Consider the following 43,318-nt stretch of genomic DNA (forward strand, 5'->3'; position numbering starts at 1 on the left):
CCGGGCGACAACGTGTCGATGACGGTGAGCCTGATTGCGCCGATCGCCATGGAAGAGGGGCTGCGCTTTGCCATCCGCGAAGGCGGCCGTACCGTGGGCGCCGGCGTCGTCGCCAAAATCATCAAGTAATTCTGTAGTACAATGGTGGGCTGGTCGCCCACCAACGCTTTTCAAAAAACGGGGGTGCGGCAGCGCCACCGTTTTTCGAGGTTTAGGGGTATAGCTCAATTGGCAGAGCGTCGGTCTCCAAAACCGAAGGTTGAGGGTTCGATTCCTTCTGCCCCTGCCACCGATCTCATTGCCGCAGCAGCGGCGTCGAACACCCGTATATGTCTCACCAGAACGTAGAAACCGTCAGCCGCGCCGCCGAACGCATCAAGCTCGGCCTGGCCGTGCTCGTGATCGTTGCGGGTATCGTGGCGTATTCGGTGTTCGTGGACCAGCCCGGCTACGTGCGCGTAGGCGCCTTCGTCGCCGGCCTGATCCTGGCCGCGGTCATCGTCTGGTTCAGCGACACCGGCCGGCGCACTCTCGCCTTCGGCCGCGAATCGTACAACGAAACGCGCCGCGTCGTCTGGCCCACGCGCCAGGAAACCACGCGCATGACCGCGATCGTGTTCGCCTTCGTGCTGGCCATGGGCGCTCTGCTGTGGATCGCCGACAAGCTGCTGGGCTGGGTCATCTACGGCCTGCTGCTGGGCTGGAACTAAGGAACGAAAACCGCATGAGCAAGCGCTGGTACGTCGTCCATGTCTATTCGGGCATGGAAAAAAGCGTCCACAAGGCCCTGGTCGAACGCATCGAGCGCGCCGGGCTGCAGGACGCCTTCGGCCGCATTCTCGTGCCTTCCGAGGAAGTCGTCGAAATCAAGGACGGCCGCAAGTCGATTTCCGAGCGCCGCATCTTCCCGGGCTACGTCCTGGTCGAAATGGACCTCACCGACGAGACCTGGCACCTGGTGAAGAGCACCAACCGCGTCACGGGCTTCCTCGGGGGTTCCGGCAACCGTCCCGCGCCCATCTCCGAAAAGGAAGTCGAAAAGATCCTTTCCCAGATGGAAGAAGGCGTGGAAAAACCGCGTCCCAAGGTCCTCTTCGAGATCGGCGAGACCGTCCGCGTCAAGGAAGGCCCGTTCGCCGACTTCAACGGCAGCGTCGAGGAAGTCAACTACGAGAAAAGCAAGGTCCGCGTGTCGGTCACGATCTTCGGTCGTGCCACCCCGGTCGAGCTCGATTTCAGTCAGGTCGAAAAGGTCTGATTTTTTACCGCCAGGCCACGCCCACGGTAAAGCGTCCCCCAGAGGGCAAGCAGAACCCGGAGCAGTCCCCCCGGACCGCCGCCGGGCCTGACGAGCCGGGGCAGCGGACACGCTGTCCGGGGATGCGCGCCGGAAGGCGCGGCGTGGAGGCATTTTAACCCGGGGAGCCCGTCCCATCAGGCGGCGGGCGCAATCACCCGACAGGAGCATCGCATGGCGAAGAAAATCGTCGGCTTCATCAAGCTGCAAGTGCCAGCTGGTAAGGCCAATCCCTCACCCCCGATCGGTCCGGCGCTGGGTCAGCGCGGTCTGAACATCATGGAATTCTGCAAGGCGTTCAACGCCAAGACCCAGGGCCTGGAGCCCGGTCTGCCGATCCCCGTGGTGATCACCGCCTTCGCCGACAAGAGCTTCACGTTCATCATGAAGACTCCGCCGGCCACGATCCTGATCAAGAAGGCCGCGAGCGTCCAGAAGGGCTCCGCGACGCCCAATTCGGCCAAGGTCGGCACGCTCACGCGCGCCCAGGCCGAGGAAATCGCCAAGACCAAGCAGCCCGACCTGACGGCGGCCGATCTGGACGCCGCCGTGCGCACCATCGCCGGCAGCGCCCGCAGCATGGGCATCGATGTGGAAGGAGTCGTCTGATCATGGCCAAGCTGAGCAAACGCGTCGCCGCCATCGCGGCCAAGATTGATCGCACCAAGCTGTATCCGGTGGCCGAAGCCATCGCGCTGGTCAAGGAAACCGCCACCGCCAAGTTCGACGAGTCCATCGACGTCGCCGTGCAGCTGGGCATCGACCCCAAGAAGTCCGACCAGCTGGTCCGCGGCTCCGTGGTGCTGCCCGCCGGCACCGGCAAGTCCGTGCGCGTCGCCGTCTTCGCCCAGGGCGAGAAGGCCGAGGCCGCCAAGGCCGCCGGCGCCGACATCGTCGGCCTGGACGACCTGGCCGCCAGCATCAAGGCCGGCAACATCGACTTCGACGTGGTCATCGCCTCGCCCGACACGATGCGCGTCGTCGGCGCCCTGGGCCAGGTCCTGGGCCCGCGCGGCCTGATGCCGAACCCCAAGGTCGGCACCGTCACGCCCGACGTCGCCACCGCCGTCAAGAACGCCAAGGCCGGCCAGGTGCAGTACCGCACCGACAAGGCGGGGATCATCCACGCCACCATCGGCCGCGCGTCCTTCGACGTCGAAAAGCTGCAGACCAACCTGGCCGCGCTGATCGACGCCCTGAACAAGGCCCGCCCCGCGGCGGCCAAGGGCATCTATCTGCGCAAGGTCGCCGTGTCCTCCACCATGGGTGGCGGCGCGCGCGTCGAATTGGCATCGCTGGCCTCGTAAGGCCGGCCAACAGAACTTTGGGCTGCGCCCGATCGGAAACGAGAGGGCGCCGCTGTCAAAGACCGCTGGAGCCGATCGCCTCCCGGCGTGACGCTTAATCCCGGGCCGTACCGCCGGATCCAGCGTAGACGGCGCCCAGGAAGAATTCATTCATGAACTCGACCAGGCGCGCCGCATTCGGTTGATGCCGGGGATTTCCCGGCGTCGTTAGATGGAGTGTTCAACCATGAGTCTCAATCGCCAAGAAAAGGCGGTCGTCATCGAGGAAGTCTCGGCCGAAGTCGGCCGCGCCCAATCGATCATCGTCGCCGAGTACCGTGGTCTGGACGTCGCCTCCGTAACCGTATTGCGCAAGACTGCGCGTGAATCGGGCGTGTACCTGCGCGTGTTGAAGAACACGCTGGTACGCCGCGCGCTGGCCGGCACCCCCTTCGAGGGTCTGTCCGCCCAGCTCACCGGTCCGCTGATCTATGGGATCAGCGCCGACCCGGTGGCGGCCGCCAAGGTCCTGGCCGATTTCGCGAAAAGCAATGACAAGCTGGTCATCACAGGCGGGGCCCTGCCCAACAGCCTGCTGAGCCAGGATGGCGTGAAGGCCCTGGCCACCATGCCGTCCCGCGAGGAACTGCTGTCGAAGCTGCTGGGCACCATGCAGGCGCCCATCGCTCAGTTTGTGCGTACGCTCAACGAAGTGCCCACGAAGTTCGTGCGCGGCCTGGCGGCCGTGCGCGACCAGAAGCAGGCCGCGTAAGCGGTCCGCCGGCATCCCTTCGTTGCTGGAAGCGACACCAAACCTGGCATATTCAATCATCTGGAGTTCTTAAAAAATGGCAACTAAAGCTGAAATCCTGGACGCGATCGCCGCCATGAGCGTGCTCGAACTGTCCGAGCTGATCAAGGAAATGGAAGAGAAGTTCGGCGTGTCCGCCGCTGCGGCCGCTGTCGCCGTGGCTGCCGCCCCGGCCGCTGGTGGCGCTGCCGCCGCCGCCGAAGAGCAGACCGAGTTCACGGTCGTCCTGGCCGAAGTCGGCGCCAACAAGGTCAACGTCATCAAGGCCGTGCGCGAAATCACCGGCCTGGGCCTGAAGGAAGCCAAGGACCTGGTCGACGGCGCGCCGAAGCCCGTCAAGGAAGGCGTCGACAAGGCCACGGCCGACGATGCGAAGAAGAAGCTGGAAGAAGCCGGCGCCAAGGTCGAACTCAAGTAAGACCTCATCGCCGCGCCCGGGAAGCCCGGGGAAGCGCCGGATGGCCGTTTTCGGACCCGTCGGGCGCTTTCCAAAGCCTCCCGGGCTTTTGCGTTTCCAGAAAACCCGCGTTCGATGCCCCGCCGCATCACGCCGAGCCGGGTTTTCCGGAGTCGTAAACCATGGCCGTGGTTGACGGCCTAAGCAACCCTCGAGTCGGAGTGCTCATGCCTTATTCGTACACCGAAAAGAAGCGCATACGCAAAAGCTTCGCCAAGCGCGAGGACGTCCAGGACGTTCCCTACCTGCTGGCGACGCAACTGCAATCGTTCAAGACCTTCCTGCAGGCGGACGTCCCCCCCTCCCAGCGCAAGGAAGAAGGACTGCAGGCGGCCTTCAATTCGATCTTTCCAATCGTCAGCCACAATCAGATGGCGCGGCTGGAATTCGTCAGCTACGTGCTGGGCACTCCCGTGTTCGACGTCAAGGAATGCCAGCAGCGCGGCCTGACCTACGCCTCGCCGCTGCGCGCCAAGGTGCGCCTGGTGCTGATGGACCGCGAGGTCAGCAAGCCCACGGTCAAGGAAGTCAAGGAACAGGAAGTCTACATGGGCGAGATCCCGCTCATGACCGACACCGGTTCCTTCGTCATCAACGGCACGGAACGCGTCATCGTGTCCCAGCTGCACCGCTCGCCGGGCGTGTTCTTCGAGCATGACCGCGGCAAGACCCACAGCTCGGGCAAGCTGCTGTTCTCCGCGCGCGTGATTCCCTACCGCGGCTCGTGGCTGGACTTCGAGTTCGATCCCAAGGACATCCTGTTCTTCCGCATCGACCGCCGCCGCAAGATGGCGGTGACGATCCTGCTGAAGGCCATCGGCATGACGCCGGAGGCCATCCTGGCCTATTTCTCCAGCTTCGACCACATCGCCCTCCACCAGGAAGGCGGCATGCTCGAATTCGTGCCCGAGCGCTGGAAGGGCGAGATCGCGCGCTTCGACATCGCCGACAAGAAGGGCAACGTCATCGTCGAGAAGGACAAGCGCATCAATGCCAAGCACCTGCGCGACCTGACCGCCGCCAAGGTGGACCACATCTCGGTGCCCGAGGACTTCCTGCTGGGCCGCGTCCTGGCCAAGAACGTCGTCAACCCCGACACCGGCGAGATCCTGGCGCAGGCCAACGACGAGATCACCGAATCCGTGCTGGCCGAATTCCGCGCGGCGGGCATCCGCGACATCGAGACGCTCTACATCAACGAGCTGAACGAGGGCGCCTACATCTCCCAGACCCTGCGCACCGACGACACCGCCGACCAGATGGCCGCGCGCGTGGCCATCTACCGCATGATGCGTCCCGGCGAGCCGCCCACCGAGGAAGCCGTCGAAGCCCTGTTCCAGCGCCTGTTCTACTCCGAGGAAACCTACGACCTGTCGCGCGTCGGCCGGATGAAGGTCAACAGCCGCCTGGGCCGCGACGCCGGCAACACCGGCCCGCTGACCCTGACCAACGAGGACATCCTCGACACCATCAAGCTGCTGGTGGAACTGCGCAACGGCCGTGGCCAGATCGACGACATCGACCACCTGGGCAACCGCCGCGTGCGCTGCGTGGGCGAACTGGCCGAGAACCAGTTCCGCGCCGGCCTGGTGCGCGTCGAGCGCGCCGTCAAGGAACGTCTCGGCCAGGCCGAGACCGAAAACCTGATGCCGCACGACCTGATCAATTCCAAGCCGATCTCGGCCGCGATCAAGGAATTCTTCGGCTCCAGCCAGCTGTCCCAGTTCATGGACCAGACCAACCCGCTGTCGGAGATCACGCACAAGCGGCGCGTCTCCGCCCTGGGACCGGGCGGCCTGACGCGCGAGCGCGCCGGCTTCGAGGTGCGCGACGTGCACCCGACCCACTACGGCCGCGTCTGCCCGATCGAAACCCCGGAAGGCCCGAACATCGGCCTGATCAACTCCCTGGCCCTGTACGCGCGCCTGAACGAGTACGGCTTCCTGGAAACGCCCTACCGCAAGATCGTCGACGGCAAGGTCTCCGACCAGATCGAATACCTGTCGGCCATCGAGGAAAGCAAGTACGTCATCGCCCAGGCCAACGCGGTGCTGGACGAGGAAGGCCGCTTCGTCGATGACCTGGTCGCCTGCCGCGAGGCCGGCGAAACCATGCTGACCGCCCCGGCCAACGTCCACTACATGGACGTCGCGCCGTCGCAGATCGTGTCGGTCGCCGCCTCGCTGATCCCCTTCCTGGAGCACGACGACGCCAACCGGGCCCTGATGGGCGCCAACATGCAGCGCCAGGCCGTGCCCTGCCTGCGGCCCGAAAAGCCGCTGGTCGGCACCGGCATCGAGCGCACCGTGGCGGTGGACTCGGGCACGACCGTGCAGGCCGTGCGCGGCGGGATCGTGGACTTCGTCGACGCCGACCGCGTGGTGATCCGCGTGAACGACGACGAGAACGTCGCCGGCGAAGTCGGCGTGGACATCTACAACCTGAAGAAGTACACCCGTTCCAACCAGAACACCAACATCAACCAGCGGCCCATCGTCTCGCGCGGCGACCTGGTGGCGCGCGGCGACGTGCTCGCCGACGGCGCCTCCAGCGACCTGGGCGAACTGGCCCTGGGGCAGAACATGCTGATCGCGTTCATGCCCTGGAACGGCTACAACTTCGAGGACTCGGTGCTGATCTCCGAGCGCGTCGTCGCCGACGACCGCTACACCTCGATCCACATCGAAGAGCTCACCGTGGTCGCCCGCGACACCAAGCTCGGACCCGAGGAAATCACGCGCGACATCTCCAACCTGGCCGAAGTCCAGCTCAACCGCCTGGACGATTCCGGGATCGTGCACATCGGCGCCGAAGTGCGCGCCGACGACGTGCTGGTCGGCAAGGTCACGCCCAAGGGCGAGACCCAGCTCACCCCGGAAGAAAAGCTGCTGCGCGCGATCTTCGGCGAGAAGGCCTCCGACGTGAAGGACACCTCGCTGCGCGTGCCCTCCGGCATGGTCGGCACCGTCATCGACGTGCAGGTCTTCACCCGCGAAGGCATCGAGCGCGACAAGCGCGCCCAGTCCATCATCGACGACGAACTGCGCCGCTACCGCCAGGACCTGAACGACCAGCTGCGCATCGTCGAGAACGACGCCTTCGACCGCCTGCGCAAGAACCTGGTCGGCAAGACCGCCAACGGCGGCCCGCGCAAGCTGGCCAAGAACACCGAGCTGACGGCCGAGTACCTGGACGAGCTGGACCGCTGGCAGTGGTTCGACATCCGTCTGGCCGACGAGGAAGCCGCCGTCGCCCTGGAGCAGGTCAAGGACGCCCTGGAGCAGAAGCGCCACCAGTTCGACCTGGCCTTCGAGGAAAAGCGCAAGAAGCTCACGCAGGGCGACGAGCTGCCCCCGGGCGTGCTGAAGATGATCAAGGTCTACCTGGCCGTCAAGCGCCGCCTGCAGCCGGGCGACAAGATGGCCGGCCGCCACGGCAACAAGGGCGTGGTCTCGCGCATCACCCCGGTCGAGGACATGCCCCACATGGCCGACGGCACTCCCGTGGACATCGTGCTCAACCCGCTGGGCGTGCCCTCGCGGATGAACATCGGCCAGGTGCTGGAAGTCCACCTGGGCTGGGCCGCCAAGGGCCTGGGCCAGCGCATCGCCGACATGCTCGACGACGAGCGCGGCATCCAGGTCAAGGCCGTGCGCAAGAAGCTGGAAACCGTCTACAACGCCTGCGGCGGCTCGGTCAAGCTCGAACAGCTGACCGACGACGAGGTGCTGACGCTGGCCGCCAACCTGCGCAAGGGGGTGCCCCTGGCCACGCCGGTGTTCGACGGCGCGACCGAGGAAGACATCACCCGCATGCTGGAAATCGCCTACCCGGACGAGGTCGCCGAGCGCCTGAAGCTCACCAGCGGCCGCACCCAGGCCTGGCTGACCGACGGCCGCACCGGCGAGCAGTTCGAGCGTCCCGTGACCGTGGGCTACATGCACTTCCTCAAGCTGCACCACCTGGTGGACGACAAGATGCACGCGCGTTCCACCGGTCCGTACTCCCTGGTGACCCAGCAGCCGCTGGGCGGCAAGGCGCAGTTCGGCGGCCAGCGCTTCGGGGAAATGGAAGTCTGGGCCCTGGAAGCCTACGGCGCCTCCTACACCCTGCAGGAAATGCTGACGGTGAAGTCCGACGACATCACGGGCCGGACCAAGGTCTACGAGAACATCGTCAAGGGCGATCACGTGATCGACGCGGGCATGCCCGAATCGTTCAACGTGCTGGTCAAGGAAATTCGATCCCTGTCCCTGGACATGGATCTGGAGCGTAAATAATGAAAGCGCTACTCGATCTCTTCAAGCAAGTCTCCCAGGACGAGCAATTCGACGCCATCCGCATCGGGATCGCCTCGCCGGAAAAGATCCGTTCGTGGTCCTTCGGCGAAGTGCGCAAGCCCGAGACCATCAACTACCGCACCTTCAAGCCCGAGCGCGACGGCCTGTTCTGCGCCAAGATCTTCGGCCCGATCAAGGACTACGAGTGCCTGTGCGGCAAGTACAAGCGCCTGAAGCACCGCGGCGTGATCTGCGAGAAGTGCGGCGTCGAGGTCACGGTGGCCAAGGTGCGCCGCGAGCGCATGGGCCACATCGAGCTGGCCAGCCCGGTGGCGCACATCTGGTTCCTGAAGTCCCTGCCCTCGCGCCTGGGCATGGTGCTCGACATGACGCTGCGCGACATCGAGCGCGTGCTCTACTTCGAGGCCTGGTGCGTGATCGAGCCGGGCATGACGCCGCTCAAGCGCGGCCAGATCATGTCCGACGACGACTACCTGGCCAAGACCGAGGAATACGGCGACGACTTCCACGCCCTGATGGGCGCCGAGGCCGTGCGTGAACTGCTGCGCAACATCGACATCGATTCCGAGGTCGAAAAGCTGCGCGCGGAACTCAAGGCCACCGGTTCCGACGCCAAGATCAAGAAGATCTCCAAGCGCCTGAAGGTTCTGGAAGGCTTCCAGAAGTCCGGCATCAAGCCCGACTGGATGATCATGGAAGTGCTGCCGGTGCTGCCGCCGGACCTGCGTCCGCTGGTGCCGCTGGACGGCGGGCGCTTCGCCACGTCCGACCTGAACGACCTCTACCGCCGCGTCATCAACCGCAACAACCGCCTCAAGCGCCTGCTGGAACTGAAGGCGCCGGACATCATCCTGCGCAACGAAAAGCGCATGCTGCAGGAAGCCGTCGATTCGCTGCTGGACAACGGCCGCCGCGGCAAGGCCATGACCGGCGCCAACAAGCGCCAGCTCAAGTCCCTGGCCGACATGATCAAGGGCAAGAGCGGCCGCTTCCGCCAGAACCTGCTGGGCAAGCGCGTCGACTACTCCGGCCGTTCCGTGATCGTGGTGGGTCCGCAGCTGCGCCTGCACCAGTGCGGCCTGCCCAAGCTGATGGCGCTGGAGCTGTTCAAGCCCTTCATCTTCAACCGCCTGGAAATGATGGGCCTGGCCACCACCATCAAGGCGGCCAAGAAGCTGGTCGAGAGCCAGGAGCCGGTGGTCTGGGACATCCTCGAAGAGGTCATCCGCGAACACCCGGTGATGCTCAACCGCGCGCCCACGCTGCACCGCCTGGGCATCCAGGCCTTCGAGCCGCAACTGATCGAAGGCAAGGCCATCCAGCTGCACCCGCTGGTCTGCGCGGCCTTCAACGCCGACTTCGACGGCGACCAGATGGCCGTGCACGTGCCCCTGTCGCTGGAAGCCCAGCTGGAAGCCCGCACCCTGATGCTGGCCTCCAACAACGTCCTGTTCCCGGCCAACGGCGAACCGGCCATCGTGCCGTCCCAGGACATCGTGCTGGGCCTGTACTACGCCACGCGCGAGCGCGTCAACGGCAAGGGCGAGGGCATGTTCCTGGCCGACCTGGCCGAGGTGCAGCGCGCCTACGACAACCACGAGGTCGAGCTGCAGACGCGCATCACCACCCGCCTGCCCGAGTACGTCAAGGACGAGAACGGCGAATGGAAGGCCGTGGTCGGCCGCTTCCAGACCACCGTGGGCCGCGCCCTGCTGTCCGAGATCCTGCCCCATGGCCTGCCCTTCGCGGTGCTGAACAAGGCGCTGAAGAAGAAGGAAATCTCGCGCCTGATCAACCTGTCCTACCGCCGCTGCGGCCTGCGCGCCACGGTGATCTTCGCCGACAAGCTGATGCAGGCGGGCTTCCGCCTGGCCACGCGCGGCGGCGTGTCGATCGCCATGGGCGACATGGTCGTGCCCGACGTCAAGGGCGAAATCCTGGCCCAGGCCTCGAAAGAGGTCAAGGAAATCGACAAGCAGTATTCCTCCGGCCTGGTCACGGCGCAGGAACGCTACAACAACGTGGTGGACATCTGGGGCAAGGCCGGCGACCGCGTCGGCAAGGCCATGATGGAGCAGCTCTCCACCGAGCCGGTCATCGACCGCCACGGCAAGGAAACCCGCCAGGAATCGTTCAACTCCATCTACATGATGGCCGATTCCGGGGCCCGGGGCTCCGCCGCCCAGATCCGCCAGCTGGCGGGGATGCGCGGCCTGATGGCCAAGCCCGACGGCTCCATCATCGAGACCCCCATCACGGCGAACTTCCGTGAAGGCCTGAACGTGCTGCAGTACTTCATCTCGACCCACGGCGCGCGCAAGGGTCTGGCCGACACCGCCCTGAAGACCGCCAACTCGGGCTACCTGACCCGCCGCCTGGTGGACGTGACCCAGGACCTGGTCATCACCGAGGACGATTGCGGCACCTCGCACGGCTACGTGATGAAGGCCCTGGTGGAAGGCGGCGAAGTCATCGAGCCGCTGCGCGACCGCGTGCTGGGCCGCGTCACGGCCACCGACATCGTCAATCCCGACACCCAGGAAACCGTCATCCCGGCCGGCACCCTGCTGGACGAAAACCTGGTCGAGCTGCTCGACGAAGTGGGCGTGGACGAGGTCAAGATCCGCACCCCGCTCACCTGCGAGACCCGCCACGGCCTGTGCGCGCACTGCTACGGCCGCGACCTGGGCCGCGGTTCGCTGGTCAGCAAGGGCGAGGCCGTGGGCGTCATCGCCGCGCAGTCCATCGGCGAACCGGGCACGCAGCTGACGATGCGGACCTTCCACATCGGCGGCGCCGCCTCGCGCTCGGCCATGGCCAGCTCGGTCGAGACCAAGTCCGCCGGCACGGTGGGCTTCGCCATCGGCCTGCGCTACCTGACCAACGCCAAGGGCGACCGCATCGCCGTGTCCCGCTCCGGCGAGATCGTCATCTATGACGACAACCGCCGCGAGCGCGAACGCCACAAGGTGCCCTACGGCGCCACCATCGCCGTGGGCGACGGCGACGTGGTCAAGGCCGGCGCCAAGCTGGCCACCTGGGATCCGCTGACGCGCCCCATCGTGTCGGAATACACCGGCACGATCCGCTTCGCCAACATCGAGGAAGGCGTCACGGTGGCGCGCCAGGTGGACGAGATCACCGGCCTGTCCACGCTGGTCGTGATCACGCCCAAGACGCGCGGCACCAAGGGTGCCGCCGCGCGCCCGCAGATCCTGCTGCTCGACGAGCAGGGCCAGGAAATCAAGGTGGCCGGCACCGACCACGCGGTGGCGATCTCGCTGCCCGTGGGCGCGCTGATCACCGTGCGCGACGGCCAGTCCGTGGGCGTGGGCGATTTCCTCGCCCGGATTCCGCAGGAATCCCAGAAGACCCGCGACATCACCGGCGGTCTGCCGCGCGTGGCCGAGCTGTTCGAGGCCCGTTCGCCCAAGGACGCCGGCATGCTGGCCGAAGTCACCGGCACGGTTTCCTTCGGCAAGGACACCAAGGGCAAGCAGCGCCTGGTCATCACCGACATGGACGGCGTCAGCCACGAGTTCCTGATCTCCAAGGAAAAGCAGGTGCTGGTGCACGACGGCCAGGTGGTCAACAAGGGCGAGCTGATCGTCGACGGTCCGGCCGATCCGCACGACATCCTGCGCCTGCAGGGCATCGAGCCGCTGGCCTCCTACATCGTCAACGAGGTCCAGGACGTCTACCGCCTGCAAGGGGTGAAGATCAACGACAAGCACATCGAAGTGATCGTCCGCCAGATGCTGCGCCGCGTGAACATCACCAACTCCGGCGACACCAGCTTCATCACCGGCGAGCAGGTCGAGCGCTCCGAGCTGCTGAACGAGAACGACCGCATGGACGCCGAAGGCAAGATCCCGGCCACGTATGAAAACGTGCTGCTGGGCATCACCAAGGCGTCCCTGTCGACCGATTCGTTCATCTCGGCGGCGTCCTTCCAGGAAACCACCCGCGTGCTGACCGAGGCCGCCATCATGGGCAAGCGCGACGAGCTGCGCGGCCTGAAGGAAAACGTCATCGTGGGCCGCCTGATCCCGGCCGGCACGGGCATGTCCTACCACATCGCCCGCCACGAGAAGGAAGCCTTCGAGGCCGCCGAGCGCGCCGCGGCCCGCGAGCTGGCCAATCCGTTCGGCGAGCCGTCCGAGATGGCCCACGTGGGCTCCGATGAGTCCGATCCGGACGCCGCCGGCGCGGCCGACGGCGAGGCCCCGGCCGAGGAATAAGCACTTCGTCTTCTGCAGTCCTGATCAGCGGGACGCTTCTTCGGAGGCGTCCCGTTTTTTTTGGTGCGCCCAGCATGGGCGCACTCCTACGGGTGCAAGTCCCGTCGTAAGTGGATCACAGCGAATGAAGTGAAGCGCAACGTAAGCACCCGGCCAACCCGTCTTGAGCCCTGCAGGGGGCTTCCGATAGTGTCCACCATTTTTAGGTGGACACCATGCCGACGACAGAATTAGCCCTTGTACGCCAACGCCGGTCTTATCCGAAGGACATGAAGGCCCAGATTGTGGCTCAGTGCCGTCAAGACCATGTTCCAGGAGTTGCGCGCACTGGGGAGCGAGTGTCGCGGTGGCTCATCGCATGGCGGCCAATAGCCGTCGGTGGTGGCGCAACAGCGGCAAGCTCTTGAACAGCGTCCTGGACCTGGCTTGGTTCGATGCGCTGGGTTTACCTCGGATCTCTTGACCTCAACTTCTCGAACCGGCCGGTGCGGACCCGCATGCTGGGTGGTGTGGCAGGGGCGCAGTTCGTCGGAACTGTTCCCTATGCCGATCCATGTGCCTGCCGGCGCCGACAGCGGCCTGGGGCTGGCCCGCCTTCCAGCTCGTGCGCGCGCTGGGCGCGTGCAGCATCGCCATCGCCGGCAGTCGGGGCAAGGTGATCGGCGGCAAGAGCGTCTTGCACGCGCTCATCGCCGGTTCATCGCTTATCCACCATGATTGAAAATATCAATAAATCGAATTGCCTTCATTGCATGGACAATAAATAGACCGAAGTTCTATCTTGTAGGCAATTCCTTTCCGATGAAGAACATCGTCATGAAGCAGGTGGATTTCAAGCACTGCCATTACGAGGACTGCCATTACGAGGTCGACGGCCGTCAGAAAGTAACCGAAATCCTGCCGCCCCTGTCGGCAGGAAGATAAAGGATTGCACATGGATCTGAATCTCACGTCCGAGCAGGTGATGCTCGTCGATACCGTCCGGAAATTTGTCGAGCGGGAGCTGCTGCCGCTCGAAGAGGGGGTCGAGGAAAAAGGCTATCTGGAGCCGGAACTGGCGCGTGCCCTGTTCGAGAAATCGCGGGACAACGGCATGTACGCCATGAACATTCCGGAGGAGTTTGGCGGCGGCGGCCTGTCCGCGCTGGATACCATGCTGGTCGAGGAACAATTCGGCCATGCCAAGGATATCCTCATCCGGCGCGCTTTCGGCAATGTGTACGAGGTCCTGCTGGGCGCCAATGCCGTCCAGCGCGACCGCTGGCTGCTGCCGGCCGTGCAGGGCGAGCGGACCTGCTCCATCGCCATCACGGAACCCGGTGCGGGTTCCGACGCCGCCGCGATCCGGTCGCGGGCGATGCGGCGGGGCGATGGCTGGGCGCTCTCCGGCAGCAAGCATTTCATCAGTGACGGTGAGTTTTCGGACTTCTTCATCGTGTCCGCCGTGACCAATCCGGACGCCGGCTCACGCGGCATTTCGCTGTTCCTGGTGGACAAGAACCTGCCCGGTCTGGTGGTGGGCCGCAATCAGAAGATGATGGGCCTGACCGGCACCAGTCACGTCGAGCTGCATTTCGATGAAGTCCCGCTGGACGCGGACTGCCTGCTGGGCGCGGAAGGCTCCGGCTTCGGCCAGGTCCTGAAAACCCTGGGGCGGGTGCGCCTGGCCCAGGTGTGCGCGCGGGCGGTGGGCAAGGCCACCCGTCTGTTGAACATGATGGTGTCCTACGCCAGTGATCGTGAACAATTCGGCCAAGCCATCGGCGGTTTCCAGATGATCCAGCAGATGCTGGCCGATAGCGCCATCGAGATCAATGCCGCTCGTTGGCTGGTGTGGGATGCAGCCAGGGATATCGACAACGGCAAGGATCCGCGCGACAAGATTTCGATGGCTAAGGTCTATGCCTCGGAAATGCTGGGGCGTGTGGCCGACCGTGCGGTCCAGGTGCATGGGGGCATGGGCTATTGTGCTGATCTGCCCGTCGAACGCCTTTACCGCGATGCGCGGATCTTCCGTATTTTCGACGGCACCTCGGAAATCCACCGCAGCGTCATCGCCCGCAGTCTGGGCAAGCACGGCGAGGTCTTGTACGGCACGGCTTGAAACCGAAAGACACGCGCCGCTCAAATCGAAAAAGGCCTGATACAGGCCTTTTTCGTATGCCATATGCCGGCGCGGAGGGGCGCGGGCGATTTAGGGCACAGAACTTAGGCGGCCAGGTTCCCCAGGTAACGGCGCGCGCCTTCGATGCAGCGGCGAGCCCATGCCTCGTGGCCCAGGGCCTGCACTTGTTCATTATTGGGAATTTCGAGGGAGTAGGGAACGGCCGGCAGGGCGTCCAGGATTTGGCGGATGTCGAGGCCGCCTTCGCCCGGGACGAAGCGCTCGTCGCGTGCGGTGTGGATCAGTCCTTCGACGGTGTCGGGGATTTCGGCCGGCGCGTCGCAGACCTGGGCGAAGCGGAACCATTCGCGCGGCAGGGCGCGCAGGGCGTCCAGGCTGTCGCGCGAGCGGTCGAAGTGCAGCGTGTCGACGACGATGCCCGCGTTGGGGCGGCCGGCCGCGCGCACCACGTCCGCCGCGGCCTGGAGATTCGGGGTTTCCGTCCAGCTCGGGTATTCCAGGCCGATGGACAGGTCCAGCGGCCGGGCCATGTCGCACAGCCGCGCGAAGCGCGCCGTCGCCCGGGCGCGGTCGGGGTCCGGCAGCTGGGCCAGGATGTGCTGCGCGCCCAGTTCCGCCGCCGCGTCGAGGACGGCGGCATAGGCCTCGGGCTCGACCTCGGGCGGCATGCGGGCGAGTTCGATGTCCAGCACACGCACGCCGGTGTCCTTCAGCAGCGCCTTCACCTCGGCCATCATGGCCGGGTCGTCCTGCAGCGCGAAGACGTGCTCCGTGGGCGTGACGGCGGTCAGCCGCAGGCTGACGTAGTCGTAGCCGGTGCGGTGGGCGATGCGGATCATGTCCACGGGCGAACAGGTCAGCACCGTGAGGTGGGCAAGGGAGAACTGGAGAGCCATTGCGGGATCCTGAAAGCCGAAGTCCATTTAATATAGAACTATATTCTGATGTACGCAACAATAAAACGGAATCGGGTTCCGCCGATTCGCGTGCGGTACGCGGTCCAGGTTTACAGCGGCAACCCGGCACCGTATCCTTAGTCCCTTTTCGCTCCCCCAGGAGGCCGCGATGCCCGACCGTTATGCCGTCATCGGCAACCCGATAGCCCAATCCAGGTCTCCGGTCCTGCACACGGCTTTCGCGCGCCAGTTCGGCCACGATCTCCAGTACGAGAAGCTGCTCGCCACGCACGAGAATTTCGCCGAGACCGTGCGCCGGTTCATCGCCGAGGGCGGCAAGGGGATGAACGTCACGGCGCCGTTCAAGCTCGCTGCGCTGGAGTTCGCCGACACCCTGTCCGAGCGGGCGCGCGCCGCGCGCGCCATCAACACGCTCAAGTTCGGCCCCGAGGGCGTCCATGGCGACAACACCGACGGCGTCGGCCTGGTCAGCGACATCCGCGACCGCCTGGGGATCGCGCTGCGGGACCGGCGCATCCTCGTCATCGGCGCAGGCGGCGCGGCGCGCGGCATCCTGCAGCCGCTGCTCGAGACCGGTCCGGCCCATCTGCTGCTGGTCAACCGCACCGAACGCAAGGCCCACGAGCTGCTGGAGGCCTGCGGCGCCGCCGGCGTCACCGCGGCCGGTCCGCTGGACGCGGCGGCGGATGGCGCCTTCGACGTCGTGATCAACGCCACCTCGGCCAGCTTCGACGACGGCCGCCTGCCCCTGGGGCGTGGCACCTTCGCGCCCGGCGCCCTGGCCTACGACCTGGTGTATGGCCGCGGCGAAACAGCCTTCCTGCGCGATGCCCGGCGGCTGGGCGCGGCCCGGGTCTCGGACGGCCTGGGCATGCTGGTGGGGCAGGCGGCCGAATCCTACCGCCTCTGGTTCGGCTGCTGGCCCGACGTGGAGCCGGTCATGGCCCTGGTGCGCTAGGCGCGCCCCGGCCGCGGCGGCAATCCCGCGGCGCATCCTCCTTCTCCGTTCCGCCTCTCCGCTCCCGCGGGCTGCCGGGGGCTGCCCGCGTGCGCCCCGCAGCCACGCACCCGGGCATCGCGCGCCCGAGCACCAGCGCAGCCGGGCACCCGAGCAGCCGCGCCGGGCGCCGCCGGCCGGCTGCAGGGAACGGCGCGCTGGCATGCCGTCGCGCACTCCTCCAGGCAAAAGCCGATTCTATAAATCAGTTGCGACAAGCAGAATTCTGTTCTAAAGTTAGGCATGGCGATTCCATTATCAGCATGAGACGAGGAACAGAATGGCAAAGGCCCTCGCGGGTATCCGCGTACTGGATCTGACGAATGTCCTGGCAGGGCCGTTCTGCGCCTATCAGTTCGCGCTGCTCGGCGCCGAAGTGATCAAGGTTGAAGTGCCGGGCTCCGGGGATCTCGCCCGGCAGCTGGGCGCCGACCCGGAGCTGAACGGCCGCGGCATGGGGGCGTCCTTCCTCGCGCAGAACGGCGGCAAGCGCTCCATCACCCTGAACCTGAAATCCGCCGGCGGGCGCGAGGTCCTGCGCCGCCTGGTGGCCTCCGCGGACGCCCTGATCGAAAACTTCCGCCCCGGCGTGATGGATCGCCTGGGCGTGGGGTACGAGGCGCTCAAGGCGGTCAATCCGCGGCTGGTCTATTGCGCGATCTCCGGCTTCGGCCAGGACGGCCCCATGCGCCACGCGCCCGCCTACGATCAGATCGTCCAGGGGCTGTCGGGCGTGATGAGCATCACCGGCTCGGAAGAATCGGCGCCGCTGCGCGTGGGCTATCCCATGGCCGACACCATCGGCGGGATCACCGCCGCCTTCGCCGTGGCCAGCGCCCTGGTGCGCCAGCAGCGCACCGGCGAGGGCGATTTCATCGACGTGTCCATGCTGGATTCCGTCATCGTCACGATGGGCTGGGTGGTCTCTAACTACCTGATCGCCGGCGTGGAGCCCCGCCCCATGGGCAACGAGAACTTCACCGCCGTGCCTTCCGGCACCTTCAGGACGGGCGACGGCCCGCTGAACATCGCCGCCAACAAGCAGGAGCAGTTCGAGGCGCTGATGGACGTGATCGGCCGCCCCGAGCTCAAGACCGATGCGCGCTTCGCCGGACGCGAGAGCCGCAAGAAGAACCGCGCCGCGCTCACGGCCGAGATCGAGCGGGCCCTGTGCACGAAATCCGCCCGCGAATGGGAGGGCATCCTGTCGGGCATCGGCGTGCCCTCGGGGCGCGTCCTGAGCGTGCCGGATGCACTGGCCCATCCCCAGATCGCCGAGCGCGCGCTGCTGCGGCGGTTCGACGACGCGCCCGGCGTGGGCCGGCCGATCGAGCTGGTGCGGACCGGATTCAAGATGGCCGGCGGCAGCCCCGACGTCGAGGCGCCGCCGCCGGCCCTCGGCCAGGATACTGACCCGATCCTGGCGGAACTGGGCTACGGCCGGGACGAGATCGCGCGGCTGCGCGAGGAACACGTGGTATAGAAAGAGGACGAAACATGACGGCACAGCACGACGATCGCGTGGACCAGGCCAGCCGGTGGTGGTCCACCGACATCATCGACATCCACCCCGGCGAGATCCGCATCCGCGGCTATGCGATCCAGGACCTGATCGGCCGGATCGGCTTCCCGGAAATGATCTGGCTCATGCTGCGCGGCGAACTGCCCGGCAAGGCCCAGGCGGCGCTGCTCGAAGCCGCGCTGGTCTCCTCCGTGGACCACGGCCCGCATGCGCCTTCCATCGCCATTTCCCGCATGGCGATCAGCTGCGGCGTGGACCTGAACGGCGCCATGGGATCGGCGGTCAACGTGCTGGGCGACATCCACGGCGGCGCCGGCCAGCAATGCATGGAAATCTACCAGGACTGCGTGGCGCGCGCCGGGCGCGGCGAACCGCAGCCCGTGAAGGCCGCGCTGGACGCGTATCGGGCCGCGCACGGCAAGATCGTGCCCGGCTTCGGCCATCGCTTCCATCCGCGCGATCCGCGCGCCAAGCGGCTGCTGGCCCTGGTGGACGAGGCGGTCGCCCAGGGCGTCGTCTCGGGCGAATTCGCCCGCATCGGGCGCCAGGTCGAAGCCGTCCTGGAGCAGGAAAAGGGCCGCCACATCCCCATGAACATCGACGGCGCGACCGCGGTGATCTATTCCGAACTCGGCTTCGCGCCGGAACTGGGACGGGGGATCTTCATCCTCTCGCGCTCGGTCGGCATCCTCGCCCATGCCTGGGAGCAGATGCGCGAAGGCCGCCGGATCAAAGGCCCCATGCCGCCTTCCATCCCGTACGCCTACACCGGGCCGCGGCACGCCGAACTTCCCGAATGAACGGTCTCAGGAGACAGACACCATGCAAGAACTCATTTCCCGGCAACTGGTCCGCTACCTCGAAGAGCGCGGCGTCGAGCACGTCTTCGGCCTGTGCGGCCACACCAACATCGCGGTCCTGACGGAGCTGGGCAAGAGCTCCATCCGCTTCGTCAACACGCGCCACGAGCAGATCGCCGCGCACGCCGCCGACGGCTACGCGCGGATGAAGAAAAAGGCCGCCGTGGTCCTCAGCCACCTCGGGCCGGGCCTGACGAACGCCGCCACCGGCGTGGCGAACGCGGCCCTGGACTCCATCCCCATGGTCGTGATCGCGGGCGACGTCCCCAGCCACTACTACGGCAAGCATCCGCACCAGGAAATCAACCTGCACGCCGACGCCGCGCAATGGGAGGTCTACCGTCCCTTCGTGAAGCGCGCCTGGCGCGTCGAGCGTCCCGACCTGTTCCCCGAAATCGTCGAGAAGGCCTTCCAGCTGGCCGAAAGCGGCCGCCCGGGCCCGGTGCTGGTGTCCGTGCCGATGGACATCTTCTCCAAGGAAATCGACACCGCGCTGTTCGAGCGCCTGCGCCCGCACACCCGCCAGCTCGAAAAGCCGTCGCTGGACGAGGCCGTGGCGCGGCGCATCGTCCAGGCCCTGATCGACGCCGAGCGTCCCGTGATCTACGCGGGCGGCGGCATCCTGCTGGCCGATGCCGCGCAGGAACTCGAACAGCTGGTCGATCACCTGGGCATCCCGGTCGCCCATTCCCTCATGGGCAAGGGCGCGCTGCGCGACGACCACGACCTGACCCTGGGCATGACGGGCTTCTGGGGCACGCAGTTCGTCAACGACGCGTGCCGCACCGCGGACCTGGTGATCGGCCTGGGCACGCGCTTCGCCGAAGCCGACTGCAGCTCCTGGGACGACCGCTACACCTTCAGCTTCCCGCCCGCGCGCCTGATCCACATCGACATCGACCCGAGCGAGATCGGCCGCAACTATCCGGTCGAGATCGGCGCGGTCGCCGACCTGCGCCAGGCGCTGGTCGCGCTCAACCGGGTCGCGCGCGAGATGCTGCCCGCGGGCCGCCGCAACGAGGCCATGCGCGCGCGCATCGCCCGCTACCGCGAGGAATTCGCCGCCGGCAACGCGGCGCTCATCCGCGAGGACCGCTACCCCATGCAGCCCGAACGCATTCTGTCGGAAGTGCGCGAGGTCCTGCCGCGCGACGCCATCATCACCACCGACGTGGGCTGGAACAAGAACGGCGTGGGCCAGCAGTTCCCCGTCTACGTGCCGGGCAGCATCCTCACCCCCGGCGGCTATGCCACGATGGGCTTCGGCGCGCCCGGCGCCCTGGGCGCCAAGCTGGCCTGCCCGGACCGCGTGGTGGTGTCGCTGGTGGGCGATGGCGGCTTTGGCCAGAATCCCGCGCTGCTGGCGACCGCGGTCGAGGAGGACATCCCCGTCGTGTGGGTCGTGATGAACAACTGCGCCTTCGGCACCATCGCGGGCCTGCAGAAGGCGCACTACGGCACGACCACCGGCACGGTCTTCGCCAAGGACGGCCAGCCCTACACGCCGGACTACGCCGCCGTGGCCCGCGCCTACGGCGCCGAAGGCATCCGCATCCAGGACACCGCGGAATTCAAGGACGCGCTGGCGCGCGCCATCGCCAGCGGCAAGCCGTGCGTCATCGACGTGCTGATGCGCAACAATCCGGTGCCCACGTCCGGCCATTGGAATATTCTTGACATCTACTCGCCGAACGCAAAGATTTCCCACGTCAGCATAGATTGACACCAACTGTTCGACGCACTATCGCGTCATCTCAGGAGACAAGCATGAAAGCCTTCACCCCGTTCCGGAAGTACGCGCTCGCGGGCTCCCTCGCCCTGGTACTGGCCGGCCTGTCCGCGCCGGCGCCGGCAGCCGATACTGTCAAGATCGCCGAGATCACCGAACTCACTGGGCCGGGAGCCACATCCGGCACCAACTTCAAGAACGGTGTGGATCTGGCCGTCAAGGAAATCAACGACGCCGGCGGCATTCTGGGCCGTCAGATCGAGACGACCTCGGCCGATACGCAGACCAATCCGGGCATCGCCAAAGGCTTGGCCCAGAAAGCGATCGATGATGACGCCTTTGCCGTGTTCGGTCCGGTGTTCTCGGGCTCGATCATGGTCAGCATGGTTGTGACTGAAGAAGCCAAAGTGCCCAACTTCATCGGCGGCGAGGCAGCGTCCATCACGCAGAGAGGAAATCCCTACGTCTTCCGCACCAGCCTGACTCAGGCTGACGCCATGCCCAAGATTGCGCGCTACCTGGACGGCCGCAAGGACATCGCCAGCATCGCCGTGATCTTCGTGAATGACGATTTCGGCAAGGGCGGACGCGACGCCATCATCGAGGCGCTCAAGAGCACCCACGTGAAGGTCGTCGAAGACATTTCGACCAGTTCCAGCCAGGTGGACTTCAGCGCGGCCGTACTCAAGGCCAAGCAGAGCAAGGCCGACGCGATCTTCGCCTACCTGCATGAGGAGGAATCCGCACGCCTGCTGCGCGAGCTGAAAAAACAGGGCTGGGACAAGCCGATCATCGGCGAAACCACGCTGACGGGCCAAAAGGTCGTCGAACTCGCCGGCCCTGCCGCCGAGGGCGCCATCGCCCACGTGGGCCTAACGGTGGATGCGCCGCTGCGCGGCATGAAAAAGTTCAACGAGGACTTCCAGAAGGCCTACGGCTATGTGTCGGATCATAACGGCATCAAGGGCTATACCGGTGTTTACATGCTCAAGGCCGCCATCGAAAAGGTCGGCAAGTTTGATCGTGAGGCCGTCGCCCAGGCCTTGCACGGCCTTCATATTTCCGTCGGGGAGCATCCCGGCGTCCTGATGGATGTCACCATCGATGACAAGGGTGACCTGGACCGCGAGAGTTTCCTGGTGCATGTGGATAACGGCCGCCAGAAGGTCAGAGAGATTCTGCCGCCTCTCTCCAAAAAGTAAAACGACGTGACTCTCCTGCTGGCCGCGCACCTTCTGAGCAGCAGCCAGCAGAGGAGCGGCCGGGGTTTCGCACCTGACGACCCATCCACTCGAATCGGCGACAGCCAAGATGACAGACTTCATTCAACTCATTATTTCCGGGATGGCCACCGGGGCGATCTACGCCCTGGCCGCCCTAGGATTCACCTTGCTGTGGCAAGCATCCGGGACGATCAACTTTGCCACGGGCGAGTTCGTCATGCTGCCGGCATTCTCGATGCTGGCCTTCCAGTCGCTGGGCCTGCCCCTGCTGGTGAGCTTTCTGCTCACGCTGGTGGTCGCCACCGCCGTGCTGGGATTCGGTTTCAAGCGCGCCATCGTCGATCCGATGCGCAAGTTCGGCGTGATGCCCCTGGTGGTGGCCACGATCGGACTGGCGCTGATCATGCGCAGCGGCGTGCAGATCGCCTTCGGCGCGCAGGCGCTGCCTTTCAAGAACATCTTCGGTTACGAGGTCTTCCGTTTCGCGGGCGTGAGCGTGTCGGCCAACGATCTGGGCACCCTGGCCGTCACCCTGATCGTCGTCCTGGGCCTGCAGGCTTTCCTGCAGCGCACGGTCACTGGCCGCGCCATGCAGGCGGTGGCGCAGAACACCGAATCGGCCGAGGTGCTGGGGATCAAGGTCAACCGCATGATCTTCTACACCTTCGCCATCAACGCCATGCTGGCCAGCTTGGCCGCACTGCTGGTCACGCCGCTGTACCTGGCCAAGTTCGACATGGGCATCACCCTGGGGCTGAAGGCCTTCCTGGCGGCTATCATCGGCGGGTTCAACAACTCGCGTGGCGCGCTGCTGGGCGGCATCATCATCGGTGTGAGCGAAAACCTCGCCGGCGCCTACATCTCGCCAGCCTACAAGGACGGCGTCGCGCTGGCGCTGTTCCTGCTTGTGATCCTGTTCAAACCCAACGGCTTGCTGGGCGCGCCCGCCGAGCGCAAGGTCTGAGGGGACGGCCATGAAGAAAATCAATCTGTTCCTGGGCGTGCTGAGCCTCGCGGCACTGATCATCGCGCCGCACTTCTTCAAGACCTACGGCGTGTATCTGCTGACGTACTGGCTGGTCTACGTCATCGCCAATCTGGGCTTGAACCTGATCGTCGGTTATGCGGGCCTCAAGGCGCTGGGCCATGCCGCCTTCTTCGGAATCGGCGCCTATTCCTCGGCCATCCTGATGCAGGCGGGCGTCAATTTCTGGGCGGCCATGCTGGTGGGCATGGTGCTGTGCTTCGTGCTCGGCCTGCTGGTGGGCTTTCCGGCCCTGCGCGTGCAGATGCATTACCTGGCTTTCGCCACGCTGGGCCTGAACGAAATCTTCGTGCTGGTCCTGCGCAACGAGGAATGGCTGACGGGCGGCACGTTCGGGATCTCGGGCATCGCGCGTCCCAGCCTGTTCGGCTATGTCTTCAAGGGGGCGATCCCGTACTACTACTTCGTGCTGGTCTTCGCCCTGATCGCCTTCCTGCTGTTGTGGTGGCTGATCCATTCGCCCTGGGGCAAGGCCTTCATGGCGTTGCGCGACAATCCGATCCGCGCCGAGAGCCTGGGCGTGAACATCCAGCGCTACACGCTGCTGGCCTTCGCCATCGGCGGAGTGTATGCAGGCGTGGCCGGTTCACTGTTCGCCTCGCTGGTGCAGTTCATTGATCCGGAGCCCTTCAACGTGCAGATCTCCATCCTGATGTTCCTGATGGTGATCCTCGGCGGCCCGGGCTATCTGCTCGGACCGGTGCTGGGTTCGTTCATCGGCGTCTTCGCGCCCGAGTGGCTGCGCTTCACCGAGGGCTGGTACCTGCTGCTGTTCGGCGGCGTGGTCGTGTTGTTGATGATCTGGCTGCCGGGCGGGCTGCTGTCGCTGCGCCAGGCCCTGGCCGCACGCCGCGAAGCCAAGGCGCATGAGGCGGCGCGCCTGTCGGCGGCCGCGCAGGCAAGGAGAGGCGCATGAATCCGATACTGAGCGTCAAGGGGCTCAAGAAATCCTACGGTGCCATCCAGGCGGTGCGCGGCGTGTCCTTCGAGGTCATGCCGGGTGAGATCTTCGGCGTCATCGGGCCCAACGGCTCGGGCAAGACCACCATGTTCAACAGCATGCTCGGGCAGATCACGCCTGACGAGGGCCAGATCTTCCTCGACGGCAAGGAGATCACGCATCTCAATCCGCAGCAGCTCAGCATGCAGGGCGTGGGGCGCACGTTCCAGACCCTGCAGGTCTTCGGCAACATGACCGTGCGCGACAACCTGATTGTGGCTGCGCAAGAGCATCGCGGCACCATGATGCAGCGCCTGTTCGCGCCCTCCGATTCGGGGCTGGGCGGCCGTGCCGATGAACTGATCGACTTGTTCAACATCGCCCACGTCAAGCACAAGCCGGCCGGCGCGCTGTCCTACGGCCAGCAGAAGCTCGTGGACATTGCCATGGCCTTCATGAGCGAGCCCGCGCTGGTGCTGCTCGACGAGCCTTGCGCCGGGGTCAATCCGCGGCTGGTGAGCGGGATTGCACGCATGCTCAAGGAACTCAACCAGCGGCGCCAGGGCTCGTTCGTCGTGATCGAACACAATATGGACTTCGTCATGGATCTCTGCCATCGCATCCTGGTGATGGTCGAAGGCGAGGTGATGATGGTGGGCTCGCCCGCCGAAGTGCGGGCGAACAAACAGGTGCTCGACGCCTACCTGGGGAGCTGAGGCGATGTCTGAAACCGCGATTGAATTTCAGGGTGTCGTGGCCGGCTACAAGGATTTCATGATCCTCAACGAGCTGTCCTTCCAGGCTCGCAGCAGCGCCATCACCCTGCTGCTGGGCCCCAACGGGGCGGGCAAGTCCACCGTGCTCAAGACCTTGTTCGGGTTGCTCAAGGTCCGCCAGGGCAAGATCCTGCTGCACGGCGAGGACATCACCCATTCCAGCGCGCGCGAACTGCTGGCGCGTGGCATCGCCTTTGTGCCCCAGGGGCGTAATCTGTTCGGGCAGCTCACGGTTTATCAGAACCTGGAACTGGGCGGCATCACGCTGGGCATGAAGACCACGCACGAGCGGATTCCCGAGGTGCTGGACCGTTTTCCCCGGCTCAAGGAGCGGCTGCATTCGCAGGCCTCGACGCTGTCGGGCGGCGAACAGAAACAGCTCGAGATCGGCCGCGCTTTGTTGCTGCGCCCCCGCGTGCTGCTGATCGACGAGCCGTCGATCGGCCTGTCGCCGCAGATCGTGGCGGGCGTGTTCGAGCTGCTGCGCCAGCTCGTGTCGCAGGGGATGACGGTGCTGATGGTCGAGCAGAACGTCAACAGCGCGCTGAAGATCTCGGACGACGCCATCGCGCTCGCCTCGGGCACCTGCGTGCTGCACAAGCCCGCGGCTGAGCTGCTGCTCGATCCCCACATCGAGCGCCTGTTCCTCGGCGCCGGGCTCCCCACTCAGGCCAGCATGTAGCGCAGGATCATGTCGATCACGTTCTGCCGCCGCTGCGCGTAGGCTTCGGGGGCCATGATGTCGCGCTTGAAGATCAGCGAGAACGTGTGCTGGTTCGAGACGTTGAAGAAGCACAGCGCGCTGATCGAGGCATGCAGGTCGATGGGGTCCAGGCCCGGCCGGAACAGGCCCTGGGCGCAGCCGCGCGCGTAGATCTCGCGGATGCCGTCGATCGCCGGGATGTTCAGGTCCTTGATCGACGCGGACTGCGCGAGGTAGCGGCCGTTCTGCATGTTCTCGTTCATCACGAGCCGCACGAAATTGGGATTGGCGGCCTGATAGTCGAACGTGAATCCGACCAGGGTGCGCACGGCCTCGATCGGCGGCAGACTTTCCAGGTGCAGCGTTTCCTCGATGTGGCGGATGTCGCGGTAGGACTTCTCCAGGACGGCGAGGTACAGCCCCTGCTTGCTCCTGAAGTAGTAGTAGATCATCCGCTTGCTGGTCGAAGTCTGGGCGGCGATCTCGTCGATGCGCGCGCCGGCCAGGCCTTTCTTGGCGAATTCCCGGATGGCCACTTCGAGGATGTTCTGCCGGGTGGCGGCGGGATCGTTGCCGCGGCCGCGGGATCGTGGGGTCGGGGTCATGGTTTCAAGCGGGCGTGGAGGGGCGTGGAGGGGCGTGGAGAGGACCGGTCCGGGCCGAACAGGGCCATGCAGGCCTGGCGCAGCCAGCGGTTGCCGGGGTCGTGGTGGAATCGGGCGTGCCAGTGCTGCTTCACGCTGAAGGGGGCGATGGGAAAAGGGCAGGCGTGCAGCCGCAGCGTCCCGCGGCCGGCCAGCGTCTCGCCCGTCTGGCGCGGGACGGTCACGAGCAGGTCGCCGGCTTCGAGCACGGCTGACAGGCCGAGGAATCCCGGCAGCTCCAGCACGACGCGGCGCTCGATCCCGGCGCGCCGCAGCGCGTGTTCGAGCAGGTGATGGCCGGTCCCCGCGGCGATCTCGATGTGGCCCTCGCGGCGGTAGGCCGGCAGGTCCAGCGTCCCGCCGATGCGGGGATGGTCCGCGCGCGCGAGGCAGACCCAGTCCTGCGTGAACAGCGTCTGCTGGTAGACGCCGGCGCCCAGTTCCGGGATCAGCCCCAGGGCCAGGTCGGCCGTGCCCGACTGCAGGCGCTCGACCAGGGAATCGTCGATCGGCGCGGCGCGCAGGCTGCAGGCGCTGGCGGCCTGCCGCAGGTGGCCCAGCAGCCGGGGAAGCAGGTTGACGTGGCTGGCGTCGGTCATGGCGATGCAGAAGCGCCGTTCGGAGCGCATCGGGTCGAAGGCCGGCGCCGCGCCGCCGATGGCGCGTAGGGCCTCCAGGGTGGCGCGCACGGTATCGATCAGGTCCCGCGCGCGCGGCGTCGGGCTCATCCCCTCGGACGTGCGGACGAACAGCGGATCGCCTAGCTGCTCGCGCAGCCGCGCCAGCCAGATGCTGACGGTGGGCTGGCTCAGCCCCAGCGTGCGCGCTGCGCCCGTGACGCTGCCCTCCGTGTAGAGCACGTCGAACAGGCGCAGCAGCTTGGTCTCGGGCAGCGCGTCGAGCAGGGGATCCGCCATGCCGTATTTAAAAACACAATGAATTGAATTTTGATTATTGCATTTAATTTAAATGCCCGCCTCCCTAGAATGGACCGGAGACGCGGCGGACATGAATCCGGCATGGGCCGCCGGAGAGGAGCCGGCGGATGCGCATCGGACACGATGCGGCCATGACTCGGACATGCGCCGGACGGCGCGCAGGCGCGCAAGGAGCGAAGGATAGTGAAAATCTGCATATTGGGGGCGGGCGCGCTGGGAAGCGCCCTGGGCGCGAGCCTGGCCGAGGGAGGCTCGGAGGTCGTCCTGCTCAGCCGCAATGCCGCGCACGTCGAGGCCATCCGCGCCGGCGGGCTGCGCCTGCGCGACCAGGACGACGAGCGCCGCGTGCGCCTGCGGGCGGAGACCGAGGCGGCCGCGGTCGGGCCGGTGGACCTGGTCGTCGTGCTGGTGAAGTCGTTCCAGACCCGCGAGGCCCTGGCGCAGGCCGGTCCCCTGTTCGGTCCCGGCACGCTGGCGCTGTCCCTGCAGAACGGCCTGGGCCACGAGGACATCCTGGCGGAATCCATCGGCCGCGAACGCGTGCTGGCGGGCAAGACCTACGTGGGCGGGACGCTGCTCGGGCCCGGCCACGTGCTTGCGGGCGTGCGCGGCAAGGAAACCCTCCTCGGCGAGCTCGACGGCGCGCGCACCGGCCGGGCGCTCGCCATCGCGCGGGAATTCGAGCGCGCCGGCCTGCCGGTCCGGCTCAGCGACAACATCCTGGGCACGATCTGGGACAAGCTGCTGATCAACGTGGCGACGGGCGCCCTCACGGCCATCACGCGCATGCCCTACGGCCCGCTGTTCCAGTGCGCGCCGCTCGAAGCCGTCGGCGTGGCGGCGGTGCGCGAGGCGATGGAGATCGCCCATGCCGCCGGCGTGCGCCTGTCCATCGCCGATCCGCTCGAAGCCTGGCGCAGGGCGGGCGCGGGCCTGCCGGCCGACTTCCGCACCTCGATGCTGCAGAGCCTGGACAGGGGCAGCGCCACCGAGATCGACTACATCAACGGCGCCGTGGTCGAACGCGGCCTGCGGCTGGGCATCGCCGCGCCGGTCAACGCCACCCTGGCCGCCTGCGTCAAGGGAATCGAGGCCATGGCGGGGCGGACCGCGCTGGCGCGCCCGCCCGGCATCGACCACGCCGCCGTGCGGGTGGAAGACATCGGCTGGCACGTCCGCTTCTTCGAGGAGGTCCTGGGCATGCCGGTGCGCGAGATCGACGGTCCGCCCGAGGCGCCCCGCCAGGTCTGGCTCGAAGGCGGCGTCCAGCTCATCGCCGCGCCCGCTGCGGCCGGCGACGCCGGGCGGGCGCAATCCCGCATCGCCCACGTCGCCCTGCGCGTGCGGGGCTTGGAGGCGGCGCTCGCGCGCGCCGCGGGCTGGCCCGTGACCGTCCTGCCGCAGGGGCCGAACTGGCTGCGCACGCCCGACGGCGTCGCGCTCGAACTATTCGATTGCTGACAAGGACCCCTGCAATGAATCCCGCAATGAATCCTGCAATGAATCCCGCGGTGAAGGAACTGTATTTCGACGAAGTCGAGGTCGGCGCCCGGGGCGTTTCGCCTTCGCGCACCGTGACCGCGGCGGACATCGACACGTTCGCCGACCTGACGGGCGACCACACGCCGGTCCACACCGACGAGGCCTATGCGCGCACCACGCCCTTCGGCACGCGCGTGGCCCACGGGCTGCTCGGCCTGTCCCTGGCCGACGGCCTCAAGAGCCGGTCCGACCTGCGCTTCGTGCCCGGGATGTCGCTGGGCTGGACCTGGGACTTCACCGGTCCGATCAAGATCAACGACACGGTGCAGGTGCGCTTTCACGTCGCCAGCGCCCGCCTGTCGCGCAGCCGCGCCGGCTGGGGCATCCTGGTGCTGCCCGCGGAAATGCGCAACCAGCATGGCGAGGTCGTGCAGCGCGGCGAGCACCGGCTCATGATTCCCTGCAGGCCGGGCTTCGCGCCTGCCGCGGCGGGAGACGCGCCATGACGGCGGCGCAGGCACGCCCGCTGGAGGGCATCCGGGTCATCGACTACAGCCATTTCCTCGCCGGCCCCTATCTGTCCCGCTGCCTGGCTGCCCTGGGCGCCGAGGTGATCAAGGTCGAGCGTCCCACCGAGGGCGACGCCGGGCGCCAGCACCCCTTCTTCATCCAGGGCCAGAGCGGCTACTTCCTGCAGCAGAACATGGGCAAGAAGGGGCTGTGCGTGAACCTGAAGGACGCGCGCGGGCGCGAGCTGATGGAAAAGCTCGTGGCCACGGCCGACGTCTTCGTCGAGAACTACCGCCCCGGCGCCCTGGCCCGGCTCGGCCTGGGCTACGAGGCGCTCTCGGCGCTGAATCCGGGCCTGGTCTACTGCTCGGTCTCGGCCTACGGCCACACCGGACCCGAGTCCCACCGCGCCGGCTTCGGCCTGATCGCCGAGGCCAGGAGCGGCATCATGGCCATGATCGGCTCGCCGGGGGAAGCGCCGCCGCTGCTGCGCATCGCGCTGGGCGACATGGTCACCGGCATCCACGGCGTGGCCGCCGTCAACGCCGCGCTGCTGGGGCGCATCAAGTCGGGCCGCGGCCAGCACATCGACCTGTCGCTGTACGACTGCCTGGTCTCCATGCACGAGTACGCGGGCCAGTGCTACACCCTGTCCCAGGGCCGGGTGAAGCCCGAGCAGAGCGGCCACGACCTGCCCGACTCGACCCTCTACGGCGTGTTCGCGGCGCGGGACGGCTGCCTGGTCATCGCCGCGCAGGTCGATGCATCCTGGAAGCGTCTGGCGCCGCTGGTGGGCGGCGAAGCCTTCGCGGCCGATGTCCGGTTCCACTCGCCGCAGGGGCGCAACGCCCACCGGCAGGAGATCCTGCCCGTCGTGCGCGCCTGGACCGGCGCGCGCACGGTGGCGCAATGCCTGGCGGCGCTGGATGCCGTGGACGTGCCCTGCGCCAAGGTGCAGGACATCGGCGAGGTGCTGGCCGACCCCCAGATCCGGGCGCGCGGCATGGTGGTGCGCCAGCACCATCCGGTGCTGGGCGACGTGGACCTGCTCAATACGCCGTTCCGCTTCTCGGGCTGCGACACGACCCTGCGCGAGCCGGCGCCGCTCATGGGCCAGCACAACCGGCGGATCGCCGCCGAACTGGGTTTCTGCGCCGCCGACATCGAAGCCATGGTGCGCGACGGGGTGTTGTACCAGGAAGCCGCCGTCGCCGGGCTGGAGACCTGAAGCGCCGCGCCCTGCGCCGGGCCGGAAAAGACGAGGGGCGCCGCGAGGCGCCCCTTTTGGCGTGCCCGGCTTGCGGCCGGGACGCGGTCCGGGTTCAGGCCTGCTTCGCCTTGGCCGCCGACACGGCCGCGCGCAGGGCCAGCAGGTAGCTGTCCACGCCGAAGCCGCAGATCTGGCCCAGGGCGATTTCCGCGAAGACGGACTTGTGGCGGAATTCCTCGCGAGCATGGATGTTGGACATGTGCAGCTCGACGATGGGCACCGTCAGGATCGCCAGCGCGTCGCGCAGGCCGTAGCTGTAGTGCGTCCAGGCGCCGGCGTTGATCAGCACGGCGTCCACGCCGTCCTGGTAGGCCTGGTGGATGCGCTCGCACATCGCGCCTTCGCAGTTGGTCTGGTAGCTCTCGATCGTGACGCCCAGTTCCTTGGCCAGATCGGCCAGCTGCGCGTCGATCTGTTCCAGCGTGATCGTCCCGTATTGCTTGGGGTCGCGCTTGCCGAACATATTGTGGTTGATGCCATGCAGCATGAGGATCTTCATACGACGCTTCCTGTCTTGAGTGGTCTTGAATCGGTCTGGGTTGGCCTGGATCGGAGGGCCTGCGCGGGCCGCGGGCGGCCCGCGCCGGACGGGATCAGGGCTTGCGGATCTTGTCGATTTCCGCGTACATCGACTTGACGGTGTCTTCGCCGACTTCCCGAGTATATTTTTCGACCACCGGTTTGACCATCGCGCGCATCTTGTCCAGGTCCGCGGGCGAGAGTTCCGTGACCTGCATGCCGTGCTTCTTCAGGGTTTCCAGCGCCGTGTGGGCGGCGTCGCGGGACACCTGGCGCTGGTAGGCGGCCGCTTCGGTGGCGGCGTCCTGGATCAGCTTCTGCTCGTCCGGATTGAGCGAATCCCAGAACTTCTTGCTGATGATGACGGACTGCGGATTGTAGATGTGGCGCGTGACTGCCAGGTACTTCTGCACCTCGTCGAGCTTGGCGTTCAGGATCACCGTGAACGGATTTTCCTGGCCGTCGACGGCGCCCTGTTCCAGCGCGTTGTAGACCTCGGGCCAGGCCAGGGGCGTGGGGTTGGCCCCCAGCGCCTTGAACACGTCCACGTAGATCGGCGACTGGATCACCCGCAGCTTCAGGCCGCTGATGTCCTCGGGCTTGTTGATCGGATGCTTGCCGTTGGTGATGTTGCGAAAGCCCAGGTCGAAATAGGCCAGGCCGATCAGGCCCTTGTCCTGCAGCTTCTTGTGCAGCGTCTGGCCGAAGGGGCCGTCCACCAGCGCGTCCACTTCCTTGTCGTTGTTGAACAGGAAGGGGAAGTCGAAGGCCGCGAAGTCCTTGATCTGCGCCTGAAGGATGCCGGAGTTCAGCACGGTCATCTCGATGGTCCCGCCCTGCAGGGCGGAGACCGTTTCCAGGTCGCCGCCCAGCACGCCGCCGGGGAACAGGCGGACGCGGATCTTGTTGCCGGACTTCTGGGCCACCAGGTCGGCGAATTTCTGCATGCCCATGACCTGGGGATGGCCCTTGTTGTTCTGCGAGGCGAACTTGATGCTGTGTTCGCGGATGTCGGCCGCGTGGCCGACCCCCAGGGATGCCAGGCCGAAGCCCAGGGCCATGAGGGAGGAAAGGACGAGGCGTTTCATGGGTTTCATGGTTGTCTCCTTGGATTGTCGAGCACTTGTCGAACTATTAATAGAGCCAGCGCGCGGGAACGAGCACCAGATCGGGGAACAGCACCAGCAGGAAAAGCACGGCGAGCTGCGCGAGCAGGAAGGGAAGGGCGCCGCGCGTGACATCGTCCATGCTCAGCCGCCCGACGCCGGCGACCGTGTTCAGCACGGTGCCGACCGGCGGCGTGATCAGGCCGATGGCATTGTTGATGATGAACAGCACGCCGAAATACACCGGATCGATGCCCGCCGCCTTGACGGCGGGCATCAGGACCGGGGTGAGGATCAGGATGGTGGGCGTCATGTCCATGGCGGTGCCGACCAGCACCACCAGGGCCATGGCGGCGAGCATCAGCAGCAGCGGCTCGCCGATCAGCGGTTCGAGCAGGTCCACCATCCGGTCGGGCAGGCCGGCCACGGTGATGAGCCAGGCGCTGACCATGGCGGCCGCCACCAGCAGCATGATGACCGCGGAGACCTTGGCCGAGCTGAGGAACACCTGGTAGAGGCTGCGCAGGTTCATCTCGCGGTAGATGAACGTCGAGACGAACCAGGAGTAGACGGCGGCCACCACGGCGGCCTCGGTGGGCGTGAACACGCCGAAGCGCAGGCCCACGATGATGATCACCGGCATGCCCAGCGCCCAGATGCCCTCGCGCGCCGCGTGCAGGACGTCCCGGGGGCTCTTGCGCGGCTGGGGCGTGATCGGCTCGCGGCGCACCAGCCAGGCCCAGGTCACCCACAGCGCGGCGCCCATCATCAGGCCCGGCAGGATGCCGGCCAGGAAGAGCTTGGAGATCGACACGTTGGCCGCGACGCCGAAGATGATCATGCCGATGCTGGGCGGGATGACGGGCGCGATGATGCCCGCCGACGCGATCAGGCCGGCCGAGCGCTTGCGGTCATGGCCGGCGGCCGTCATCATGGGCAGCAGCAGGGCGGTCATGGCGGCCGCGTCGGCCACGGCCGAGCCCGACAGCGCCGCCATCAGGCAGGCCGTGATGATGGTGACGTAGCCCAGGCCGCCCTTGACGTGGCCCACCAGCACCATGGCGAAGTCCACGATGCGGCGGGACAGGCCGCCCACCGTCATGATTTCGCCGGCCAGCATGAAGAACGGCACCGCCAGCAGGGGGAAGCTGTTGGCCCCGTTGATCAGGTTCTGCGCCAGGATCTGCGCGTCGAACATGTCCAGCTGCCACATCAGGGCGGCGCCCGAGATGAGCAGCGCGAAGGCGATCGGCACGCCGATGGCCATGGCGCCCAGCAGGGCGACGAGAAAGGTCGTCAGGATCATGCTTGTTCTCCGGCGTCGTCGATGTAGCGGTCCACGGTGGCCATGGAGCCCGTGGCCAGGCGGTAGAGGTCGCCCACCAGGACCAGCGCGCCCGCGACGCTGAAGACCATGCCGCTGGCATAGAACAGGCCCATGGAGATGCCCGTGATGGGCGCGCCGACCGACACGTTGATGAGGGTTTGCGACAGGGCGCCCGAGAACACCAGCCAGCAGATGTACAGCATGGCGAGGCGGCCGATGAACAGGCTGATGCGGCGGCCGGCCGGCGGGAGCCGCCGGACGACGAAATTGGAGCCCAGGTGGGTGTTCTCGCGCATGGCGATGATGCTGCCCAGGAACGTGATCCAGATGAACAGCCAGCGGGACATCTCTTCCGAGATCAGGATGCCCGAATTGAAGCCGTAGCGCAGGACGACGTTGCCGAACACCAGCACGACCATCGCCGCCAGCATGGCCACGATCAGGAAGGACAGGCCGCGCGTGCAGGAATCGATGATTTTTTTCATGGCGGGATCCTCGCGTCAGGCGGGATGGGTGGGGCGGTCGGCCGCGGCCGCGGCGCGGCGCGCCAGGATTTCCGCCACGTGCGCGGCCATGCGGCGCGCATCGGCGGCGATGCCGTTGGTATAGAGCTCGAAGGCCCGGGCCGCCTGGTGCACGACCATGCCCAGGCCGTTGATCGTGTGGCAGCCCTTTGCGCGCGCGATGCGCAGCAGCTCGGTCTCCAGCGGGAAATAGATGATCTCGGCGAACCAGTGGCGCGGCTCCAGCAGCGACCCCGGGATCGGCGTGCCGGGGTGCTTGCGCATGCCCACCGGCGTGGCGTTGATCAGGCCGTCGGCGCGGCGCAGGGCCTGGGCCGGATCGCCGCCGACGTCCACCGGGATGCCGGGAAAGCGCGTCCGCAGGGCCTGGGCGAGGTACTCGGCGCGGCCCGCCGTCTGGTCGAACAGGGTCAGGCTGCGCGCGCCCAGCCGCAGGATGGCGTCGGCCACCGCGGCGCCCGCGCCGCCGGCCCCGAGCTGCACGACGTGGCCCGGCGCCCGGCCGCCCAGGTTCTCGCGCAGGTTCTGCGAGAAGCCGTAGTGATCGGTGTTGTGGCCGATGCGCCGGCCGTTGCGCAGGACCACGGTGTTGACCGCGCCGATGACGCGCGCCTCGTCGGACAGTTCGTGGAGGTGCGGGATGACGGCCTGCTTGCAGGGATGGGTGACGTTCAGGCCGGCGAAGCCGAAGCGCTCCGCGGCGGTCAGGAGCTCGGGCAGGTTCGCCGGCCCCAGGCCGAGTTCGTCCAGATCGATCCGCTGATAGATGCAGAGCAGCCCGTGCCGCGCCGCCTCGTGCTCGTACAGGGTGGGACTGAGGGACTCGCCGATGCCTTCGCCAATCAGGCCGAGCAGCAGGGCGGGCGTTTCGTTTTCCGGACGCATGGGATGTCTTCCTGGTTGTATGTACCGGTTCGTACATATTTTCGCTATAGAATAGAATTCAGTTCCGAACCGCGTCAAACAGAATTTGCTAGGTGATTACCCTTGTTTGTCTAATTCTGTTCAGCAGAATATGATTCTGTTAGAAAGAACTTCCTAGGTGGAACCGTCATGTCCCTGCCCCGCTACGATCACTTCATCAACGGCGCCCGCGTGCCGCCCGCGTCCGGCGATTATTTCGACACCGAAAACCCCTATACGGGCGAAGTCTGGGCGCATATCGCGCGCGGCAACGCGGCCGACGTGGATGCCGCCGTGGCCGCCGCCAAGGCCGCCTTCGAGGGTCCGTGGGGCGGCCTGACCGCCACCCGCCGCGGCCAGCTGCTGCGCCGCCTGGCCGACCTGGTGATCGAGCACGCCCCCCGCCTGGCGGAAATCGAGCAGCGCGACAACGGCAAGCTGTCCTCCGAGGTCGTCGCGCAGGTGCGCTACATGGGCGAATACTTCCATTACTACGCCGGCCTGGCCGACAAGGTCGAAAGCAAGGTCATCCCCACCGACAAGCCCGGGGTCTTCACCTTCACCCGCTACGAGGCCAAGGGCGTGGTGGTGATCATCACGCCCTGGAATTCCCCGCTCACCCTCACCAGCTGGAAACTGGCACCGGCCCTGGCGGCGGGCTGCGTGGCGGTGGTCAAGCCCTCGGAATTCACCTCGGCCTCGATGCTGGAATTCGCCGCGCTGTTCGAGCAGGCGGGCTTTCCGCCCGGGGTGGTCAACGTCGTGACGGGCTTCGGCGCCGAAGTCGGCGAGCCGCTGGTGGCGCACCCCGACGTGGCGCACATCGGCTTCACCGGCGGCGAGCTGGCCGGCAAGCGCATCTACGAGGCGGCGGCGCGCAACCTCAAGACCGTCACACTGGAACTGGGCGGCAAGTCGCCCAACATCATCTTCGACGACGCCGACCTGGACCAGGCCGTCAAGGGCGTCGTGTCGGGGATCTTCGCCGCGTCCGGCCAGAGCTGCCAGGCCGGCTCGCGCGTGCTGGTGCAGGAAAGCATCCACGACGAGCTGATCCGGCGCCTGGTCGAATTCGTGGGCACGGCCAAACTGGGCGATCCGACCCGGCCCGACACCCAGATCGGGCCCATCGCCACCCGGCCGCAGTTCGAGAAGGTGCTCGACTACATCCGCATCGCGCGCGAGGAAGGCGCCCGCTGCGTGCTGGGCGGCAAGGCGCGCCCGGACCTGGGGGCCGGCCAGTTCGTCGAGCCCACCATCTTCACCGGGGTGGACAACCGCATGCGCATCGCCCAGGAGGAAGTGTTCGGGCCGGTGCTGTGCGTCATCCCCTTCAAGGACGAGGCCGACGCCATCCGCATCGGCAACGACATCCTCTACGGCCTGGCCGGGGCGGTCTGGACGCGCAGCCTGCATCGCGCGCTGTACGTCACCGAGCGCCTGAAGGCCGGCACGGTCTGGGTCAACAACTACCGCGCCACCAGTTTCACCACGCCCTTCGGCGGCTACAAGCGTTCGGGCATCGGCCGCGAATCGGGCTCGGACGCCATCCACGAATACCTGGATACCAAGAGCGTCTGGATTTCCACCGACCTGGACGTGCCCAACCCCTTCATCCGCCGCTGAGCGCCGCGGCGGGCCCGCTCAGCGGGCTGGCGCGCGCCGCAGCGGCAGGCGCCGGCGCAGGGCCTGGTCGTGGATCCATCCCACCGAGCGGATGCCCAGCCGCGCCACCGCGTGGGCCGGCAGCTGCCGGTAGTCCTTGTTGAAGACCAGCAGGCTGTAGCTGCCCTCGTAGTCCAGGCCGTCCAGGCGCCGCACGAGGGCGGCGACCTGGTCGCTCTGCACGCCGTCGCCCGGAAACACCCGCATGCGGTCGGCGTCGTGCGGCTGGTTTTCCCGCAGCGCCGGGACGCCGAAGTCGGCGAGCTGCACCAGCACGATCCTGTCCGGCGGGATCTCGTCCAGGATGCCGAAGGCCGAGCCCTCGGCGATGAAGTGGAAGGCGTCCAGCACGAGGCCGAGGTTGGCGTGCGCGGCGCGGCACACCAGGTCCCAGGCGCTGCGGATGTCCGCGCCCGTGTGGCTCCAGGGGATCGCCTTGAAGCCGATGCGCACGCCCGTCGGCACGGCCAGGTTGGCCAGCTTGCGCAGGTCGGCCTCGGCGCGTTCCGGCGCGAGCGCGCGCGGCAGCGCCGCCGAGGCCGACACGATCAGCAGCGGCGCGCCCACGTCGGCGCAGATTTCCAGCAGGGCCTTGGCCACGTCGAGCTTGTAGCGGTGCGCCGGGCCGTTCATGCCCTCGTAGTCGCGCATCAGCTGCAGGCCGGTGATCTCCAGGCCGCTTTCGCGCACCCGCCGGACCGCGGTTTCGTAGCCCTCGGGGTGGTTGGCCAGGTCCCGCGCCCACAGCATGACCTGGGAGAAGCCGGCCGCCTCCGCGGCGCGCAGGCGTTCCTCCAGGGAGCCCGCCATGCAGGCCAGGTCGATGCCGAAGCGCTCCTGGCTCATCGGGATTCCCGGGGCGGCGTGGCGTGGCGCACCAGCTCGAACGTCACGTCGTAGGACATGGCCGCGGTGATGGCGCCGTGGGCCTCCGTGTGGATGAAGGCGTTGTCCTGGAAAGGCACGCCCTGCGCGGCCATGGCGCGCACCGTCCCCAGCACGTCGGGCGTGCCGAAGGCCAGCCGCGCGAACTGCTCGTCCCATTCCGTGTCGTAGAGGGCGTCGCCCACCGGCTCGACGAGCTGCAGGTGGAAGCATCCGCAGGGGCTGCCCAGGATGGTGCCGCGCGGCAGGATGCCGAAATGGGTTTCCGCGGGCAGGGCCCTGAAGCCGAACAGCTGGGCGTAGAAGTCGGTCCACTGCGCGCTGCGCCCGGGGCCGATGTGCTGCACGAGGCCGAAGAAATGCAGGTCCGGCACCAGCGGCTCCACGTCCCGCTGCTCGTCCAGGTAGATGAAATCGATGTCGTAGATGGAAAAGGGGCGCAGACGGTCCACCAGGTAGATGACGGTGTCGCCCACGCCGTGGATGCCGGGGATGTTCAGTTCCATGGCGCCCGCCCGGGTGGGGATGGGCCAGGCGCCCCAGGCCATGCTGCGCTCGTAGGCCCGGCCGGCGTGGTCCACCTGGAACGCCACGGCGCTGATCTGGTGGTCCTCGCCCTCGCGCGCCACGCTGGCCAGCGTGGCGGGATCGGAATTGACGATGAGGTTCATGCCGCCCTGGCGGTACAGCAGCACCTGGCGGGAGCAGTGGCGGGCGATCTGGCGAAAGCCGATCCGGGTCAGCACGGCGCCCAGTTCCTCGGGGCGGGTGGAGGCGAATTCGATGAACTCGATCCCGCGGATGGCCGGCGGGGGGCTGGCGAACGCGGTTTCCTCGGCGCTCATGGCGACGTACCCGCGCCGCCTTCGGGCCAGCGCCCGCCCAGGGCGTCGGTGAGCTCGGCCGCGTGGCGCTTGAGCACGGGGATCACCTGGGCGATCTTTTCCTCGCTGAAGCGGTATTTGGGGCCCGAGATGGACACCACGCCGGCCAGCTGCTGGCCGATCCCGAACACGGGACAGGCCACGGCCCCGATCTCGGGGTCCCGCTCGCCCAGGGAGACCGCGTAAAGCGCGCGTCGTATGTCGTCGTATTTCTCGCCCGCCTCCTGCTCGAAGGCGCGCATGACATGGCCCGAGGCGCCCACCTTGAGGGGCAGGGCGTCGCCCTCGTGGACGGAATCGCGCACCGAGCGCGGCGCGTCCACCCGGTGCAGGCAGATGCGGGCGTCGTGGTCCTTGATGAAGAAGGAGGCGCCTTCCTGGAGCTCGTCCACGATGCTGCGCAGCACGGGCACGACGATGTCGGCGCTGCGGAAGTGCTTCTGGTAGAGCGAGCCGAGATACAGAGGCTTGGGCCCGAGGCGGTAGGTGCCGTCTTCCAGGCGGCGGAGATAGCCGAACTTCTCCAGCGATTCGGCCAGCCGCAGCGTCGTGCTCTTGTAGAAGCCCGCGCGCTTCGAGATGTCCGTGAGGGTGAGGCTGTCTCCTCCGTCGATGAATACGTCCAGGATGGTCAGTGCGCGGTCTACCGCGGCGACGCCTTCACGGGTCATGGGGGGCGGCCTCTTGCAGGGTGGGAAATCCGGTCATGGGGCTATGATAACCGAATACGGTTCTATTTTTCAGCCGTTTTGGCCCCGGCGCCGGCCGCAATGATTTATCCTTATGCTTTATCGGAACATCGTATGACCACGCGCCGAAGCGCAGGCTCCGCCGACCATCGCGGGGCCGAGCGCGGTAGTTTTCCCCCGGGGCCGCAGGCCTGACCACCATGGATGCGAACCGTCCCGCCCGGGTCTGGCTGGGGCCCCTGCTCATGTGCGTGGCCAGCCTGTTCTTTTCCGTCCTCGACACCGGCACCAAGTACCTGACGGCCGGCTATCCCGTCACCCAGATCGTCTGGGTGCGCTACATGGCGCAGGCGCTGGCCGTCTTCCTGATTTTCCAGCCGCGCATGGGGCGCGGCCTGTTCCGCACCCGGCGGTACGACATCCAGCTGTTCCGCGGCCTGTGCCTGTGCTGCGGCAGCGTGATGGTGATCAACGGCCTGGCGCGGCTGCCCCTGGCCGAGACCACCGCCATCGTCTTCATGGCGCCGGTGCTCATCACCCTGCTGTCCGGCCTGGTGCTGAAGGAAAAGGCCCGCCGCCTGGACTGGATCGCGGTGGCCTGCGGCTTCGCGGGGGTGCTCATCATCGCCCGGCCTGGCGGCGGCCTGCTGACCTGGGCCATCCTGTTCCCGGTGGGCTCGGCCGTCTGCAACGCGTGCTACCAGCTCGTCACGCGCTCCTCCCGCAGTTCCGAGCATCCCGCCACCAGCAACCTGTACACCGGCCTGATCGGCGCGCTGGTCCTGGCGCCCTGGGGCGCCATGGCCTGGATGCCCATGGCCTGGGCCGACCTGCTGCTGGTGGTCGCCCTGGGCACGGTGGCCGCGCTGGGCCACCTCATCATGACCCACGCCCTGCTGCACGCGCCGGCGGCCATGCTGGGGCCCTACGGCTACACGCAGATCTTCTGGGCGACCCTGCTGGGCTGGCTGGCCTTCTCGTCCGCGCCCGACGCCACGACCTGGGTGGGGATGCTGATCATCGCCGCGGGCGGCCTGCTGCTGTCGTCCGGGCCGCTGCTGCGGCGCTGGGCGCAGGGCTGGCTGGACCGCCCCGGCGCGCAGTGAACGGCGGCATCGGCCGCCCGCCCGGCCGCGTCCCTTTCCCGCAATAACTCTTTGCCCCGCAAAAACAAATCGTGCTACACTTCTTGGCTTGCTGGGTTAATGGCATCTGGTCACGGTATGCGCCGCATGATCTTGTGCCCGGCTTTTCGCCCCGGCAACACCGATGGCCTTTGCGGGCCCGGTGAGCAAGCCATCGTGCAAGACCCGCTCTTTACGTCATTCGTTTCAGGCGGATTTTGCGCACATCGCCTGAAAATGCCCCCGCCGCGCGCAGCGCGGCCAGGCAGGCCCGGGCACTCTGGATATCGACGTAAACGTACGCAAGTACAAAGGATGCGTAAAGGTCATGCCTACCATTGCTCAACTGCTGCGCAAGCCGCGCCAAGTCAGTCGCGAGAGCAGCAAGAGCCCGGCGCTGGATAACTGCCCCCAGCGCCGCGGCGTCTGCACCCGTGTCTACACCACCACCCCGAAGAAGCCGAACTCCGCCCTGCGCAAGGTCGCCAAGGTGCGCCTGACCAACGGCTACGAGGTCATCTCCTACATCGGCGGCGAAGGCCACAACCTCCAGGAACACTCGGTGGTCCTGGTGCGCGGCGGCCGCGTGAAGGACCTTCCCGGCGTGCGCTACCACATCGTCCGCGGCTCCCTGGATCTGCAGGGCGTCAAGGACCGCAAGCAGGCCCGTTCCAAGTACGGCGCCAAGCGGCCCAAGAAGTAATCCGCGCTCTCCCGCAACCGCCCTGTCCGCAATACCCGATCGCTCCAGATCGGCCGTGCAGCCGCAGCCATGGGGCTGTGGCACGTAAGTGGCTTTCCCGATGGAAGCCGTGGCCGCCCGGCGGCTCAACTGAATCGTCACAAGGAAATCGAAATGCCTCGTCGTCGCGAAGTACCGAAACGTGAAATCCTCCCCGATCCCAAATTTGGCAGTGTCGAGCTGGCCAAGTTCATGAACGTCGTCATGCTGTCCGGCAAGAAAGCCGTGGCGGAACGCATCGTGTACGGCGCCTTGGACCAGATCCAGGCCAAGACGGGCAAGGAACCCATCGAAATCTTCAACACCGCCGTCAACAACGTCAAGCCGGTGGTCGAAGTCAAGTCCCGCCGCGTCGGCGGCGCCAACTACCAGGTGCCGGTCGAAGTGCGCCCCGTGCGCCGCCTGGCCCTGGCCATGCGCTGGCTGCGCGAAGCCGCGAAGAAGCGCGGCGAGAAGTCGATGGACCTGCGTCTCGCGGGTGAACTGATGGATGCCGCCGAAGGCCGCGGCGGCGCCATGAAGAAGCGCGAGGACACCCACAAGATGGCCGAGGCCAACAAGGCCTTCAGCCACTTCCGCTGGTAATCCAGCCGGTCAATCACCAGGAAACACATCATGGCCCGCAAAACCCCCATCGAGCGCTATCGCAATATCGGTATTTCCGCGCACATCGACGCCGGGAAGACCACCACCACCGAGCGCATCCTGTTCTACACCGGCGTCAACCACAAGATTGGCGAAACCCATGAAGGCTCGGCCACCATGGACTGGATGGAGCAGGAACAGGAACGCGGCATCACCATCACGTCGGCGGCCACCACGGCCTTCTGGCGCGGGATGGAGCACCAGTACGACGAGCACCGCATCAACATCATCGACACCCCGGGCCACGTGGACTTCACCATCGAAGTCGAACGTTCCATGCGCGTGCTCGACGGTGCCTGCATGGTGTATTGCGCCGTGGGCGGCGTGCAGCCTCAGTCCGAAACCGTGTGGCGCCAGGCCAACAAGTACGGCGTGCCCCGCCTGGCCTTCGTCAACAAGATGGACCGCACCGGCGCCAACTTCTTCAAGGTCTACGACCAGCTCAAGCTGCGCCTGAAGGCCAACCCCGTGCCCATCGTCATCCCGATCGGCGCCGAAGACGACTTCAAGGGCGTCATCGACCTGACCAAGATGCGCGGCATCATCTGGGACGAAGCCTCCCAGGGCACGAAGTTCGATTACATCGACATTCCCGCCGACATGGTCGACCAGGCCAACGAATGGCATGAGAAGCTGATGGAATCGGCCGCCGAGGCCAACGAGGAACTGATGAACAAGTACCTCGAAACCGGCTCGCTGACCGAACAGGAGATCGACCGCGGCATCCGCCAGCGCACCATCGCCTGCGAGATCCAGCCCATGCTGTGCGGCACCGCCTTCAAGAACAAGGGCGTGCAGCGCATGCTCGACGCCGTCATCGACTACCTGCCCTCCCCGGTGGACATTCCCCCGGTCAAGGGCACCGACGACGAAGGCAACGAAATCAGCCGCAAGGCCGACGACAAGGAAAAGCTGTCCGCCCTGGCCTTCAAGCTGATGACCGACCCGTTCGTGGGCCAGCTCACCTTCATCCGCGTGTATTCGGGCGTGCTGAGCTCCGGCGACACCGTCTACAACCCGATCAAGGGCAAGAAGGAACGCATCGGCCGCATCCTGCAGATGCACGCCAACAACCGCGCCGAGATCAAGGAAGTGGTGGCCGGCGACATCGCCGCCGTCGTGGGCCTGAAGGAAGTCACCACGGGCGAGACCCTGTGCGACGTGGGCGACCACATCCTGCTGGAAAAGATGGAATTCCCCGAGCCCGTGATCTCCCAGGCCGTGGAGCCCAAGTCCAAGGCCGACCAGGAAAAGATGGGCATCGCCCTGTCGCGCCTGGCCGCCGAGGATCCGTCCTTCCGCGTGCGCAGCGACGAGGAATCCGGCCAGACCATCATCTCCGGCATGGGCGAACTGCACCTCGAAGTGCTGGTCGACCGCATGAAGCGCGAGTTCGGCGTCGAAGCCAACGTCGGCAAGCCCCAGGTGGCCTACCGCGAGACCATCCGCAAGACCTGCGAGGAAGTCGAAGGCAAGTTCGTCAAGCAGTCCGGCGGCCGCGGCCAGTACGGCCACGTCGTGCTCAAGCTCGAACCCCTGGAAGCGGGCGGCGGCTACGAGTTCGTCGACGCCATCAAGGGCGGCGTGGTGCCGCGCGAGTTCATCCCGGCGGTGGACAAGGGCATCCAGGAAACCCTGCCCGCGGGCGTGGTGGCCGGCTACCCGGTCGTGGACGTCAAGGTCACGCTGTTCTTCGGTTCGTACCACGACGTGGACTCGAACGAAAACGCGTTCCGCATGGCGGCCTCGATGGCGTTCAAGGACGGCATGCGCAAGGCCAGCCCGGTCCTGCTCGAACCCATGATGCACGTCGAAGTCGAAACCCCGGAAGACTACGCCGGCACGGTGATGGGCGACCTGTCGTCCCGCCGCGGCATGGTCCAGGGCATGGACGACATCCCGGGCGGCGGCAAGATCATCAAGGCCGAGGTTCCGCTGGCCGAGATGTTCGGCTATTCCACCAGCCTGCGTTCGCAGACCCAGGGCCGCGCCACGTACACGATGGAATTCAAGCAGTACGCCGAGGCGCCGCGCAACGTCGCCGACGAAGTCATCGCCGCTCGCGGCAAGTAATACACGGCCCGGCCGCATGGCCGGGCAACCACTCTTTCATTTCCTAGGAAATACGGGATACATCATGGCAAAAGGCAAGTTTGAACGGACCAAACCGCACGTGAACGTGGGTACGATCGGCCACGTTGACCACGGCAAGACGACGCTGACGGCGGCGA

41 protein-coding genes, 1 tRNA gene and 1 pseudogene are annotated in these 43,318 nt (G+C 66.6%); 32 read left to right on the forward strand and 11 right to left on the reverse strand.

Features of this window, described 5'->3' with window-relative positions; genetic code table 11:
• The 13 genes from HNR28_RS16885 to HNR28_RS16940 all read left to right on the forward strand — a co-directional run.
• Positions 1 to 129: EF-Tu C-terminal domain-related protein (locus HNR28_RS16885; protein WP_457912209.1), on the forward strand; the 129-nt coding region annotated here is incomplete at its 5' end.
• A gap of 84 nt (positions 130 to 213) precedes the next feature.
• Positions 214 to 289, forward strand: a tRNA-Trp gene (locus HNR28_RS16890).
• Positions 290 to 329: 40 nt separating this feature from the next.
• Complete coding sequence (gene secE, locus HNR28_RS16895) at positions 330 to 710, forward strand: preprotein translocase subunit SecE (protein WP_151023872.1); 381 nt, start codon at positions 330 to 332, stop codon at positions 708 to 710.
• Between the two features lie 14 nt (positions 711 to 724).
• Positions 725 to 1,258: a transcription termination/antitermination protein NusG gene (gene nusG / locus HNR28_RS16900; RefSeq protein WP_043679083.1), complete on the forward strand. Its 534-nt coding sequence runs from the start codon at positions 725 to 727 to the stop codon at positions 1,256 to 1,258.
• A 213-nt stretch (positions 1,259 to 1,471) separates the two neighbouring features.
• Positions 1,472 to 1,906 carry a 50S ribosomal protein L11 gene (gene rplK, locus HNR28_RS16905; protein WP_043679080.1) on the forward strand — a complete coding sequence of 145 codons (435 nt, stop codon included), beginning with the start codon at positions 1,472 to 1,474 and terminating at the stop codon, positions 1,904 to 1,906.
• 2 nt (positions 1,907 to 1,908) lie between these two features.
• Positions 1,909 to 2,604, forward strand: a complete 696-nt coding sequence (rplA, locus tag HNR28_RS16910) for a 50S ribosomal protein L1 (protein ID WP_043679077.1) — start codon at positions 1,909 to 1,911, stop codon at positions 2,602 to 2,604.
• A gap of 226 nt (positions 2,605 to 2,830) precedes the next feature.
• Positions 2,831 to 3,355, forward strand: a complete 525-nt coding sequence (rplJ, locus tag HNR28_RS16915) for a 50S ribosomal protein L10 (RefSeq protein ID WP_043679074.1) — start codon at positions 2,831 to 2,833, stop codon at positions 3,353 to 3,355.
• A gap of 76 nt (positions 3,356 to 3,431) precedes the next feature.
• Positions 3,432 to 3,812 (forward strand): 50S ribosomal protein L7/L12, encoded by a 381-nt coding sequence (rplL, locus tag HNR28_RS16920; protein ID WP_043679071.1) that lies wholly within the window; start codon positions 3,432 to 3,434, stop codon positions 3,810 to 3,812.
• 206 nt (positions 3,813 to 4,018) lie between these two features.
• Complete coding sequence (rpoB, locus tag HNR28_RS16925) at positions 4,019 to 8,131, forward strand: DNA-directed RNA polymerase subunit beta (RefSeq protein ID WP_151023871.1); 4,113 nt, start codon at positions 4,019 to 4,021, stop codon at positions 8,129 to 8,131.
• On the forward strand, positions 8,131 to 12,393 hold the full coding sequence (gene rpoC, locus HNR28_RS16930; protein WP_151023870.1) for a DNA-directed RNA polymerase subunit beta': 4,263 nt from the start codon (positions 8,131 to 8,133) through the stop codon (positions 12,391 to 12,393). Before rpoB ends, rpoC begins: the two co-directional genes overlap by 1 nt.
• A 553-nt stretch (positions 12,394 to 12,946) precedes the next feature.
• Complete coding sequence (locus HNR28_RS16935; RefSeq protein ID WP_170288411.1) at positions 12,947 to 13,114, forward strand: hypothetical protein; 168 nt, start codon at positions 12,947 to 12,949, stop codon at positions 13,112 to 13,114.
• An 80-nt stretch (positions 13,115 to 13,194) separates the two neighbouring features.
• Positions 13,195 to 13,317, forward strand: a complete 123-nt coding sequence (locus HNR28_RS18735) for a hypothetical protein (protein WP_280528051.1) — start codon at positions 13,195 to 13,197, stop codon at positions 13,315 to 13,317.
• Between the two features lie 10 nt (positions 13,318 to 13,327).
• Positions 13,328 to 14,497, forward strand: coding sequence for an acyl-CoA dehydrogenase family protein (locus tag HNR28_RS16940; RefSeq protein ID WP_151023869.1), 1,170 nt, complete (start codon positions 13,328 to 13,330; stop codon positions 14,495 to 14,497).
• 104 nt (positions 14,498 to 14,601) lie between these two features.
• Here the strand turns inward: HNR28_RS16940 and HNR28_RS16945 are convergent, their stop codons facing one another.
• On the reverse strand, positions 14,602 to 15,414 hold the full coding sequence (locus HNR28_RS16945; protein ID WP_151023868.1) for a sugar phosphate isomerase/epimerase family protein: 813 nt from the start codon (positions 15,412 to 15,414) through the stop codon (positions 14,602 to 14,604).
• 169 nt (positions 15,415 to 15,583) lie between these two features.
• On the opposite strand from HNR28_RS16945, the gene aroE reads away from it, so the two are divergent.
• The 9 genes from aroE to HNR28_RS16990 all read left to right on the forward strand — a co-directional run bounded on the left by aroE (position 15,584) and on the right by HNR28_RS16990 (position 25,209).
• Positions 15,584 to 16,393 carry a shikimate dehydrogenase gene (gene aroE / locus HNR28_RS16950; protein ID WP_043679059.1) on the forward strand — a complete coding sequence of 270 codons (810 nt, stop codon included), beginning with the start codon at positions 15,584 to 15,586 and terminating at the stop codon, positions 16,391 to 16,393.
• A 319-nt stretch (positions 16,394 to 16,712) separates the two neighbouring features.
• Positions 16,713 to 17,915 carry a CaiB/BaiF CoA transferase family protein gene (locus tag HNR28_RS16955; protein ID WP_151023867.1) on the forward strand — a complete coding sequence of 401 codons (1,203 nt, stop codon included), beginning with the start codon at positions 16,713 to 16,715 and terminating at the stop codon, positions 17,913 to 17,915.
• A gap of 14 nt (positions 17,916 to 17,929) precedes the next feature.
• Positions 17,930 to 18,754 carry a citryl-CoA lyase gene (locus tag HNR28_RS16960; protein ID WP_043679053.1) on the forward strand — a complete coding sequence of 275 codons (825 nt, stop codon included), beginning with the start codon at positions 17,930 to 17,932 and terminating at the stop codon, positions 18,752 to 18,754.
• Between the two features lie 22 nt (positions 18,755 to 18,776).
• Positions 18,777 to 20,537 (forward strand): thiamine pyrophosphate-binding protein, encoded by a 1,761-nt coding sequence (locus HNR28_RS16965; protein ID WP_151023866.1) that lies wholly within the window; start codon positions 18,777 to 18,779, stop codon positions 20,535 to 20,537.
• A 44-nt stretch (positions 20,538 to 20,581) separates the two neighbouring features.
• On the forward strand, positions 20,582 to 21,745 hold the full coding sequence (locus HNR28_RS16970; RefSeq protein WP_151023865.1) for an ABC transporter substrate-binding protein: 1,164 nt from the start codon (positions 20,582 to 20,584) through the stop codon (positions 21,743 to 21,745).
• A gap of 109 nt (positions 21,746 to 21,854) precedes the next feature.
• On the forward strand, positions 21,855 to 22,730 hold the full coding sequence (locus tag HNR28_RS16975; RefSeq protein WP_151023864.1) for a branched-chain amino acid ABC transporter permease: 876 nt from the start codon (positions 21,855 to 21,857) through the stop codon (positions 22,728 to 22,730).
• A gap of 10 nt (positions 22,731 to 22,740) precedes the next feature.
• Positions 22,741 to 23,727, forward strand: a complete 987-nt coding sequence (locus HNR28_RS16980) for a branched-chain amino acid ABC transporter permease (RefSeq protein WP_151023863.1) — start codon at positions 22,741 to 22,743, stop codon at positions 23,725 to 23,727.
• Positions 23,724 to 24,467, forward strand: coding sequence for an ABC transporter ATP-binding protein (locus HNR28_RS16985; protein WP_151023862.1), 744 nt, complete (start codon positions 23,724 to 23,726; stop codon positions 24,465 to 24,467). Before HNR28_RS16980 ends, HNR28_RS16985 begins: the two co-directional genes overlap by 4 nt.
• 4 nt (positions 24,468 to 24,471) lie before the next feature.
• Entirely contained in the window at positions 24,472 to 25,209 is a 738-nt protein-coding gene (locus tag HNR28_RS16990; RefSeq protein ID WP_151023861.1) for an ABC transporter ATP-binding protein, read from the forward strand.
• On the opposite strand, the gene HNR28_RS16995 is transcribed toward HNR28_RS16990, so the two are convergent.
• Complete coding sequence (locus HNR28_RS16995) at positions 25,194 to 25,835, reverse strand: TetR/AcrR family transcriptional regulator (RefSeq protein ID WP_151023860.1); 642 nt, start codon at positions 25,833 to 25,835, stop codon at positions 25,194 to 25,196. The genes HNR28_RS16990 and HNR28_RS16995 overlap by 16 nt on opposite strands.
• Positions 25,832 to 26,791: a LysR family transcriptional regulator gene (locus HNR28_RS17000; RefSeq protein WP_151023859.1), complete on the reverse strand. Its 960-nt coding sequence runs from the start codon at positions 26,789 to 26,791 to the stop codon at positions 25,832 to 25,834. The genes HNR28_RS16995 and HNR28_RS17000 overlap by 4 nt, the downstream gene beginning before the upstream one ends.
• Before the next feature lie 204 nt (positions 26,792 to 26,995).
• Here HNR28_RS17000 and HNR28_RS17005 point away from each other — a divergent pair.
• From HNR28_RS17005 to HNR28_RS17015, 4 genes and pseudogenes are all read left to right on the forward strand, one after another.
• A pseudogene (locus HNR28_RS17005) lies at positions 26,996 to 27,904 on the forward strand (ketopantoate reductase family protein); the annotation flags it as partial.
• 3 nt (positions 27,905 to 27,907) lie between these two features.
• Positions 27,908 to 28,273, forward strand: coding sequence for a VOC family protein (locus HNR28_RS18600; protein WP_242404341.1), 366 nt, complete (start codon positions 27,908 to 27,910; stop codon positions 28,271 to 28,273).
• A gap of 26 nt (positions 28,274 to 28,299) precedes the next feature.
• Positions 28,300 to 28,800 carry a MaoC family dehydratase gene (locus tag HNR28_RS17010; RefSeq protein ID WP_409364710.1) on the forward strand — a complete coding sequence of 167 codons (501 nt, stop codon included), beginning with the start codon at positions 28,300 to 28,302 and terminating at the stop codon, positions 28,798 to 28,800.
• Positions 28,797 to 30,032 (forward strand): CaiB/BaiF CoA transferase family protein, encoded by a 1,236-nt coding sequence (locus tag HNR28_RS17015; protein WP_151023856.1) that lies wholly within the window; start codon positions 28,797 to 28,799, stop codon positions 30,030 to 30,032. Before HNR28_RS17010 ends, HNR28_RS17015 begins: the two co-directional genes overlap by 4 nt.
• Before the next feature lie 94 nt (positions 30,033 to 30,126).
• Here HNR28_RS17015 and aroQ read toward each other — a convergent pair whose 3' ends face one another.
• The 5 genes from aroQ to HNR28_RS17040 all read right to left on the reverse strand — a co-directional run bounded on the left by aroQ (position 30,127) and on the right by HNR28_RS17040 (position 34,435).
• Entirely contained in the window at positions 30,127 to 30,573 is a 447-nt protein-coding gene (aroQ, locus tag HNR28_RS17020) for a type II 3-dehydroquinate dehydratase (RefSeq protein ID WP_151023855.1), read from the reverse strand.
• 94 nt (positions 30,574 to 30,667) lie between these two features.
• The gene (locus HNR28_RS17025; protein ID WP_043679035.1) at positions 30,668 to 31,690 is read right to left on the reverse strand and encodes a TRAP transporter substrate-binding protein; all 1,023 of its coding nucleotides are present in this window, start codon (positions 31,688 to 31,690) and stop codon (positions 30,668 to 30,670) included.
• Between the two features lie 37 nt (positions 31,691 to 31,727).
• The gene (locus tag HNR28_RS17030; protein ID WP_151023854.1) at positions 31,728 to 33,005 is read right to left on the reverse strand and encodes a TRAP transporter large permease subunit; all 1,278 of its coding nucleotides are present in this window, start codon (positions 33,003 to 33,005) and stop codon (positions 31,728 to 31,730) included.
• Positions 33,002 to 33,511, reverse strand: a complete 510-nt coding sequence (locus HNR28_RS17035; protein WP_151023853.1) for a TRAP transporter small permease — start codon at positions 33,509 to 33,511, stop codon at positions 33,002 to 33,004. The genes HNR28_RS17030 and HNR28_RS17035 overlap by 4 nt, the downstream gene beginning before the upstream one ends.
• A 15-nt stretch (positions 33,512 to 33,526) precedes the next feature.
• Positions 33,527 to 34,435 (reverse strand): shikimate dehydrogenase, encoded by a 909-nt coding sequence (locus HNR28_RS17040; RefSeq protein ID WP_151023852.1) that lies wholly within the window; start codon positions 34,433 to 34,435, stop codon positions 33,527 to 33,529.
• Positions 34,436 to 34,603: 168 nt separating this feature from the next.
• Here HNR28_RS17040 and HNR28_RS17045 point away from each other — a divergent pair, with 168 nt between their 5' ends.
• Positions 34,604 to 36,079: an aldehyde dehydrogenase gene (locus tag HNR28_RS17045; RefSeq protein ID WP_151023851.1), complete on the forward strand. Its 1,476-nt coding sequence runs from the start codon at positions 34,604 to 34,606 to the stop codon at positions 36,077 to 36,079.
• Between the two features lie 18 nt (positions 36,080 to 36,097).
• Here HNR28_RS17045 and HNR28_RS17050 read toward each other — a convergent pair whose 3' ends face one another.
• The 3 genes from HNR28_RS17050 to HNR28_RS17060 are packed head-to-tail and all read right to left on the reverse strand — an operon-like array spanning position 36,098 to position 38,558.
• The gene (locus HNR28_RS17050) at positions 36,098 to 36,964 is read right to left on the reverse strand and encodes a sugar phosphate isomerase/epimerase family protein (RefSeq protein ID WP_151023850.1); all 867 of its coding nucleotides are present in this window, start codon (positions 36,962 to 36,964) and stop codon (positions 36,098 to 36,100) included.
• Positions 36,961 to 37,848 carry a VOC family protein gene (locus tag HNR28_RS17055; protein ID WP_151023849.1) on the reverse strand — a complete coding sequence of 296 codons (888 nt, stop codon included), beginning with the start codon at positions 37,846 to 37,848 and terminating at the stop codon, positions 36,961 to 36,963. The genes HNR28_RS17050 and HNR28_RS17055 overlap by 4 nt, the downstream gene beginning before the upstream one ends.
• Positions 37,845 to 38,558, reverse strand: a complete 714-nt coding sequence (locus HNR28_RS17060) for an IclR family transcriptional regulator (protein WP_151023848.1) — start codon at positions 38,556 to 38,558, stop codon at positions 37,845 to 37,847. The genes HNR28_RS17055 and HNR28_RS17060 overlap by 4 nt, the downstream gene beginning before the upstream one ends.
• A gap of 218 nt (positions 38,559 to 38,776) precedes the next feature.
• Here HNR28_RS17060 and HNR28_RS17065 point away from each other — a divergent pair, with 218 nt between their 5' ends.
• The 5 genes from HNR28_RS17065 to HNR28_RS17085 form a co-directional block, all read left to right on the forward strand.
• Complete coding sequence (locus tag HNR28_RS17065) at positions 38,777 to 39,682, forward strand: DMT family transporter (protein WP_151023847.1); 906 nt, start codon at positions 38,777 to 38,779, stop codon at positions 39,680 to 39,682.
• A 346-nt stretch (positions 39,683 to 40,028) separates the two neighbouring features.
• On the forward strand, positions 40,029 to 40,403 hold the full coding sequence (gene rpsL, locus HNR28_RS17070) for a 30S ribosomal protein S12 (RefSeq protein ID WP_043679020.1): 375 nt from the start codon (positions 40,029 to 40,031) through the stop codon (positions 40,401 to 40,403).
• Positions 40,404 to 40,556: 153 nt separating this feature from the next.
• The gene (gene rpsG, locus HNR28_RS17075) at positions 40,557 to 41,027 is read left to right on the forward strand and encodes a 30S ribosomal protein S7 (protein ID WP_043679017.1); all 471 of its coding nucleotides are present in this window, start codon (positions 40,557 to 40,559) and stop codon (positions 41,025 to 41,027) included.
• A 30-nt stretch (positions 41,028 to 41,057) separates the two neighbouring features.
• On the forward strand, positions 41,058 to 43,160 hold the full coding sequence (fusA, locus tag HNR28_RS17080) for an elongation factor G (protein ID WP_043679014.1): 2,103 nt from the start codon (positions 41,058 to 41,060) through the stop codon (positions 43,158 to 43,160).
• A 64-nt stretch (positions 43,161 to 43,224) separates the two neighbouring features.
• A partial coding sequence (locus tag HNR28_RS17085; RefSeq protein ID WP_005434227.1) for a GTP-binding protein occupies positions 43,225 to 43,318 on the forward strand: 94 nt, incomplete at its 3' end.

The organism is Castellaniella defragrans (assembly GCF_014203015.1).
GTDB lineage: Bacteria > Pseudomonadota > Gammaproteobacteria > Burkholderiales > Burkholderiaceae_B > Castellaniella > Castellaniella defragrans.

What these genes read in the sequence shown, in the direction of transcription:
- secE (WP_151023872.1), top strand. Translation starts at nt 330, where the DNA reads ATGTCTCACCAGAACGTAGAAACCGTCAGCCGCGCCGCCGAACGCATC.
- nusG (WP_043679083.1), top strand. Translation starts at nt 725, where the DNA reads ATGAGCAAGCGCTGGTACGTCGTCCATGTCTATTCGGGCATGGAAAAA.
- rplK (WP_043679080.1), top strand. Translation starts at nt 1,472, where the DNA reads ATGGCGAAGAAAATCGTCGGCTTCATCAAGCTGCAAGTGCCAGCTGGT.
- rplA (WP_043679077.1), top strand. Translation starts at nt 1,909, where the DNA reads ATGGCCAAGCTGAGCAAACGCGTCGCCGCCATCGCGGCCAAGATTGAT.
- rplJ (WP_043679074.1), top strand. Translation starts at nt 2,831, where the DNA reads ATGAGTCTCAATCGCCAAGAAAAGGCGGTCGTCATCGAGGAAGTCTCG.
- rplL (WP_043679071.1), top strand. Translation starts at nt 3,432, where the DNA reads ATGGCAACTAAAGCTGAAATCCTGGACGCGATCGCCGCCATGAGCGTG.
- rpoB (WP_151023871.1), top strand. Translation starts at nt 4,019, where the DNA reads ATGCCTTATTCGTACACCGAAAAGAAGCGCATACGCAAAAGCTTCGCC.
- rpoC (WP_151023870.1), top strand. Translation starts at nt 8,131, where the DNA reads ATGAAAGCGCTACTCGATCTCTTCAAGCAAGTCTCCCAGGACGAGCAA.
- HNR28_RS16935 (WP_170288411.1), top strand. Translation starts at nt 12,947, where the DNA reads ATGTGCCTGCCGGCGCCGACAGCGGCCTGGGGCTGGCCCGCCTTCCAG.
- HNR28_RS18735 (WP_280528051.1), top strand. Translation starts at nt 13,195, where the DNA reads ATGAAGAACATCGTCATGAAGCAGGTGGATTTCAAGCACTGCCATTAC.
- HNR28_RS16940 (WP_151023869.1), top strand. Translation starts at nt 13,328, where the DNA reads ATGGATCTGAATCTCACGTCCGAGCAGGTGATGCTCGTCGATACCGTC.
- HNR28_RS16945 (WP_151023868.1), bottom strand. Translation starts at nt 15,414, where the DNA reads ATGGCTCTCCAGTTCTCCCTTGCCCACCTCACGGTGCTGACCTGTTCG.
- aroE (WP_043679059.1), top strand. Translation starts at nt 15,584, where the DNA reads ATGCCCGACCGTTATGCCGTCATCGGCAACCCGATAGCCCAATCCAGG.
- HNR28_RS16955 (WP_151023867.1), top strand. Translation starts at nt 16,713, where the DNA reads ATGGCAAAGGCCCTCGCGGGTATCCGCGTACTGGATCTGACGAATGTC.
- HNR28_RS16960 (WP_043679053.1), top strand. Translation starts at nt 17,930, where the DNA reads ATGACGGCACAGCACGACGATCGCGTGGACCAGGCCAGCCGGTGGTGG.
- HNR28_RS16965 (WP_151023866.1), top strand. Translation starts at nt 18,777, where the DNA reads ATGCAAGAACTCATTTCCCGGCAACTGGTCCGCTACCTCGAAGAGCGC.
- HNR28_RS16970 (WP_151023865.1), top strand. Translation starts at nt 20,582, where the DNA reads ATGAAAGCCTTCACCCCGTTCCGGAAGTACGCGCTCGCGGGCTCCCTC.
- HNR28_RS16975 (WP_151023864.1), top strand. Translation starts at nt 21,855, where the DNA reads ATGACAGACTTCATTCAACTCATTATTTCCGGGATGGCCACCGGGGCG.
- HNR28_RS16980 (WP_151023863.1), top strand. Translation starts at nt 22,741, where the DNA reads ATGAAGAAAATCAATCTGTTCCTGGGCGTGCTGAGCCTCGCGGCACTG.
- HNR28_RS16985 (WP_151023862.1), top strand. Translation starts at nt 23,724, where the DNA reads ATGAATCCGATACTGAGCGTCAAGGGGCTCAAGAAATCCTACGGTGCC.
- HNR28_RS16990 (WP_151023861.1), top strand. Translation starts at nt 24,472, where the DNA reads ATGTCTGAAACCGCGATTGAATTTCAGGGTGTCGTGGCCGGCTACAAG.
- HNR28_RS16995 (WP_151023860.1), bottom strand. Translation starts at nt 25,835, where the DNA reads ATGACCCCGACCCCACGATCCCGCGGCCGCGGCAACGATCCCGCCGCC.
- HNR28_RS17000 (WP_151023859.1), bottom strand. Translation starts at nt 26,791, where the DNA reads ATGGCGGATCCCCTGCTCGACGCGCTGCCCGAGACCAAGCTGCTGCGC.
- HNR28_RS18600 (WP_242404341.1), top strand. Translation starts at nt 27,908, where the DNA reads ATGGCGGGGCGGACCGCGCTGGCGCGCCCGCCCGGCATCGACCACGCC.
- HNR28_RS17010 (WP_409364710.1), top strand. Translation starts at nt 28,300, where the DNA reads ATGAATCCTGCAATGAATCCCGCGGTGAAGGAACTGTATTTCGACGAA.
- HNR28_RS17015 (WP_151023856.1), top strand. Translation starts at nt 28,797, where the DNA reads ATGACGGCGGCGCAGGCACGCCCGCTGGAGGGCATCCGGGTCATCGAC.
- aroQ (WP_151023855.1), bottom strand. Translation starts at nt 30,573, where the DNA reads ATGAAGATCCTCATGCTGCATGGCATCAACCACAATATGTTCGGCAAG.
- HNR28_RS17025 (WP_043679035.1), bottom strand. Translation starts at nt 31,690, where the DNA reads ATGAAACCCATGAAACGCCTCGTCCTTTCCTCCCTCATGGCCCTGGGC.
- HNR28_RS17030 (WP_151023854.1), bottom strand. Translation starts at nt 33,005, where the DNA reads ATGATCCTGACGACCTTTCTCGTCGCCCTGCTGGGCGCCATGGCCATC.
- HNR28_RS17035 (WP_151023853.1), bottom strand. Translation starts at nt 33,511, where the DNA reads ATGAAAAAAATCATCGATTCCTGCACGCGCGGCCTGTCCTTCCTGATC.
- HNR28_RS17040 (WP_151023852.1), bottom strand. Translation starts at nt 34,435, where the DNA reads ATGCGTCCGGAAAACGAAACGCCCGCCCTGCTGCTCGGCCTGATTGGC.
- HNR28_RS17045 (WP_151023851.1), top strand. Translation starts at nt 34,604, where the DNA reads ATGTCCCTGCCCCGCTACGATCACTTCATCAACGGCGCCCGCGTGCCG.
- HNR28_RS17050 (WP_151023850.1), bottom strand. Translation starts at nt 36,964, where the DNA reads ATGAGCCAGGAGCGCTTCGGCATCGACCTGGCCTGCATGGCGGGCTCC.
- HNR28_RS17055 (WP_151023849.1), bottom strand. Translation starts at nt 37,848, where the DNA reads ATGAGCGCCGAGGAAACCGCGTTCGCCAGCCCCCCGCCGGCCATCCGC.
- HNR28_RS17060 (WP_151023848.1), bottom strand. Translation starts at nt 38,558, where the DNA reads ATGACCCGTGAAGGCGTCGCCGCGGTAGACCGCGCACTGACCATCCTG.
- HNR28_RS17065 (WP_151023847.1), top strand. Translation starts at nt 38,777, where the DNA reads ATGGATGCGAACCGTCCCGCCCGGGTCTGGCTGGGGCCCCTGCTCATG.
- rpsL (WP_043679020.1), top strand. Translation starts at nt 40,029, where the DNA reads ATGCCTACCATTGCTCAACTGCTGCGCAAGCCGCGCCAAGTCAGTCGC.
- rpsG (WP_043679017.1), top strand. Translation starts at nt 40,557, where the DNA reads ATGCCTCGTCGTCGCGAAGTACCGAAACGTGAAATCCTCCCCGATCCC.
- fusA (WP_043679014.1), top strand. Translation starts at nt 41,058, where the DNA reads ATGGCCCGCAAAACCCCCATCGAGCGCTATCGCAATATCGGTATTTCC.